Here is a 56,226-nt window from a genome sequence, read left to right on the forward strand (position 1 = left end):
AGGGCCACCATCACCACCACGGCCAGGGCGCAGGCCACCCCCACCAGGATCTCGTCGGTGACGGGGCGGAAGTCCTCCCGGCCGGAGGAGGCGCGGGTGCCGTCCCCGTCCAGCGGCAGCAGCACCGCCAGGGAGAGCCCCAGGTAGGCCAGCTCGGCCGCGGTGATCCCGACCATGATCGCGATCCCGGGCTCGGTGGTGATCGCGAGCACCACCCCGACGACCAGCCCGAGGAGCGTCCCGGCGACGAGACGACGGCGGGGTCCGTGCCAGATACGGGCCATGCGGGGTCCTTCTCCTCGGCGGACGGTGCTCCCCGAGGGTACGTCCTGGTCCGTCGGCCCCGTGTGGAACGATTCCTCCCATGACGATCACCGCTGCGGCCGACGGCTCCGCCCTCGGCAATCCCGGGCCCGCCGGCTGGGCCTGGTACATCGACGAGGACAACTGGCGCGCCGGGGGCTGGCCCCACGGCACCAACAACATGGGCGAGCTGAAGGCCGTGCTCGACCTGCTGGAGGCCACCGCCGTCGACGCCGATCAGCACCTGCACGTGCTGTGCGACTCGCAGTACGTCATCAACTCGGTGACCACGTGGATGCCGGGCTGGAAGCGCAAGGGCTGGCGCAAGAAGGACGGCAAGCCGGTGCTGAACGTCGAGCTGCTGCAGGCCATCGACCGGGCCATGGCCGGGCGCAGCGTCGAGTTCGAATGGGTCAAGGGCCACGCCGGGCACGCGATGAACGAGGCCGCGGACCGCCGTGCGAACGCCGCCGCCACCGCCTTCTCGAAGAAGCAGGACCCGCAGGTGGGGCCCGGATACCGCGGCGGGGACGCGCCCTCCGCCGCCTCCGGCCCGTCGAGCGGCGGGACGACGCCGGAGCCCGAGCCGACGGCCGAGTCGGACCTGTTCTCCCTGTTCACCGAGCCCGACCCCGGGGACGTGCCCGGCCCGCCCGAGCACTGCGGGGCGCCCGAGGGGGTGTTCCCCGGCGCGGAGCTCGGCACCGAGCTGGAGCAGGTCATCGCCCACGAGGGCGCGCTGCTCTCGGACCGGCTGCGGGAGGACCCGCCCAGCGCCGCCGCCCTGCTGCACCCGCAGCACACCGCGATCAGCGTCGACGGCCGCGAGCAGGACCGCGAGGAGGTGCTCGCCGAGCTGGCGCCGCTGCCCGGCCTGGACGCCGCCGAGTTCCGTGCCGAGGAGCTGTCGCCCGGTGTGGTGCTGCTGCGCTACGAGACCCGCGACCGGCAGGGCCTCGTCCGCCGCAGCTCCCTGTGGCAGCGCGACGGGCAGCGCTGGCTGCTGCGCCACCACCAGGCCACCCCCGCCGAGCGTCGATGAGCCCGGCAGGCGGGGCGGGGACGCGGGGACGGACGCTGCCGTCCACCGCGCCCCGCCCTGCCCCCGGCACCACGCCCGCCGGGCCGGTGCCGCTGGCCGAGCGTGCCGGTGGGCCCGACCTGGCCCGCGGCCTGGCCCTGCTGGGGATCGCCCTGGCGAACCTGGTGGGCTGGCTGCACGGCCACCCCTGGACGGTGCTGGCCAAGCAGGCCGATGCCGCGCCGTGGGACCGCGCCGCCGACGTGGTGATCGCGCTGCTGGCCGACAACCGCGGCTTCCCGCTGTTCGCCCTGCTGTTCGGCTACGGCATCGGGGTGATGCACCGCCGCTCCCGCGAGGCGGGGGAGACGCCCGGGCACTTCCGGATCCGGATGCTGCGGCGGATGACGGTGCTCGGCGCGATCGGCGTGCTCCACGGGATCCTGCTCTTCGACGGGGACATCCTGGTGGGCTACGCGGTGATCGGGACCCTGTGCGCGGTGCTGGCCACCCGCGGCCGGATCGCCCTGCCGCTGGCCGCGATGGTCACGGTCCCGATGCTGGCCGTCTGGGGCTGGGCCGACGGGGTCGCGGGTCTCGGCGGCGGGACGGGCCACGAGGCCGCGGCCGCCGCGACCTACGGCGAATCGCTGCTGATCCGGCTCGACGCCACCGGCCGCGGCCTCGCCCTGGTCAACGACCTGGGTCTGCTCGCCCCGATGGCGCTCGGCGCCCTGGCCGCGGGGGTGCGGCTGCTGGAGGCGGTCGAGGTGCACCGGGACCTGCTGACGCCGCTGGCCCGCTGGGGTCTCGGGATCGGGCTGGTGGGGGCGCTGCCGCTCACGGCCGTGATGGTGCTCGATCCCTTCCACGAGGCCATCGGCTCGGTCGTGCTGCTCGGCTCCCTCGGGGTGCTGCACCAGCTCAGCGGCCTGATCGGGGCGCTCGGCCTCGCCGCCGCGGCCGCGCTGCTCGCCGAGCGTGCCCGCACCGCCGCCCCGGGCGGGCTGCGCCGCGCGGCCAGTGCCCTGGAGGCGCTCGGCATGGTCTCGCTCAGCGCCTACCTCGCCCAATCCGTGCTGGCCCTGGCCCTGTTACCGCCCTACACCCTGGATCTCGGGGCGAGCCTCGGCACCGCGGGCGCCGCGGCCCTGGTCACGGCCGGCTGGCTGCTGATGCTGCCGCCCGCCGCCGCGCTGCGGTCCCGCGGTCGACGGGGACCCGCCGAATGGGCGCTGCGACGACTCTCCGGCCCCGTGCCCCGCGCCGCCCGGGAAGGCGCCCCCGCATGACCGTCTATGCCGACACCCCGCGCTGGCCGCGCCACGGCCTGCTGTGGGGCCATCTGGTCTCCGACGCCTCCCTCGAGGAGCTGCACGCCACGGCCGCCCGCGCCGGGCTGCCGGGACGCGCCTTCGACCTGGACCACTACGACTGGCCCGAGGGCCGCGAGGCCGACCTCGCCACCGCCGGGGTGGTCACGGTCGGCGACGGGGAGCTCACCCGGCGGCTGATCGCCTCCGGCCTGCGGGTGCCGCTGCGGGACCGACCCGCCGCGCGGGCCCGCCGCAGCGCCGCGCACGCCGCGGAGCTCGGCCTCCGGCCGGTGCCGACCGACCTGGTCCTCGGACCCATCGGGCACGCGGACCCGCTGCCCGCCGAGGCCCCGCCGGGATCGTTCCGGCTGGGCTGCGAGGAGGTCGGCGCCGCGGCGCGCATCGAGGCGCCCGACCGGGCCGGGCGCGAGGCGGGCCTCGCCCTGCGGGAGCACCTGGACGCCCTGGCGCGCGCCGCCGGGCGGCCCGGCTTCACGGGGCAGGTGCTTCAGCTGGCGGGCTGATCCCCGACCTCGGGGGCTCCGGGCCGCTCGGTGACCGATCGTGCCTGGTCGGGGGTGACGGTGTGCTCCTCGTCGACCTCGGCGGCCTGCAGCTCGACCCAGAAGGTGGAGCCGCCGCCGGGGGTCTCGGCCACGCCGATGCTGCCCCGGTGCTGCTGGACGATGGTCGCCGCGATGGACAGGCCGAGGCCCGCGCCGCCGCCCTGGCTGGCCGCCCGCACCCGCGAGGAGTCGGTGCGGTAGAAGCGCTCGAAGACCTTCTCGCGCTGGTCCTCGTCGATGCCGGGGCCGTGGTCGCGCACCTCCACCAGCACCGTGCCGGCCTCGGTGGGGCCGACCGCGATCTCCACCGGGGAGCCCTTGGGGGTGTGACGGTTCGCGTTGCCCACCAGGTTCAGGATCACCTGCCGCAGGGAGGCCTCGTCCCCGAGCACCCCCACCGCGTGGTGCGGCGCCACCGGCAGCGGCAGCCCCGAGAGGGTCACCACCATCACCTGGCGCTCGGGGTCCAGGGCACGCAGGTCCTGGGCGGCGTCGAACAGGGCGTCGGCCAGGTCCACCGGGGCGAGGTCGAGGTCCGGGTTCTCGTCGAGCCGGGCCAAGCGCAGCAGGTTCTCCACCAGGGAGCCCATCCGGCGGGCCTCGTCCTCGATGCGGCGCATGGCCTGGGCGACCGACTCGTCGGTGCTGAGCGCCCCCATCCGGTAGAGCTCGCCGAAGCCGCGGATCGCGGCCAGCGGGGTGCGCAGCTCATGGGAGGCGTCGCCGACGAAGCGGCGCATCTTGGCCTCGTTGCGGGTGGCGTGCTCCTCGCTCGCGGCCTGCGCGGCGAAGGACTGCTCGATGCGCACCAGCATCTCGTTCAGCGACATCGCCAGTGCCGCCACCTCGAGGCTGGTGTCGGTGACGGGCACACGCCGGGAGAGGTCGCCGCCGGCGATCTGGGAGGCGGTGGCCTCCACGTCCTGCAGGGGCTCCAGCGCGCGGTGCGCCATGAAGCCGCCCGCGCCCATCCCGACCAGCACCACCAGGGTGCCCACCAGCACGATGATCAGCGCCATCTCGTGCATGGTGCGGTCCACGCCGTCCAGCGGCAGCGCCACGTACACGGTGCCGCCGCCCTCGCCGGTGTTCACCCGGGCCGCGACCCGCCAGCGGTTCTCGGTGGAGTCCAGGACGGTGAAGGGCTGCCCGTCCAGCGTGCGGATCTGGTCCTCGCTGAGGTCGGGGAAGTCGATGCTGACGTCCTCGTCGCGGTACAGCACGACGTCCTGGTCGATCACCTGGCCGCTCTCGTCGCGGATCTCCACCGCGTACTCCACGGGGATGGAGCCGCCGCGGGTGTCGTCCTCGTCGACGACGAAGCCGCCCTGGGCGCGGTCGATCATGTTGCCGATGCCGGAGCTGAGGTTGGTGTCGACCGACTGGATCAGGGTGCGGTTCAGCAGGAACAGCGAGAGGCTGCCGGTGATCAGGGTGCCCGCGATCAGCAGCAGGGAGATCAGGGCGACGATCCGGGTCCACAGGGACACCGGGCGGGAGGCGCGGAGGCTGGGCAGGGTCACGCGCGGATCAGCCCCGGGCGCCGGCTCAGTGGCCCTCGGCGGCGCGCAGGACGTACCCGATGCCGCGCTTGGTGTGGATCATCGGGTCGCCCACCACGTCGACCTTGCGGCGCAGGTAGGAGATGTAGGACTCGACGATGCCGACCTCGCCGGACCAGTCGTAGTCCCACACGTGGTCCAGGATCTGGGTCTTGGAGACGACGCGGCCGGCGTTGAGCATGAGGTAGCGCAGAAGCTTGAACTCGGTGGGGGAGAGGTCGATGGCGACGTCCCCGCGGTAGACCTCGTGGGAGTCCTCGTCGAGGCTGAGATCGCCGACGACCAGGGCGCTCTCGACCGCGCCCTCGTTGCCGCCGTGGGTGCGGCGCAGCACCGCGCGGATACGGGCCACGACCTCCTCCAGACTGAAGGGCTTGGTGACGTAGTCGTCGCCGCCGACGGTGAGGCCGTTGACCTTGTCCTGGGTCTCGTCCTTCGCGGTGAGGAACAGGATCGGGTACTGCTCGCCGCGGTCGCGCAGGCGCCGGGTGACGGTGAAGCCGTCCATGTCGGGCAGCATCACGTCGAGCACCACCAGGTCGGGCTGGTGCTCGGTGGCCTCGCGGATCGCCTCGTTCCCGGTCGCGGCCGTGAACACCTCGAAGCCTGCGAAGCGCAGGGAGGTGGCCAGTAGGTCACGGATGTTGGGTTCGTCGTCGACGACGAGCAGACGGGCCTCGAAATCCTGGTCGGTGGTCATGGGATCACCATGCTCCCGGCGCCTGGGAATCCCTTGGACGTCTGCTGGACGTCTCAACCGGTGACGCGCTGGACTTTCGCGAGGGTCTTGCGCTGCCTGCGGATGGTCATGCTCATCTGGATCATCCGGACCGAGCCGACCAGCGCCATGACCAGGGCGCCCGCTACGGCGGCGAGCAGCATCGCCACGCCCAGCGGCAGCGAGAACTCGGCGCCGAAGTACTGGAACGGGGTGGAGACGTTGTTCTGGATCACGAAGATCAGCAGGGCGATCAGCACGATCGCGCCGAGGATCAGCGCCACCCACACCCCGGCGGTGCGGCCGGCGCGGGTGTCGATGTCGGGCTCGGCCGCCTGCTGGGCCTGGGGGGCCGGCTGCTGCGGCGCGGGCTGCTGCGCGGCGGGGGCCTGCGGGGCCGGCTGCGCGGCGGTCTCGCCGGTGGTGGGGTCCTGGAAGCTCTGGGGGCCGGTGCTCATGGCGACTCCTGAGGCGGGGAGGGGAAGGGGATACGGGCGCCTGGGGCGCGGGACCACTCTAGTCCCGCCCGGTCCCGGCCCGTCCGTCCGGGGCTCAGCCCTGACCGGCGGTGCCGCTCGGCGTGGGCAGGTCCTCCGCGTCGATGATCGCGTAGGCGTAGCCCTGTTCGGCGAGGAAGCGCTGGCGGTGCGCGGCGTAGTCCTGGTCGACGGTGTCGCGCATGACCACGGTGTAGAAGTGGGCGGCGCGGCCGTCGGCCTTGGGGCGCAGCAGGCGGCCGAGGCGCTGGGCCTCCTCTTGGCGGGAGCCGAAGGCGCCGGAGACCTGGATCGCGACCGAGGCCTCGGGCAGATCGATGGAGAAGTTCGCGACCTTGGAGACCACCAGGCGGTCGATCTCCCCGGCACGGAAGGCGTCGAAGAGCTGCTGGCGTCGCTTGACCGGGGTCTGCCCGGTGATCAGCTCCGCGCCGAGCTCGGTGGAGATCTCCTCGAGCTGGTCGAGGTACTGCCCGATCACCAGGAGCGGCTCGCCCGGGTGGCGCTCGGCGAGCGCCCGCACCACCGGCACCTTCGCCCCGTGGGCGGCACCGAGCCGGGGCCGGTCCTCCGCCTCGGCCATCGCGTAGGCCATGCGGTCCTCGGCCGGCATCGAGACGCGCACCTCGGTGCACTCGGCGGGGGCGATGTAGCCCTGCGCCTCGATGTCCCGCCAGGGCGCGTCGTAGCGCTTGGGGCCGATCAGGGAGAACACCTCGCCCTCGCGGCCGTCCTCCCGCACCAGGGTGGCGGTCAGGCCCAGGCGGCGCCGCGCCTGCAGGTCCGCGGTCATGCGGAATACGGGCGCGGGCAGCAGGTGCACCTCGTCGTACACGATCAGGCCCCAATCGCGGGCACTCATCAGCTCCAGGTGCGGGTGCACGCCCTTCCGCTTGGCGGTGAGCACCTGGTAGGTGGCGATGGTGACGGGCCGGATCTCCTTGGTGGTGCCGGAGTACTCACCGATCTCGTCCTCGGTGAGGGTGGTGCGGCGCAGCAGCTCGGCCTTCCACTGCCGGGCGGAGACGGTGGAGGTGACCAGGATCAGGGTGGTGCGGCCCATCGCGGCCATCGCCCCGGCGCCCACCAGCGTCTTCCCGGCGCCGCAGGGCAGCACCACCACGCCGCTGCCGCCGTGGCGGAAGCCGTCCACGGCCTCCTGCTGGTAGGGGCGCAGGGACCAGCCGTCCTCGGCCAGGGCGATGGGGTGGGCCTCGCCGTCCACGTAGCCGGCGAGGTCCTCGGCGGGCCAGCCCAGCTTCAGCAGCGCCTGCTTGAGGGCGCCCCGCTCGGAGGGGTGCACGGCGACGGTGGCTTCGTCGAGGCGGGCGCCGATCATCCCGGCCACGCGCTTGGCGCGCAGCACCTCCTCGAGCACCGCGCGGTCCACGGCGTGCAGCACCAGGCCGTGCTCGGGATGGGCCTCCAGACGCAGCCGCCCGTAGCGGTCCATCGTGTCGGCCACGTCGATCAGCAGGGCGTGCGGCACCGGGTAGCGGGAGTTCTCCACGAGGGCGGCGACCACGGTCTCGGCGTCGTAGCCGGCGGCTCGGGCGTTCCACAGTCCCAGATTCGTGATGCGGTAGGTGTGCACGTGCTCGGGGGCGCGCTCCAGCTCCGCGAAGGGGGCGATGGCGGCGCGGGCCGCGGTGGCGCGCTCGTGCCCCACCTCCAGCAGGAGGGACTTGTCGCTCTGGACGATCAGGGGGCCGTCGGTCATCCGGCCAGGCTACGCCCGGGCCGGCTCCGGCGCGGAGCGGGCGGCGGGTGGTTCGTGACGGGCGAACGCCCCGGCGGCGCTCCCGGAAGGGGTGCCGCCGGGGGCGTCGGGCCGGGCCGGGGTCAGCGGCTCTGATCCGCCCGCACGGGGTCGACCAGGCGCCGGCCGTTGAGCCGCTCGAAGACCGCCACGTAGAAGAGGCCGGTGAAGGGGATCAGTGCGATGACGGTGATGACCAGGAACCCGGCGACCATGCCGATCGCCGCGAGGATCAGGACCATCACGACCGTGGTGCCCAGGTGAGCCTTCGTGAGCGCGAAGGACTGCTTGATCGCCTCGCCGGGCGAGGCGCCCTTCGCGGCGGCCGGGGCGGCGTAGACCAGCAGCACCGCGGCGATGATGCCAGGGATGTACAGCAGGAACAGACCCACGGTGACGATGAGGCCCACCAGCAGGGTCGTGGCGATCACCCGGCCCGGGGCGATCATCGCCTGGCGCAGGGTGGGCCGTCCGCCCTCGGCGATGATCGTGGCCGCGTGCAGCGAGCCGGACTGCCAGAGCAAGGAGATCACCATGGCGAGCAGGAGGACGGGGATCATCGCGGCGTAGGCGAGCAGGAAGTCTCCCGCCGGGAACGTGTCGGGGTCCTCCCACTGGGGTGCCCGCGCGGCGAGCACACCGACCATGGCGACGAATCCGATGATCGTCACCACGGTGATGACCGCCATGTAGATCAGCCCGCTGACCAGCAGCGACACCGGGTTCCGCAGCAGCGCGTTGCAGGAGAAGGTGAAGGCGGCGGCGATGTCCGCACCCAGGTCGGTGCCGGGCTCCGGGCCGCTGACCACCGGGCCGTAGCCGCTCTGCCACTGTCCGCCCTGCGGCAGCGGGCCGTCCTGCTGCCCGCCGGGCTGCGCCCGCCAGCGAGTCTCCTCGGGGGCGGGGGAGCCGTAGGGCGTCGGCGCGCTGCCGGCGGGGCCGTCGGCAGCGGAGCCCTCGGCCGGAGCCTGCCTGGAGGGCGCGGCGGAGGGGTCGGGGCTGCGGTACGGGTCGCCCGGGGGCGGGGTGGTGGTCATCGGGCCGGCTCCTCGGGTCGGTCGAGATCATGCATCCAGTGCGGTCCCGCGAGCCTATCGGCCCGGCCCTGCCGCGCCGAGCGTCCGCGCCCGGCGGAGGGCAACGCGATGACCGGGGCCGACACGGAGGACCGATCCTCCCTAGGATGGGGGCGAATCCCCGGGCTCCGCGCCCCTCGCCCCGGCCCTCGTCGGTCGCCGGGCGAGAGAGGCCAGGGCTCCGGATCTGCCGCCACCGATGTGAGGAGAACTCATGGCAAGCTTCGCCCCGTCCCCCGCTGATGTCGCCGACATCGGCGTGACCGGAATGGCGGTGATGGGCTCCAACCTGGCCCGCAACCTCGCCCGTCACGGCTACAAGGTCGCCATCCACAACCGCAGCGTCGGCAAGACCGAGAAGGTCATCGACTCCTACGGCGACGAGGGGCAGTTCTTCCCCTCCGAGACGATGGAGGACTTCGTCGCCTCCCTGCAGAAGCCCCGCGTCGCGATCATCATGGTCAAGGCCGGCGGTCCCACCGACGCCGTGATCGACGAGCTCGCCGACCTCATGGACGAGGGCGACATCATCGTCGACGCCGGCAACGCCCTGTTCACCGACACCCGTCGCCGCGAGGCGGCCCTGCGCGAGCGCGGCCTGCACTTCGTGGGCACCGGCGTCTCAGGCGGTGAGGAGGGCGCCCTGAACGGCCCCTCGATCATGCCCGGCGGCACCCCCGAGTCCTACAAGCGCCTCGGCCCGATGCTCGAGGACATCTCCGCGCACGTCGACGGCGAGCCCTGCTGCACCCACGTGGGCGAGGACGGTGCCGGCCACTTCGTGAAGATGGTCCACAACGGCATCGAGTACGCCGACATGCAGGTCATCTCCGAGGCCTACGACATGATGTCCAAGGCCCTGGGCATGGACGCCGCCGCCATCGGCGACGTCTTCGACCAGTGGAACAAGGGCGACCTCGAGTCCTTCCTGATCGAGATCACCGCCGGCGTGCTGCACCACGTGGACGACCGCACCGGCAAGCCCTTCGTCGACATCATCCTCGACCAGGCCGCCCAGAAGGGCACCGGCGCCTGGACCGTGCAGACCGCCCTGGACCTGGGGGTCCCGGTCACCGGCATCGCCGAGGCCACCTTCGCCCGCTCCGTCTCCGGCGGTGTCGCCCAGCGCGAGGCCGCCCGCGGCGTGCTCCCGGCCGAGGCCGAGACCCAGGCCATCGACGATCCCGAGCGGTTCATCGATGACCTGCAGAAGGCGCTCTACGCCGCCAAGCTGGTCTCCTACTCCCAGGGCTTCGACGAGATCGCCAAGGGCGCCGAGGAGTACGGCTGGAACATCAACCTCGGCGACATGGCGAAGATCTGGCGCGACGGCTGCATCATCCGCGCCAAGTTCCTCAACCGCATCACCGAGGCCTACGACCGCAACCCGGAGCTGCCGCTGCTGCTGGCCGACGAGTACTTCACCACCGAGATCGCCAAGTGCATCCCGGCCTGGCGTCGCGTCGTGGCCTACGCCGCGGAGAACGGCTACCCGGTGCCGGTGTTCGCCTCCACCCTGTCCTACTACGACGCGGTGCGCTCCGAGCGCCTGCCCGCGGCCCTGGTGCAGGCGCAGCGCGACTTCTTCGGCGCGCACACCTACCAGCGCGTCGACGGGGAGGGCACCTTCCACGTCGAGTGGTCCGAGGACCGCCGCGAGAGCCGTCAGGACTGACCTCCCGCGCATGATCCCGGCGGGCCGAGCCCGCCGGACAGGACGAGAGCCCGGACCGATGCGGTCCGGGCTCTCGTGCGTGCTGGCGCGGGAGCGCTCAGTTGGTGGAGGTCTCCACGTAGTAGGAGAAGCCGCCGGTGGCGAAGATGATGATCCAGAAGACGATCCACAGCACGATGCAGATGATGTAGGCGATCCAGCCCCACTTGTAGAACTTGTTCGCCTGGGGAAGGTCGGTGTCCGCCTTCACCAGGCCGAGGATCGCGAACACCATCGTGAAGATGTTGCCCAGGCAGATGGTGCCGACGACGAGCTGCACGATCCACTTCGTCTTCTTCACCGGGGTGCCGGGAGCGGGGGCGGCGGAGGGATTCTGAGCGGTCATGATGGGGGCCTTTCGGGATTCGGGGGCGGACGCTGAGGTGTCGGTCCGGTGATCTCGGCGATCTGAGGTCACGTGTACAGACAACCAGGTCACGGTATGTGTGAGCGATGGGGAGGGGTCCCCACCCGCTGACGAGTCTGCGGGGTCGGACGTCAGATCGACACCATTTCGGGCCGCGAAACGGCAACTTTCCGGGTTACTGATGGGTACCTCGGACAGTGCCGGACACCAATGTCCGATATGCCCCCCGGGACGTGGTCCCCGTCCTCAGCCGAGGGTGATGCGGTGGACGAGGACGGTGAACTCCTCGGCCTTGCCCGCCTCGCGGGCGCGGAGCCGACCGCCCTCCAGGGACAGCGGCAGGGCACGTCGCACCACCACGCCGCCGCGGCCGTCGACGATGCCGAGATCCAGCTCGTTGCCCTGGGCGATGGCCTCCAGCAGGCGGTCGGTGACGCTGAGGTCGCCCTCGCCGTCCTCGGCGGCGCGCAGCCGGCTCACCGCCTCGGTAGCGCTCAGGCGCAGCTCGGGTCCCTCCACGGTCACGAGGTCCGCGTCGACGGGGCCGCCGGTGAGGGCGTGGGTCAGCTCGGGGCCGGCGGTCGAGCCGTCGGGCGCGACCGCCACCGGGGCCAGGCCCGCGCGCCGGGCGAGCTGCAGCGCGAAGCCGGGCTCGGACAGGGTGACCGCCACCGTGGGTGCCAGCCGGTGCAGTCCCAGCGCCGAGGCCTCGGGGGCGGCCTGCAGCAGGTCCAGCACCTCCGCGGAGGCGGTCAGCACGGTGGTGGCGCGTGAGACCTGCACCCGGCCGTGGCGGCGGCGCTCGTCGGTGATCAGGTATTCGAGGGCCTGCGGGAGCGGGGTGCGGGAGGCGCTGCGCAGCAGCTCCAGCAGGGCCTCGGGGTCGCGGCCCGCGGCGAGTGCGCGCCGCACCGAGCCCGCGTCCAGCCGCAGGGTGAGCGCCCCGCCGCGGGAGACGGTGGTGGTCCAGTCCAGCAGCGGCAGCAGCCGCTCGGCGGGACGCCCTGGGATCACGACGGTGAGGTCCGCGTCCAGCAGCACCTCGTCCACGGGGGCGGGCGCCACCTCGGCGAGGGTGCCGGCCAAGCGGGCGTCGGCCGCCACCACGTCCTCGTCCAGGGCCTGCACCAGGGCGTCGCCGAGCACCGTCAGCGCGCCGCGGTCGAGCAGGCCCAGCGCCTGGCCCTCGGCCAGCAGCGCCGCGGTCTCCTCGGTGATGACGGCCGGCGGCACCAGCGGGAACGCCCAGGCCAGCGCGGCGGCCAGCGAGTCCTCGGTGGCGGCGATCCCCGGGGCGGTGCGCAGGGTGCGCAGCAGGCTGCCGCGGCGGGTGCGGACCCCGTCGCGGCGGGTCAGCTCGGAGAGCAGGGCGCGCGGCGTGCCGGCGGGGTCGGGGGTACCGGCGTTCGCTGCCAGGTGGTGGCCGCGGGCCCAGGCGAGCACGAGCTCCGCCCAGCGCTGCTCGAGCTGCTGGGCGCGGTGGGTGTCCCAGTCGCGGGTGGGGTGCCATTCCTGGCCGTCGTGGCCGATCAGCCCGCCCTGCCAGGCGCTCTGCAGCACCGTCGCGTACACCACGGGGGTGACCCCGGCGCGCTCGGCCAGACGGCGCAGGTCCCGCAGGGGCAGGCCGCCGCGGCGCAGCACCCCGGGCGGGTCGTCGTCGAAGTCGCGCACCGTGCCCAGCACCCGCAGCGCCTCGAAGGCCTGCTCCACGGCCTGCGCGGTGCGGGAGCCGGGGATGCGCTCGGTGACCGGCTCGCCCTGCGGGGCGGGACGCAGGGCGGTGTGGACCCGGCGCACCCGGCCGCCGCGCAGTGCCAGGTGCACGCTGCGGGGGATGACCAGCCCGCCGCCGTCGGCGGGGCGCAGGATGCCGGCGCGGCGAAGCTGCCCGGCCAGCCGGCCCTCCCCGGTCACCTCGGCCGGGCCCCAGCTCAGGGCGTCCAGGGCCGCGGCGAGGGAGGGGTCCTCCCGGGCCCGCTCGACGGCGCGGCGGGCGTCCTCGGCGGAGGGGTCGGCGGGGTCCTCGGGGGCGAGCCCGGCGGGGGAGCGCAGGCCCTCGCGCAGGGGCCGGATCAGGTGCAGCTCGTCCTCGCCCCACACCAGAGCGAGGGTCTCCAGTCGCTCCACGCAGCTCGTGATCGTCGCCGGCTCCGAGGAGACGGCCGCGCCCAGCGCCGCGGGGGAGGCGCCGTCGGCCAGCACGGCCAGGGCCTCCACCAGGTGCAGCTCCGGCAGGGTCAGGGAGTCCAGGGCCCGGCGGGCGGAGGTGGCCCCGGTGGCGCGGGCGGCGAGGGGACCGATCCCGCGGGGGACGGGCGAGGCGAGATCCGGTCGGGCGACGAGGAGGGCCTCGAGCCGGTCGTCGCCGAACCGTCGCAGGGAGTCCGCGAGGGAGCGGGGTGCAGCGCACATGGTCGCCCCAGCATAGGCTGGGTGACCTGCCCCCATAGCCCAATCGGCAGAGGCGGCCGCCTTAAAAGCGGCACAGTGCGGGTTCGAGTCCCGCTGGGGGCACCACGCGGCCCGGGGTCAGGAGGAGCGCTTGCGCGGGGCCTTCTCCAGGGCGGCGGCGACGTCCTCGGCGTACTCGTAGTGCGAGCGGTCGGGGCGGGCGTAGCCGGTGTCCCGCTCGGCGGGGCGCTCCGGGATCTCGACGGTGGGCTGGTCGACGTAGCGCCAGGGGATGCGGGTGAGGATGTCCTGGATGACGTTGATGCGGGAGCGCTTCTTGTCCTCGCTCTCCACGGTCACCCAGCGGGCGCCGGGCAGGTCGGTCGCCGCGAACATGGCGTCCTTGGCGCGGGAGTAGTCCTCCCAGCGGGTGATCGACTCGACGTCCATGGGCGAGAGCTTCCAGCGCCGCATCGGGTCCTCCGCGCGGGAACGGAAACGGGCCTCCTGCTCGTCGTCGGAGACCGAGAACCAGTACTTGATCAGGCGGATCCCGTCCTCCACCAGCATCCGCTCCATGTCCGGGGCCTGGCGCAGGAAGCGGTGGTACTCGGCGTCGGTGCAGAAGCCCATCACCCGCTCGACCCCGGCGCGGTTGTACCAGGAGCGGTCGAAGATGACGATCTCCCCGGCGGCCGGCAGGTGCGGCACGTAGCGCTGGAAGTACCACTGGGTGCGCTCGCGCTCGGTGGGGGCGGGCAGGGCGACCACACGGGCGTGCCGCGGGTTCAGGTACTGCGTGATGCGCTTGATCGCCGAGCCCTTGCCGGCGGCGTCGCGACCCTCGAACAGCAGCACCACCCGCTCGCCGCGCTCGATCACCCACTGCTGCATGGCGACCAGCTCGATCTGCAGCCGTTCGAGCTCCTTCTCGTAGGCGGCCTTGTCGAGCTTGCGGGGCTTTCCGCGGCGAGCGTCCTCGTGGTTCATGCGCGCACTGTAGGGCGCAGGGTCCCGTGCGTCGAGGGCGAAAGTCCTGGGACAATGGCGCCCATGCCGGAGGATCCCCAGCTCAGCGACCGCATCCAGACCGCCCTCGCCCGCATCGACGACGCCGCCGCCCGGGCGGGCCGCGACGGGCGCGAGATCCTGGTGCTGCTGGCCACCAAGACCCGCAGCGCCGCCGAGGTCGCCGCCGCCCTGCGCGTGCTGCACGCCGACGGGCGCCGGGCCGCGGTGGGGGAGAACCGGGCCCAGGAGATCGCCAAGCACGACGATCCCGAGCTGGCCGCCCTGGAGGCGGAGCTGGGGGTGCCGCGCCACTTCATCGGTCGCCTGCAGCGCAACAAGGCGCGCGACGTCGTCGACTTCGCCTCCCTGGTGCACAGCGTCGACCGTGAGGAGATCGCCCGCGCCCTGTCCCACCGGGCCGACCTGGCCGGGGTGGACCGCGAGGTGCTGGTGCAGGTGAACACCTCGGGGGAGGAGTCCAAGGGCGGCTTCGCGCCGGAGGCCGCCGCGGTCGCCGGGGCGGTGGCGCTGCTGCGGGAGCTGCCGCGGCTGCGCCCGGTGGGCCTGATGACGATCGGCGCCAACACCACCGAGGAGAGCGCCGTGCGCGCGTCCCTGCACCGCTTGCGCACCCTGCGCGAGGAGCTCGCCGATCCGGAGCTGACCGAGCTGTCGATGGGCATGAGCGCCGACCTGGAGGTCGCCGTCGAGGAGGGCGCCACCATCGTCCGCCTCGGCTCGGCCGTGTTCGGGCCGCGCCCGAGCTGACCTCCGCCAGAGGCCTCGGCCCGGCGTCTCAGCCCGGGCCGACGAGCGCCTGGGGGAGTCCGTACTCGTGCTCGAGGACCTGGCAGGCGGCGCCCACCGCGATCAGGTCGGTGCCGCGGGTGGAGAGCATGACCTCCACGTGCACCCAGGGCTCGGCCGCGAAGCCCTCGTGCAGGGCCGTGCGGATCGCGTCCATCGAGGTCTCGTGCTGCGCGTAGACGGTGCGGCCGCCCAGGATCACCCGGTCCACGTCGACCGTGCGCACCAGGTCCAGCACCACGGTGGCCAGCACCCGTGCGGCCGCCGCCTCGTCCCCGGCCGCCAGTGCCGCGTGGTACTCGGCCTGGGCGCAGCCGCGGCGGCCGCAGGTGCAGGCCGCGCCGTCCATCCGCACCACCGTGTGCCCGACCTCCCCGGCCTGGAAGTGGGCGCCGCGCACCGTCGTGCCCTCGAGCGACAGGGCGGCGCCGAGGCCGTCCTCCACCAGCAGCAGGGCGGCGTTGCGCAGCAGGTCCGGTTGCGACCAGGCCTCGCCGACCAGCGCGGCGCGGGAGTCGTGGTCCAGCAGCACCGGCAAGCCCAGCTCCGCGGCCAGCAGGGCGCGGATCGGGGCGCCGCGCCAGGGGTCCGGGGTGGAGGTGCCGCGGTACACCCCGGCCGGCCAGTCCACGGGCCCGGGCATGCCCAGACCCACCCCCAGCAGCTCGCCGGGGCCCTGGGCGGCCAGCTCGCGGGCCTGCGCGGCGAGGGCGGGGATCAGCTCGGGGATCGGCGGCGGGGCCCCGATCTCCTGCTCGCGACGCTCGATGATCTCGCCGGTCAGGTCCACGACCACGCCGTGCAGGCGGCGCCGGGTGAGGTGCAGGCCGATGGCCCGGCGGGAGGTGGGCACGACCCGATAGAGGGTGGTGGGCTTGCCCGGGCCGAGCACCAGCGTGCCGGCCTCCGCCATCAGGCCGCGCTCCATGAGGCGCGCCAGGATCTTCGAGATCGCCTGCGGGGTGACGGCGAGCGCCTCCGCCAGCTCCGCGCGGGAGACCGGCTCCCCGCGCCGGGCGATGGCGAGGACGGCGGCGTCGTGCGCGCCGGCCACGCGCTCCAGCGGGCGGGGTGAGGGCATGGGAGGCATCGTGCCACGTCCTGCCGTGATCCGCGTCCCCTCGCGGCACCCGGTGGAGCGATCCCCTTGACGTATCGCAACAGCGTTGCATTACTCTGGTGGCCCCGGGTCGATGGAGCCCGCACACCCTGCACGCTCTCCCCGTACCGCCAGCTCCCCGCACCGACGTCCTTCGAGGTCTCCCCATGACTGCCATCGACGACACCCGTCCCGCCGCGCCCCGCCTCAGCCCCGCCCGGCGCCGCCTCGCCCTGCTCGCCATCGCCCTCGGTGGCTTCGGCATCGGCGGCTCCGAGTTCGTCTCCATGGGCCTGCTCCCCGGCATCGCCGAGGGCCTGATGCCCGACCTCATGGCCACCGACCCGGAGACCGGCATCGCCCACGCGGGCCTGGCCATCTCCGCCTACGCCCTCGGCGTGGTCGTCGGCGCCCCCGCCCTCGCGCTGCTGTCCGTGCGCTGGAGCCGCACCGGCATGATCATCGCGCTCGCCGTGGCGCTCGCCGCCGGCACCCTGCTGTCCGCCGTGATGCCGACCTTCGAGCTGACCGTGCTGGCCCGCTTCCTGGCCGGCATCCCCCACGGCGCCTACTTCGGGGTGGCCTCCCTGCTGGCCGCCTCCCTGATGGGTCCCGGCAACCAGGGCAAGGGCATCGCGCTGGCCCTGTCCGGCCTCACCGTCGCCAACCTGCTCGGCGTGCCCGTGCTCACCGCCGTCGGCCAGGCCGCGGGCTGGCGCACCGTGTACCTGCTGATCACCGTCATCTTCGCGATCACCGTCGTGGCGCTGCGCCTCACCCTCCCGCCGGAGGACAAGCCCCAGGGCCGCCGCATGGTCGACGAGCTCGCCGCGCTGCGCCGCGTGCAGCTGTGGATCGTGATGGGCATCGCCGCCATCGGCTTCGCCGGCGCCTTCGCCGTGTTCAGCTACGTCGCCGACATCACCACCCGCGTCACCGGCGCCCCCGAGACGGCGGTGCCCTGGGTGCTGGCCGTCGCCGGCCTCGGCATGACCATCGGCAACGTGCTCGGCGGCGCGACCACGGACCGCTCCCTGACCGGCACCCTGCTGATCGGCTTCCCCTTCTACATCGCCGCCCTGGTGGGCCTGTTCGCCGTCGCCCACGTCTCCCTGGTGGCGCTGATGATCGGCATCTTCGCCGTGAACCTCACCAACTCGGTGCTGAACCCCGCCATGCAGACCTGGCTGATCCGGGTGGCGCGCCGTTCCGAGGTGCTCGGCGCCTCCCTGAACCACGCCGCCTTCAACGTGGCCAACGCCCTCGGCGCCGCCCTGGGTGGCGCGGTGATCGCGGCGGGCTTCGGCTACGAGGCCCCGATGGCCGTCGCCATCGTGCTCGCCTCCGCCGGCTTCGTGATGGTCACCGCGACCCTCATCGCCCTGCGGGTGCGCGCCCGCCGCACCCTGGACATGCTGCGCCGCCACGAGGTACCCACCACCGGCTCCATCCCCGTGGTCCGCGTCGACGCCTGAGCGCGTCACCGGCCGGTATCGCACCGACGCCCCCGTCGCCCCTCGTCTCTCCTCCTGGGACCGTCACAGACGGTCATCCGGGAAGGGGCGGTAGGGGCGTCGCGCGTAGCGTGCCGGGCACGGACCCCGCCGGTCCGTGCCGCCCGCCGCCCGTCCTGACCGTCCCAGGAGCGCCCCATGCACATCCGCACCGCCGCCGTGCAGACCCTGCGGGAGAACGAGCTGGGGGCCGTGGTGCCCCCGGTGCACCTCGCCTCCACCTTCGAGCTCGACCCCGCCACCGAGGACGCGCCCTACGCCTACCAGCGCGGCTCCAACCCCACCCGCGCCCAGCTCGAGACCGTGCTCGCGGCCCTCGACGGCGCCGAGCACGCCTTCGCCTTCGCCTCCGGCATGGCCGCCACCGCCGCCGTGTTCTCCCCCCTGGAGGTGGGTGACGAGGTGATCCTCCCGGCGACGGTCTACGGCGGCACCTTCCGCTTCGTCGACCGGATCTTCCCGCAGCGCGGCCTCACCGGGCGCTACGTCGCCGATCTCGGCGAGCTCACCGACGCCGACTTCACCGAGCACACCCGCATGGTGTTCGTGGAGACCCCCGCCAATCCCACCCTGCGCATCACCGACCTCCGCCGCATCGTGGAGCTCGCCCACCGCCACGGCGCTATCGTCGCGGTGGACAACACCTTCATGACCCCGGTGCTGCAGCGCCCCCTGACGCTCGGTGCCGACGTGGTGGTCCAGTCCGCCACCAAGTACCTCGCCGGGCACTCCGACCTGCTCGCCGGGGCCGTCACCACCAACAATGCGGGACTCGCCGAGGCCTACGCCCTGGCCCAGAAGGCCTCGGGCGGGGTGCTGCCCCCGCAGGACTCCTTCCGCCTGATCCAGGCCATCAAGACCCTCCCGCTGCGGCTGGAGCGCCAGCAGGCGAACGCGATCCGCATCCACGAGCACCTGCGCGAGCGCTCCGACGTGACGGCCACCTGGTTCCCCGGCAGCCACAGTGAGGCGGAAGCCCGCATCCACGCCTCGCAGGCCGACGGCCCCGGCGCCGTGGTCAGCTTCGAGCTCGCCGAGGACCTCGATCGGGTGGCCTTCCTCCGCGCCCTGCGCTACCCGGCCTTCGCCGTGAGCCTCGGCGGGGTCGAATCCCTGATCTGCCGCCCCGCCACCATGACCCACGAGGCCATGGCCCCCGAGGACCGGTCCCTCGCCGGCATCGGCGACGAGATGCTCCGCCTCTCCGTCGGCATCGAGGACGCGGACGACCTCATCGCCGACCTCGACCAGGCCCTCGCCGCCGCCCGCTGACCGCTGAGGGCGAGGTGGCCCATCGCGTCCGCCCCGCGCCCTTGCGCCCTGGGCGGAACACCCACCCCCTCCCCGGGTCGGATTCGGGTTCCCTCGCTAAGATGGTGGTATCGGCACCGACGGAGCCGATCGGGAGCGCCCACGTCGGCCCCCGCGCCCCGCCGCCTGCCCCACGACTCGTCCAAGGAGCCCCATGGCACGCCACAATCCGATCTTCGGCCACGACCAGGCCGTCCAGCAGGGCGGTTCCCAGCCCAGCTACGGCTACGCCCAGAACCAGGGCACGGCCTCCCAGATGCCCTCCGCCCAGACCCAGTGGGCCCCCAGCTTCGGTCAGCAGACCCAGCAGGGCTACCAGCAGGGCGAGGACCTCGAGGCGATCTACGCCCGCCCCTCCGCCTCCGGCCACGACACCGGACGGATGACCATGCGGGACGCGCTGAACGCGATCACCGCCACCCTCGGCACCATCATCGTGATCGGCGTGGCCGTCGCGACCCTGCCCGCGCTGCTGGGCTTCGTCGCCGGCGACTCCGGCCAGTCCCTCGGCTACGGGGTCGCGATGGTCGCCCTCGTGATCGGCCTCATCGGCGGCCTGGTCACGGGCCTGGTCAACGCCTTCAAGCGTCAGCCCTCCGCGGTGCTCACCCTGCTGTACGCCGTCTTCGAGGGCCTGCTGCTGGGCGGCTTCTCCGCGATGATGGAGGCCGTCTACCCGGGCATCGCCATCCAGGCGGTGATCGGCACCCTCGGCGTCGCCGCGACCGTGCTGGTGCTGTTCCGCCTCGGCGTCCTGCGCACCTCGCCGCTGCTGACCAAGATCTTCATGGTCGCCATGATCGGCTACCTGCTCTTCGGGCTGTTCAACATCGGCTACATGCTGATGACCGGCGGCAGCCTGCGCGACGGAATGCTCGGCCTCATCATCGGCGGCCTCGCCATCGTGATGGCCTCCTACTCGCTGGTGATGGACTTCGAGGACGTCCAGCGCGCCACCAACGCCGGCGTCGCCCGCCAGTACGCCTGGCGCTGCGCCTTCGGGCTCGCCGCCACCCTGGTGTGGATGTACATCGAGGTGCTGCGGATCCTCGCGATCTTCCGCGGCGACTGATCCGGACGCGGGACGCGCGAGCGGCCCGTCACCTCCCCGTATGCTGAACGGCGGGTCCCCTCGGGGGCCCGCCGTTCCGCTGTCTCGGGGAAGGACGACCACCGTGGGATTCGCTGAGTGGCTGCAGGACAACACCGTGCAGGTGGTCCAGGTGGCGACCTACGTGTTCTGGACGATCGACATCGCCCTGCGCATCACGGCGCTGATCGTGGTGCCCCGAAACCGCCGCCCCGGCTCCGCGCTGGCCTGGCTGCTGGCCATCATGGTGCTCCCGATCATCGGCTTCCCGCTCTACCTGATCCTCGGCAAGGCGCAGCTGCCGCGGAAGCGCCGCGTCAAGCAGGTCGAGATCAACACGATCATGCGCGAGCGCGCCGAGCGCATCCCCGACACCGACCTCGACGAGGACAGCCCCAGCTGGCTGCAGGGCGCCGTGCGCCTGAACCGCGAGCTCGGCGCCTTCCCCCTGACCGGCAACAACTCCTGCGACCTCGAGATCGACTACGAGACCTCGATCGCCCGCATGGCCGCCGACATCCGCACCGCCCAGCACGACGTCAACGTGCTCTTCTACATCATGGGCCGCGACGAGGTCACCCAGGACTTCTTCGACGCCCTCTGCGAGGTGGCCGACCGCGGCGTCCGCGTCCGCGTGCTCTACGACCACCTGGGCTCCTTCAACCTGTTCGGCGGCCCCTACCGCTCGATGCGCCAGCAGCTCGACGCCCACGGCGTCGAGCACCACCCGATGATGCCGCTCCAGCCCTTCCGCGACGGCGCCTTCCAGCGTCCCGACCTGCGCAACCACCGCAAGCTGCTGATCGTCGACGGCGTCGTCGGCTGGATGGGCAGCCAGAACCTCATCGCCTCCCACTACGACAAGCGCTCCAACATCCGCCGCGGCCTGCACTGGCAGGAGACCATGGCACGGCTGCAGGGCCCCATCGTCGCCGAGATGAACCTGCTGTTCGCCACCGACTGGTACTACGAGTCCGGGGAGCAGATCGACGAGGACGAGCAGGTGCGCCGCGCCCCCGACCTCTCCGGCACCTACGAGTGCCAGATCGTGCCCAGCGGCCCCGGCTTCGTGCTCGAGAACAACCTGGCCCTGTTCAACCAGCTGTTCTACTCGGCGCAGAACCGCATCGTCGCCGTCAGCCCCTACTTCGTGCCCGACGAGTCGATGCTCTCCGCGATCATCACCGCCGCCCGCCGCGGGGTGAAGGTCGAGCTGTTCGTCCCCGAGATCGGCGACCAGTTCCTCGTCTACCACGCCCAGCGCTCCTACTACGAGGCGCTGCTGGAGGCCGGCGTGATCATCTGGCTCTACCAGGCGCCGACCATCCTGCACGCCAAGCACGTCACCATCGACGAGTCCGTGACCGTGATCGGCTCCTCCAACATGGACATCCGCTCCTTCGTGCTGGACATGGAGAGCTCGCTGATGGTCGGCGGCACCGACTTCATGGAGAAGATGCACGAGGTGGAGGACGTCTACCGCTCCCGCAGCCGCATCCTCACCCTCGAGGAGTGGCAGCGCCGCCCCTGGCACAAGGCCGTGCTGGACAACCTCTGCCGCCTGGCCTCCTCCGTCGTCTGAGGGGTCTCCAGCGTCTGAGCGGCCCTCGGCGAGGCGTCAGCCGGAGACGCCGGTGATCGAGTCGTATGCCTCCCGGGCCGCGTCCTCGTGCTCGGTGACGCCGACGGCCACCTCCGAGAGGAACACGCTGGGCCCCTGCGGGCTCTCGAGCACCACCACGGTGATCCGGGAGGCGTCGGTCAGCTCGAGGTCGTCCTGCCCGAAGCGCAGCTCCCCGGTGGTGCGGTAGCCGGGCATTCCCGCCACCGTCACCGCCTCCGTGAGCTGGTCGTGCATGGTGCGGCCCGAGGTGTCGCCCCAGGCGGCGCCGTTGGAGTACAGGCAGGTGAAGATGCGCTGCGAGGCCGCCTCGTTGCCGGGGTACTCCACGCCCGGCTGCCACTCGACGAGGCCGACCGTGATCATCGAGGCCCAGTTGCCCTCCACCACCGCGGAGGCCGTGGTGTCGTCGTTGAGGAAGCTCGCGTAGTTGCTGGAGCCGCGGCCGTCGAACACGGTGGGCGGCACGATCTCCAGGCCGCCGCCGCGCAGTCGGCCGGAGGGGTTGGTCGAGGTGCGCTGGTAGTCCATCGGGGACCAGCAGCGCTCCTCCTCGGTGGGGGAGGCGCTGGTGCTCTCCGGGGTCGAGGAGGCGGAGGCCGAGCTCGTCGGCGGGTCCGTGCTCTCCCCGCCCGTCAACCCCACGTAGCCCAGCGCCCCGCCGACGATCAGCACGAACACCGCCGCGAAGGAGACCCCGCCGACCAGCAGCGGGTTCGGGCCGCCGCCGGGTCCCTGAGGGGAGGGGGTCGGGGTGCTCATCCGACGACCTCCAGCGAGTCGATCATCTCCTGCAGCTCGGCCACGTGGTCCTCGTGGTCCGCGGCGACGTCCGAGGCCAGGGCGCTGGCCCCGTCGGGGGTCTCCACCACGATGGAGGTCACCACGGAGGCGCTGGTGGTGGAGTACATCTCGGAGTCCTCGAAGTGGTAGGTGGCCTGCACGATCCAGGCCGGGGCGCCGTCGACGGTGATGGCCTCCGAGCGGTAGTCGGTGACCTCGGGGTTCTCGCCGAAGGCGCCGATCACGCCCGCGGTGGTGGCGTAGCACTGGAAGATCGCGACCGCCGCGGGCTCCAGGCCGGGGTAGCCGCCCTCGTCCTCGGGGAACACCACCCGGCCCAGGCTCACCGCGCTGTACCAGTTGCCCTCCACGTTGCGGGCCTGCGCGCCGATCTCGTCCATGTAGGGCATCGAGGTCGAGTCCCAGGGGGCGGTCCAGGTGGAGGGGATCGTGTACTGCAGGTCGCCGCCGCGCACCGTGCCCGGGTCGGCGGAGGCCGCCGGGGCGGAGTCCGGGATCGTGCAGGCGGTGGTGGGGGCCTGGGTGAAGATCGGCGGCGGGGGAGCCAGGTCGGGGTCGTCCTCGTCGGGGATGTACTCCTCCTGGCCGGTGGCGGTGCGCTCGCCAGCGGTGGTCTCGGCCGGGTCGTCGGCCTCCAGGGCGGAGCGGAACACCGTCTGCGAGAGCACCAGGGCTCCGACCGCGATCAGCACCAGGGTCGAACCGATCACCGAGAGCATCACGACCAGGGCCCGCCTGCGCGAGCGGGGGGAGGGCTCGCCGACGGGGGTCTCGGGGGCGGAGTAGTCGGGCAGGCCCGCCGGCTCCTGGGAGGAGAAGTCGGGCAGGGTCCCGCGGGGGTCGCCGCCCTGTCGGTCCTCGGCCATGCGCACCTCCCCGGTGTCCCCGTCGTCGCGCGCCCACCGTGGCGCGCCCCCGCCCGTGATTCTCGCACGTCGGCCTCCTGCGGCGGCGGTCCTCCCGCGCCCGGGACCTCGGGAGCGGCCCAGGGGCCCTCGATACACTGCGGCGACCCGACAGATGGAGATCCGCATGCGCCCGCCCCTCGTCCTCACGATCGACGGCTCCGACGCCGCCGGTGCCGCGGGGATCCAGGCCGACATCAAGACCCTCACCGCTCTCGGCGTGTACGCCGCCTCGAGCATCACGCAGGTGACGGCCTCCGGCCCGCAGGGCGTGGCCTCCACCCATCCGCTGTCCGCCGAGGTGGTGCGCGCCCAGCTCGCCGCCGTGGTGGAGGGGCTGCAGATCGACGCGGTGAAGATCGGGACGCTGGGCAGCGCCGCCGCCGCCGGAGCGGTGGCCGAGACCGTGGGCACGCATCGCGGGCGCCTGGGCCGGATCGTGCTGGACCCGGTGATGGTCGACGCCGACGGCACCGCCCTGATCTCCGCCGAGGGCGCGCGGGCCGTGCGCGAGCAGCTGGTGCCGATCGCCGACGTGGTCACCCCGAACATGGCCGAGGCGGCACAGCTGCTGGGCACCTCGCTCGCCACCTCCATCGAGGAGATGCGCGAGCAGGGGCTGGCCCTGCGGGCGCTCGGCCCCGAGGCCGTCGTGATCACCGGCGGACGCCTCCCCGCCGGAGACGACGCCGTGGACGTGGTGGTCCACCCCGGCGGCACCGACCTGCTGCGCGCCTCCCGCGTGCCCGGGCGCCGGGTGCGCGGCGCGGGCGCCACCTTCTCCGCCGCTATCGCCGCGCAGCTGGCCCGGATCGCCGAGTTCGCCCGCGCCGGGGAGCTCGGGGAGATCGGCGACGCCGGTGCCGAGGACGACATGGTCACGATCATCGCGACCGCCCGCGAGTTCGTCGCCGGTGCCACGGAGCACGGCGCGAACTGGGAGATCGCCCGGCGCCCCGGGGGCTACCAGGCGCTGAACCACCTCATCACCCTCGGGATGGACTGAGCCCCGGGACTCACCGCTCCCGCCGCGCCCCAGGACCCGGCAGGCCCCGCCCCGTTCCCCTCCGCCCTTCAGCGCGTCCCACCGCCCCTCCGCGCGCCACCGCGGGCAGCCCTGACGTGGCTCGCTGCGCTGAAAAGGGGACGTGGGTGCACCGGCAACGGCTTTCCAGGCCGTGAGGGTGCACCTGCGTCCCTTTTCCAGTGATGGACCGGGAGGAGAGGTGCAGGGAAGGAGCGTGCGCGGGGGAGGATCCGGGTGCCGGGGAGCGCGGGGCAGCCGGTCAGGCGTCCAGCAGGTCGTGGCCCTGCTTCACGGTGAGCATGCGGGTCGCGGACTCCCGCACCCGTGCCTCCTGCGCGGCGTCCTCCTCGGCCCAGGCCACGATCGCGTCCACCAGCTCCCCGGCGATGCCCGGATCGGCGGTCAGCACGGCGTCGCCGCCCGCGGCCAGCAGCCGGGTGGCGCGCTCGGGCACCGGCACGTCGGCCACGGCCTCCGCCGCGCCGATGTCGTCGGTGATCACGAGGCCGTCGAAGCCGACCACCTCGCGCAGCACCCCCTGCACCACGGCGGAGGAGAACATCGCGGGCACGTCCGGCTCGATCCGCGGGTAGACCGCGGAGGAGAGCATGACGGCCTCGGCGCCTGCCGCGATGCCGGCCATGAAGGTCTGCAGGTAGGGATCGTCCGCGTCGGTGACCGCGTCCACGATGCCCTCGACGCTGTGGTCGGTGTTCTTCTCCACGCGACCCAGCCCCGGGAAGTGCTTGAGCGTCGCGCCCACCCCGGAGGCGTCCAGGCCCTGGACGGCGGCCTGCACGCAGCCGGCCACGATCTCCGGGTTGGTGCCGAAGCCGCGGTCCAGCTGCCCCACCGGCGCGTTGTCGTCGCCGAGCGCCGGGTCGACCACGTCGGCCACGGGCGCGAGGTCGAGGTGCAGGCCGCGGGCGGCGAGGTCCTCGCCGATCATCGTGTAGGCCTCCAGGGCCGCCTCGGGGCCTGCCTCGCCGAGCGCCTCGGCGGAATCGGACTCGCGGGCGGCGTCGCCGCGCAGCATCCGCACCTGCCCGCCCTCCTGGTCCACCGCCAGCAGCGGGCCGAGGTCCTCCCGGGAGCCCTCCACGGCGGCGGCTACCAGGGCGTCGACCTCCTCGGCGGACTCCCATCGGTCCAGCAGGAAGAAGCCGCCCACGTGGTGCTCCTCCAGCAGCTCGGCGTCGATCGAGCCGCCCGCGGTGATGCCGACCAGCACCAGCTGCCCGGCGAGCTCCCGCAGCTCCATCTCCTCGGCCAGCAGCTCCGCGGCCGTCGGCTCGGGACTGGGGGAGGCGGTGCCGTCGGAGGCCCCGCCGCCGGAGCCGCCGTCGGAGGTGCCGGTGGTGCCCTCGCTGTCGGTGCCGCCGCCCTGCGAGGTCGTGCAGGAGGCGAGGGCGGCCGCGGGGGCGAGGGCCAGCAGGTGTCGGCGACGCATGGAGGCAGTGTTCCACGCCCACCCGGGATACGCGCCCGAGATGGTGGAAAAGTGGACTTTCCTCCGACGTTCCCGGACACACGGGCGAGGATCGTCGGGGCCGCGCCGTAGGCTGGCGCCATGAGCTCCGAGACGCCCGGCGACGTGCCCGCGCCGCACGTGATCGACCCGGCCGAGCACCCGCAGGCCCGCAGGATCGCCACGGGCACCGGCGTGCCGCTGACCACCTGGACCGCCCGGTTGGACGAGCGCGGCGGCAGGGACCTCGACCACGCCGCCCTGGCCCGGCATCTGGCCGAGGAGCACGAGCTGGACGGCTGGTGGGCCCAGGCCGTCACCGTCGCCTACGAGCAGGTGATCGGACGGCGCGTCGTCGGGCAGAGCTGCGAGGGCGACTTCTCCGCCTCCGCCTCGCGCACGGTCCCCGGTGACATGGACGCCGTGCAGCAGGCCTTCGACGCCTTCATGACCCCTGCGCGCCGGGAGCAGCTGGGCATGGCCGAGGGATCGCTGAGCGCCACCGAGCGGTGGCGCTACTGGCGCGCCGCCGTCGACGACGGCTCCCGCGCCTCGATCAACATCAGCGCCAAGGGCGAGGACCGCAGCACCCTGGCCGTCGAGCACAAGGGCCTGGAGACCGCCGCGGCCCGGCAGGTCTGGAAGGACGCCTGGAAGCGCACCCTCGACGCCTTCGTGGCCGAGCAGAAGGAGACCCGATGAGCGAGCACGCCCCCTCCGACCCGCAGCTCCCCGCGAGCGACGGCAGCAGCGACCCGCACCTCTGGCTCGAGGAGGTCACCGGCGAGGACGCCCTGGCCTGGGTGCGCGAGCGCAACGACCGCGCCGCCGCCGAGCTCGACGCCGTGCCCGACCCGGACGAGCCCGCGGGGGAGCCCCTCGCCGCGACCCTGCAGGAGGAGATCCTCGCGATCCTCGACGCCGAGGACAGGATCCCCGCCGTCACCCTGCGCGGCGAGCACCTCTACAACCTGTGGACCGACGCCGAGCACGAGCGCGGCCTCTGGCGCCGCACCACCATGGAGCAGTACCGCGGCGGGGACCCGGAGTGGGAGATCCTGCTGGACGTCGACGACCTGAACCGCGAGGAGGACGAGGACTGGGTGTGGCACGGCGCCCAGCTGCTGCGCCCCGCCGAGGGCGAGCCCTACCGCCACGCCCTCATCGACCTCTCCCACGGCGGCTCCGACGCCGACGTCACCCGCGAGTTCGACCTCGAGACCCTCTCCTTCGTGCCCCCGCCCGAGGACGGCGGCCAGGGCTTCCTGCGCCCCGCCGCGAAGGGCGGCCTGAGCTGGATCGACCGCGACACCGTCTGGGTCTCCACCGACTTCGGCGAGGACACGCTCACCACCTCCGGCTACGCCCGCCAAGCGCGGATCTGGCGCCGCGGCACCCCGCTGGCGGAGGCCGAGCTGGTCTTCGAAGCCGCCGAGACCGACATGGCCGTCTTCGCCGCTCACGACTCCACCCCCGGCTGGGAGCGGGACTGGGTCATCCAGGCCCATGCCTTCTACGACTCCACCCACTACCTGGTGGACCGCGGCCAGCAGCCGCCGGCCCTGATCCGCATCGACGTCCCCGGGGACCTCGAGGTCAGCGCCCACCGCGACCTCGCGATCCTCTCCCCGCGCAGCGACTGGGAGGTCGAGGGCACCACCTATCCCGCCGGCTCGCTGGTCGTCGGCGACCTCGCCGCCTTCCTCGACGGCCGCCCCGAGCTGACCATGCTGTTCGAACCCACCCCCACCACCTCCCTGGCCGGGCTCTCCATCACCCGCGGCACCCTCGTGCTCACGGTGCTGGAGGACGTGGTGCACCGGCTCGAGGTGCACCACCGCGACGAGCACGGCGCCTGGGTGCACCAGGACCTCTTCCCGGAGCTCACCGGGGCGCTCGGGGTGCGGGCCGTGGACTCCGAGGTGGACGACCGGATCTGGCTCAGCGTCACCGACTTCCTCGAGCCCACCGGCCTGCGGATCGCCGACCTCGTCGAGGTGCCGCTCGGCGGGCATCCCGAGGAGCCCGAGACCCTGCGCACCACCCCCGCCCGCTTCGACGCGGAGGGCCTCGAGGTCACCCAGCACTTCGCGCTCAGCGCCGACGGCACCCGCATCCCCTACTTCCAGATCGGCCCCGCCGAGGCGGGGGAGGGGCCCGCCCCGACGCTGCTGTACGGCTACGGCGGCTTCGAGATCTCCCTGACCCCCGCCTACCTCGGGGCCACCGGCAAGGCATGGTCGGAGCGCGGCGGCACCTACGTGATCGCGAACATCCGCGGCGGCGGCGAGTACGGGCCGACCTGGCACCAGGCCGCCCTCACCGAGCGCCGTCAGCGCGCCTACGAGGACTTCGCCGCCGTCGCCCGGGATCTCGTCGAGCGCGGCGTCACCGATGCGGCCCACCTCGCCGTCCGCGGTGGCTCCAACGGCGGCCTGCTCACCGGCAACATGCTCACCCAGTACCCGGAGCTGTTCGGCGCCGTGGTGATCCAGGTGCCGCTGCTGGACATGAAGCGCTACTCCCACCTGCTGGCGGGCGCCTCCTGGATGGCCGAGTACGGCGACCCCGACACCGCCGACTGGGAGTTCATCCGCCGCTTCAGCCCCTACCACCTGCTGGATGCGGACACCGCCTACCCGCCGGCCTTCCTGCTCACCTCCACCCGCGACGACCGGGTCCACCCCGGCCACGCCCGCAAGATGACCGCGGCGCTGGAGTCGATCGGCGCGGACGTGCGCGCCTTCGAGAACATCGAGGGCGGCCACGGCGGCGCCGCCACCAACGAGCAGGCCGCCCGTATGAACGCCCTGATGTACACGTTCCTGTGGGATCAGCTCGGGGATCGTGCATGAGGAATGCCGACGCGCTGCTGAGCAGGTCCGCCCAGGACGACCTGCTGTCGATCCGGCAGGACCTGATGACGGTCTACCGGGAGGTCTCCGCCGACGACCCGCGGCTGTTCCCCCTGCGCTACACCCGCACCACGCCCCGTCACCGCGCCCCGGTCACCGGCACCGGCGGCCGGGAGGCGGCCCCGCCCGAGGTGCCGCTGCTGCTGATCCCGGACGGCCCCGGCATGGGATCCGTGCTGCCCTACGACGGGACCCGCCGGGCGCTTGCCCGCCGCGGCGTCGAGGTCCTGATGATGGAGCACCGCGGGGTGGGCCTGTCCCGCCTGGACGCCGAGGGCCGCGACCTGCCGCGGCACGCCATGCACGCCACCGAGGTGCTCGCGGACCTGGTGGCCGTGCTCGACCATGCTCGGGTGCCGCAGGTCGCCGTCCACGGCACCGGATACGGCGGCTACCTCGCCCAGGCCCTCGCCGCGCTCCACCCGGACCGCGTCTTCTCGCTGGTGCTGGACTCCCCGCTGACCTCCGCGGAGGATGAACGGGCCGGGCAGCGGGCCCTGCGCGCCCACTACTGGGACGGCGAGGTTCCCGCCACCTCCACCACCGCGGCGGCCCTGCGCCGCATGGTGGAGCAGGGCGTGGTCGACGCACGCCACGCCGGGCCCGTGGTGCTGGCCGTGCACGAGCACGGCGGGCCGGCCGCTGTGCGCGACCTGGTGGACCTGCTGGTGCAGGGCCGCGGCCGCCTCACCTGGTCCAGCATCCGCCAGGTGCTCGCCCAGGACTGGCTGCAGTCCACCCCGTACGTCGTCGAGCACGAGCTCGCCGCGCCCATCGCCCACACCGAGCTGGGCTACGGCCACGCCGCCGACGGCGGGCCGATGGACCCACTGGTGCTCGCCCGCTCCCAGGCCCGCGCCGTGGCGCCCTTCGCCGGGGAGCCCTGGGACATGCCCGCCCTGGCCGCGACGATCACGGCTCCCACCACGGTGCTGGCCGGGTCCCGGGACCTGGTGCGGCCGCCGCAGATCGCCCGGGACCTCGCCGCCCGCATTCCCGGCGCCGCCCTGCTGGAGATCCCGGGCGCCGGGCACGGACTGCTGGACACCCGCGGTCCGCTCGCCCAGGTGGTCGCCCGGTGGGCCACCAGCGGCCTGGCCGCCGACCTGGCCGGGATGAAGCGCGAGCTCGCCGCGCTGCCCGCCACGGGTCCCGACTCGACGCTGACCAGCGGGCTGCGGCTCGCGATCGCCGCCGAGCGGCTCTCGCCGTGGCGGCTGCGCATGGAATGGGCACGCACCCGCCATCAGGAGTCCTTGGCCGATCCGAGCGCGCGCCGGAACCGCACCGCGAAGGTGTGAGGCAGGGGTGAGGCGGGAACCGGCTCAGGGCCGGCAGGCCACCACGAAGCCGCCGTCCTCGTAGCGGGTCTCGTAGGCGACGCCCCACTCCTCGGCCGCCCAGGCGGCGGCATCGGCGGGCGGGGTGCCGCCCCAGGCGAAGTTCATCTCGTCCACCAGCACGCATTCCGGCACGTGGGTGTTCGGGCCGTGCATCCACTGCACCTCGTGATCGGTGACGGCCGGGGCCAGCAGCGAGATGTCCACGGCGACCACGGCGCCGTCGGGCACCGCCTCCAGGGCTGCGGCCGCGGGCTCTGCCCGCCAGCTCAGCTCCCAGGACGCGGGGCGCAGCACGTCCAGCACCGGCATCCGGCCTCCGAGGGCGAGGGTCACGGCGGCGCTCAGGCACACCGCCACCACCGCCACGGTGCGGCCCGGCCGGGGGCGGTCGCCGCGGCCCCAGGAGCCGGCGCGGCCGCTGCGGAGATCCCCGAGGGCGTCGAGCAGCGCGGCCAGCGCGATCGGCATCAGCACCGCGTTGTAGTGCCAGTACCAGTCCCAGTAGAACTCCACGGTGCCGGTGAAGCGCCAGGCCAGCGTCGGGATCATCAGCAGCATCAGCGGGGAGCGCAGCCCGACGACGCCCGCGGCCAGCACCAGCATGAGCACCAGCAGGTACTTCGCGGGCGGCCAGAACACCTCCAGCACCGAGCCGAGGTTGTCGGTGTAGTCGTACTGCCCGGCCGTGTTCAGCGCCGGCAGGATCACGAAGGTCGAGGCCAGGAACCATGCCCCGCCCCAGACGGCCAGGCCGAGCCCGGTGCGCAGGTGCTCCCGGTGCCGCCAGGCGATCACCGCGCCCAGCACCGCCACCGTCAGCCCCAGGTCCTCCTTGACCAGCACCAGCGGCGCCGCCCACAGCGCCGCCGCCAGGACCCGACCCCGCAGCAGTGCCGTCAGTGACAGCGCGAGCAGCGGCACCGCGAAGGCGATCTCGTGGAACTGCACGGCCGCCGCGGACTGGAGCCCGAAGGAGAAGGCGTAGGCGGCCCCGGCCAGGGCTCCGAGCGGCGCGCCCAGCCGGTCGATCGCGAGCCGGGTGAGCGGGATCGCGGAGGCGCCGAACATCAGCGCCTGGGTCCACAGCAGGGCGAGGCCGGAGGGCCAGATCCACCACACGGGCGCGAGCAGCACCAGGATCGGGTGGAAGTGGTCGCCCAGCAGGTTCACCTCGTCGCCCTTGATCGGCACGATCGGTGCCGAGAAGGTGCCGTAGGCCTTGGCGAGCTGGGTGAAGATCCCCAGGTCCCAGGAGGGGGCGACGAGGTTGCGCCACTGCTGGGTGCCGAGCAGCCCATAGGCGGCGGTGGCCAGCAGCGCGAGGGCCAGCGGGACCAGCAGCCGGGCCCGGCGGTGCGCCGTCGTCGGCTCCACGGGGTCGGGGTCGGCAGGGGTCACCCGGTGAGGGTATCGGTCGTGAGGGCGCGCGCCGGAACGGGTCCGACGGGCGCTCAGAGCATCACGATGAGCTGCACGACGAGGATCTTCACGATCATCCCGAGCGCGAACAGTGCCGAGTAGCCGGAGTCGGCGCGTTCGTCGTCGGTGAGGGAGGCGACGTGGCCCAGCAGCACGGGCTGCCCGATGAAGCCGGCGATGGCGCCGAGGGTGCGGGGCGCGCTCATCCCGGCCAGGCGGCCGAGGCCCCACACGGCCAGCACGGAGCCCAGGGTCAGCACCGCGGCGAGGCCCGCCACCAGCGCGCCGGTCACGGTGACGGCGGTGGAGGCGAAGGCCTGCCCGCTGGACAGACCCACCGTCGCCAGGAACACCACCAGGCCGAACTGGCGGATCGTGAGGTTCGCCGAGGCGGGCATCGCCCACACCAGGGGGCCGGTGCGCTCCAGCCGGCCCAGGATCAGGCCGACCACCAACGGGCCAGCGGCCGCGCCCAGGGCGATGCTCGCCCCGCCGCTCAGAGGCAGGGCCACCATCCCGGCCAGGATGCCGAGCACCAGGCCCAGGCCCACGGGCACCCAGTCCACCTCGGTGAGCTTGCGCTCGGAGTCGCCGAAGAGGGCGGACAGCTCCTCCTTGCGCTCGCGCGGCACCACGACCCGCACCCGGTCGCCGAGCTGCAGGGTCATGTCGGGCAGGGCCAGCAGATCGCGGTCGCCCCGCCGCACCCGGGTGATGATCCCGCCGAAGCGGTGGGGGATGCGCAGCTGGGCGACGGTGCGGCCGGCCACCTGCGGGTCCGAGACGATGTAGCGGCGGTAGTCGACGACGGAGCGGTCGTCGGCCAGGTGCTCGGGGACCCGGTGGCCGAGGGTGTCGGCGGCGCGCTCGACGGCCTCCGGCACGCCCACCAGCAGCAGCCGGTCGCCCACCTCGAGGGAGTCCTCGGGCCGGGCGACGCGCAGCTCGCCGTCGCGCAGCAGGTAGGACATGCGCACCTGTCCGCCCGACAGGCCCGCCGTGGCGGCGATGCCGGGGATGCGGCGCACCCGCATCGGGTGCTCCACCTCGACGGTGAGGTTCATCAGGCCCGCCGCGGAGGCGGGGGCCGGGTCGCGGTGGCCGGGCAGGGTGCGACCGCCCAGGGCGCTGAGGATCAGCAGGGTGACCAGCACACCCACCGGGTAGCCGATGGCGAAGCCGACGGCCGGGTCGGTGGAGCCGCCGGCGGCCTCGGTGGCGGTGTCCAGCGCGGGGGTGGCGGTGAACATGCCCGCGTACATGCCGCCGACCATCCCGGAGCCCAGCCCCAGCGGCCAGGCGGCCAGCGCCGCGGCGACACCGGTCGCGATGAGCAGGGCGCTCGCGCCGAGGATCAGGCGGGTCTGGGTGCGCAGGTCCCGGAACACGGTGGCCCCGGCCGCGAGGCCGGTGGTGTAGACGAACAGGGCGAGGCCGATGGCCTGCAGCAGCTCCAGCCCTTCGCCGAGCCGTGCATCCAGCGCCCCGACCGCGAGGCCGACGAACAGCGCGCCGGCCGCGCCGAAGCGCACCGGCCCGAAGCGGATCGCCCCGAGCGCCGAGCCGAGCGCCATCACGGCGAACAGGGTCAGCAGGGGCGAGGCGGCCAGCAGGTCGAGCATGCCGCTCACGCTAGACCCGTGGGCGCTGCCCGGTGCAGGTCAGGGGTGTGTGATCGTTCCGTGGCCGCGTGAGAGCCCTCACGTGAGCCGGGCTGTGATCAGTCGATCGCGCAGGCCACGCCGTTGAAGCCGTGGTTGCAGTAGCCCATCGGGTTCTTGGCGAGGTACTGCTGGTGCTCCGGCTCGGCCGTGTAGTAGACGCCGTCGCCGGCTTCGGCCAGCGGGGACAGCTCGGTGGTGATGCGGCCGCGGCCGGCCTCGGCCAGGGCGCCCTGGTACGCACGCTTGCTCGCCATCACGACCTCGCCCTGTTCGGGGGTGGTCCAGTAGACGGCGCTGCGGTACTCGGTGCCGACGTCGTTGCCCTGCCGGTTCTCGGTGGTCGGGTCGTGCTGCTCCCAGAACTGGGTGAGCAGCGCCCGCAGGGTGTCCTCCCCGCCCCGGTAGATCACGCGCACCGCCTCGGCGTGCCCGGTCTGCGCGGAGAAGACCTCCTCGTAGGTGGGGTGCGGGGTGAAGCCGCCCGCGTACCCGGAGGAGGTGGTGTGCACGCCCGGCACCTGCCAGGCGATCCGCTCGATGCCCCAGAAGCAGCCGCCCGCGAGGATGATCTCCTCGGTGTCCTCCGGCCAGGGCCGCGGCCCGGTGGGCGCGTCAGGGCCGAGCATGTCGGTGCCCAGCACCTCGTGCTCGCGCACCAGCGGGTAGGGGTAGCGCTCGCGGCCCGGCAGAGCCTCCTCGGCGCTGACCATCGTCTTCTTGTGCCCGTACAGCAGGTCCATCATCTGCCACATGTCCGCCACGGTAGTCGCGGGTCCTGGCGGATGAGCGGCCCGCGTCGCGGGCGTCACAGGCCTGTGCGCCGATGGCGGAACCGACGTCCTCCTGCCGTCCGCCCCACTCCGGCACCGGGGTGTCAGGGCCCTCGTAGGGACGGTCGCCGTAGTGTTCCTGCAGGGCGGCGAGGCGCTGCTCCAGCCGGGCGCGGATGCCGTCATGCGCCGGGGCGTGGTGGCTGGGGTCCTCGTGCTCCCGGTAGCGGTAGTACATGGCGTCCGGCCACTCCTCGCGTGTGGCCGCGTCGGCGGTGTCGTCCAGCAGCGGCTGCTTCAGGTCCGTCTCGGTGAGGTCGTCGGCGATGCTCATGCGCACGTCCCGCACGGCGCGGCTGCGCCCCTCGTGGTCGTCGAACAGCGTCTCCGGTTCGGGGATCGATCCGGCCGGGTGGAGCTCCGCGTGGGGCGGGTGCGGGGTCCCTTCGCGGTGCGGCGCCTTGTGGTGCAGCAGCAGGCAGAACGGTTTCTCCGGGTGCTCGGCGCGAGTGCGGTCCAGCCAGTCCAGCGCCATGGCGGTGACGGTGTCGGTGGCGTAGCCCGGCACGGGCTCGTCCACCCGGTCCCCGGCGGCGTCGAGGCCGTACATCTCGGAGCCCCAGTACTCGCCCTGGCCGCGGTAGATCCTCCACTCGTCGAAGCCCTGCGGGTCGTTCTCCGGGGCATGCCCCGGGTGCCATTTGCCGAACAGGGCGGTGCGGTAGCCGCAGTCCTGCAGGGCCTGCGGGAAGGTGCGCACCCGGTCGTCGACGCTCGAGTGGATGGTGGCGGCGCCGTGGAGGTGCGAGTAGGTGCCCGAGAGGATCGAGGCGCGGCTCGGGGTGCAGATCGAGTCCGTGCAGTACATGGCGTCCAGCCTGGCGCCCCCGGCGGCATCACCGCATGGTGTCACCGGCTCGTGGGCTCGCCGGAGGGTGGCCGGATTCGGGAGGTCCGGTGCGCGGGGGCGTGCACAGACCTGTCTGTGGTGGTCGCGCACCTGCACATGTGCAGGTGCGCGACCACCAGGAGCGGGTTCGTGCACACGCGGCGGCGAGAAGGGGGCGGGAGGTGTGGCCCGGGCGCCGGAGGAGGGGTGTGGGAGCAGCTCAGACGGCGTGGGGGGAGGCGATGATGACGTGCTGCTCCCCGGCGATGCGGGTGAGGATCAGCGTGGCCTTCTCGTCCCCGAAGCGGCGGGGGCGCAGCTTGCGTCGCAGCTCCTCCGGCTCCACCGCGGTGCCGCGCTTCTTGATCTCCAGCACGCCCAGGCGGTGCTCGCGCAGGTAGGCGACCAGGCGCTTGATCCCGAAGGGCATCACGTCCCGCACCGTGTAGCCGCGGGCGAAGGGGGTGTCCACGCGGCGGTCCGAGCTCAGGTAGGCGATGGTCGGATCCAGGGTGCGGGCCTCGAGGTCCGCGGCGAGACGGCCGATCAGCCCGGCCCGGATCACGGCGCCGTCCGGCTCGTACAGGTGCCCGGCGAGGGGGCCCGGCTCCGGATCGGGCAGGCCCTCGGTGCCCCGGTCCAGGCGGTGCGCGCCGCCCCGGTCGATCACCAGTGCCGAGGATGACACCCCGGCGCGGGCCAGCGGGCCGCACCACAGGGCCGCCTCCAGCACCTGACCGTGCAGGGACAGCCACTGCGCCTCGGCGTCCTCCGGCAGCGCCTCCCGCTCCACGGCCGGGCCGAGCTTCGCGCCCAGCGGACCCAGCTCCCCGTCGGTGCCCAGCCTGCGTGCGAGGTCCAGCACGGCGGACAGCGGCGGGGAGTAGTCCTCCGGATCATGGGTGCGGCGGCTCGCGCCGCGGGCGGGAGCGCGCCGCGCCGGGTCCAGCCAGACACCCTCGGTGAGGGAGGGGTCGTGCTCCTCGACGGTGCCCAGGTGCACGCCCGCGGTCGGGAAGGGCCGCAGGTTCACGGTGGCGACGGCGACCGTGAGGGGGTCGCGGTCCACGGCGCGCACGTCCAGGCCGAGCCCCGCCATCGCCATCGCATCGCCGCCGATGCCGCAGCCCAGGTCCGCCACCGAGGCGACGCCGGCCCGCTGGAAGCGCTCGGCGTGCAGGGCGGCGACGGGCAGCCGGGTCGCCTGCTCCAGGCCCTGCGCGGTGAACAGCATGGAGGCGGCGAACTCGCCGAACTTCTCGGCGCCGCTGGCGCGCAGCCTCGCCTGGGTGAGGGCGGCGGCCACCAGCTCGGGGGAGTGTCCGGCCTGCCGCAGTGCGGCGCCTTGGGCCAGGGCGTCCTGCTCCCGGTACGGCGGGAGGGAGGCCAGCAGCGCCCAGCCCTCGGGGTGGAGCAAAGGCTCGATGGCCTGCAGGTCGTCACCGGGGGCGGGGGAGGGCATGGCGGTCACCCTACCCGCGGGACCTGCGGCTCCCGGGCCCGGGCAGGGGACCGGGTGACGGGCGGGACGGGCCGCCCGCCACGGGAGTCAGGCGCTGGGGTGCGCGCGGGTCAGGCGTGGGCGTCCAGCACCAGCTTGCCGCGGGTGTGGCCCTCCTCCAGCAGCCGGTGCGCCTCGGCGATCTCGCCCAGCGGCAGCACCTGCGAGGCCTCCAGCGGGTAGGCGCCGGAACGCAGTCCCTGCACCAGGTGGTCCAGGCGGTCACGGCCCGGCGTGATGCGCGGCACGTGCACCTCGATACCGCGCTCGATCGCCGGGGCGGTGTCCGCCAGGGAGGGCAGCACGACGATGCGGCCGCCGTCGGCGAGCACGTCCAGGCTCGGGCCGAAGGTCGAGAAGTAGTGGGTGTCCAGCACGACGTCCACGCCGCGCCCGCCGGTGGCGGCGGTGATCTCGGCCGGCCAGTCCTGCTCGTCGTAGGCGATGGGGGTGGCCCCGAGGGCGCGGATGCGCTCCGCGTTCGCCGCGCGGCCGGTGGCCCACACCTGCGCGGCCCCGGCCTCGAGCGCCATCGGGATCAGCAGCTGGCCGACGCCGCCGGCGCCGCCGTGCACCAGCACGGTCTCGCCCTCGCGGATCGCGGCATCATCCTGGATCGCGGCGATGGCGGTCAGGCCGACCAGGGCCAGCCCCGCCCAGCGGGGCAGGTCCTCGGCGGTGACCTCCCCGGGGATCGGGGCGAGGTCGTCGGCGGAGATCGCGATGACCTCGGCGGCGGTGCCGCGGCGGTCGCCCGGGGCGCGCATCCCGAACACGCGGGTGCCGGGGGCGAGGCCGCGCGCCTCCAGCTCGAACTCGTCCAGGCCGTCGCCGGAGCCGACCACCACCCCGGCCATCTCCCGGCCGGTGCCGGCGGGCAGCTCCAGATCCTTCGCCATCCCGGAGGAGCCGTCGCGGATCTTGTAGTCCAGGGGGTTCAGCCCGACGTAGGACACCTCGACCAGCACCTCCTCCGGCGCCGGGTCGGGCCGGGGGGCGTCGGTGTGCAGGGTCAGGACCTCGGGGCCGCCGAAGCGATCGAAGCGGATCTCACGCATGGTCCCATTCTGCACCCGGGAGCCGAGGGGTGGGGGAGGCCCCGCGGGACGGCTTGACCGGGCGGGGGACGCAGGAGCGAGCAGCGGCAGGTGGCGACGGGATGCGACGGTGGAGAGTCCCGGCCCTGCCCAGCGTGCCCGTGCGAAGATGCCAGCACTGTCCCCGTGCGCCGAGGAGGAGCCGATGCGCCCCGAGCGACCCGACCCCTGGGCCTGGCGCGCACGGCTGCTCGACCACCTCGCCGTCGCCCCGCGCCGGGAGACCGTCGCGCTCGCCGCCGCCCGCGGCCGGCTGCTGGCCACGCCGCTACTGGCCCCCGATCCGCTGCCCGCGCACCCCGTCGCCGCGATGGACGGCTTCGCCGTGCGTCACGCGGACCTCGGCTGCGAGCCGCTGGAGGTCGCCGCCGAGCTGCCCGCCCGGCCGGGGGTCCCGGCGCCGCTGCCGCCCGGCACCGCCGCCCGCATCATGACCGGCGCCCCGATCCCCGCCGGCGCCGACACGGTCGTGCCCGTCGAGGACAGCGACGCCCGCCCCACCGGTCCGGCCCCCCGCCGGGTGCGGCTGCGGGAGACGCCGCGCGGACGGCACGTGCGCACCGCGGGGGAGGAGGTGTCCCGCGGGCAGGTGCTCGCCGAGGCCGGGGACCGCGTCGGCGCCGGACTGCTGGGCCTGGCCGCGACCCTCGGCATCACCACCCTGCCCGTCTGGGCGCGGCCCCGCCTCACCGTCGTCGCCACCGGCGACGAGCTGAGCGGCGAGGAGGTCCCGGGGGCGGTGCGCGAGTCCAACGGGGCGATGCTGCGCGCCGTGCTCGAGGCCGAGGGCGCCGCCGTGCGCACCCTGCGCAGCGGCGACGACCCCGATCAGCTCCACCGCGTGCTCGACGGGGCTGCCCGGGGCGCCGACCTGGTGGTCACCACCGGCGGCATCAGCCAGGGCGCCGTCGACGTGGTCAAGGCGGCCCTCGGCCCCCGCGGCACCGGCACCTCCCGCTTCGTGCACCTGGCCCTGCGCCCCGGCGGCCCCCAGGGCGCCGGCACCCTGCCCGGCCCGTCCGGCACCACGGTGCCCGTCGTGCACCTGCCCGGCACCCCCGTCGGGGCGCTCGTGGGGGCGCAGCTCTTCGTGCGGCCGCTGCTGCCCGGCGCCGACGCCCGCCCGCGGCGCGTCGACCTCACCGGCACGCTGCCCGAGATCCGACCCGGCACCACCACGGCCCTGCCCGGACGCCTCCGCCTCGGCGCCGACGGTCGCGAGGCGGTGGAGATCCTCGAGGGCAGCCGCCTGGCGCCGTACGGCCGTGCCGAGATGGTGGTGCTGCTGGAGGGTCAGGAGCGCGGCAGCGCGCTCGCGATCCGGCTCTGACCTCGGCACCTCTGCCCTGGGTCATCCCGCGCGATCCCCAGGCAACCCCGGGGCGCCGCCCCTAGAGTGGATCCATGCCCTTCAGCCCCTCCGCTCCCGCCCCCGACCCGGGCGGCCGGGTGACCCTCCGACCCCGCAGCGCCCTGGTGATCTGCGTGCTCGCCGCCGTGGTGGCGCTCGCGCTCTCCGCGGAGGCGGTGATCGCGACCGGCTGGGCCGGGGTGGCGCTGCTGCCCCTGCCGCTGTTCCTGCTCGCCGGGGTGTGGGCCCTGCTGTGGGCGCCCTGCCTGGTGATCGACGACGATCACGTGGAGGTGCGGAACATCCTGCGCATCCACCGGGTGCCCTTCGCCGCGATCGAGCGGGTGCGGCTCGGTTCGATGCTGCGTCTCGACGTGCGGGGCGCCGAGGGCGAGGAGCGGACGATCACGGCGTGGAACGCGCCGGGGCTGCCGCGGGACACCCCCTGGCGGCGGCGCGACACCGGGCACGGCGAGGCCCCCCGGGGCGCCCGGGAGCGGCGCCGGGAACGGCCCAGCGCCGAGCAGCGCCTGCTACGGGACCAGCAGGCGAGCCCCTCGGCCTTGCTCGGACGCCGGATGGACGCCTGGGAGAACCGCGCAGGCACGAGCACCGGCACGGACGCCGCGCCACCATCGACCACCCGCCCGCACGTCGAGGTGCTCGCCGTCCTCGGGGCGGCCACCGCCCTGCTGGCGGTGCGACTGCTCGTCTGAGTCCCCCCGAGACAGGGACGGGGCCCCTCCGCCGTGCGGCGGAGGGGCCCCGTCCTGTGGGTCCGGGTGGGATCAGGAGCTGATGCCGACCTGGGTCCAGTCCGGGTACTCGAACAGGTGCGCCCCGAAGTTCACGATGCCCTCCTTGACGCCCCACACCTCGGGGGTCGCGTAGAAGGGGATCACCGTGTACGACTCGGCCTGCACGGTGGAGAACTCGTTGGCGAGCTCCTGCCGGGCGGCGTCGTCGAACTCGGCCTGGATCTGCGAGTCGAGATCCGCGAGGCGGTCGTCCGAGTAGTTGGTGTAGTTCTGCTGCGAGTCCACCGGGGTGTAGATGTTGGTGGAGCTCGTCTCCGGGAAGGGCGTGCCGACCCAGGAGAAGGTGACCATGTCGAAGGCCTTCGGGTTCACGTACTCGTCGAAGTAGGCGTCGCCGGGAACCTCCTGGATCTCGACGGTGACGCCGAGGGCGCTCAGGTTCGTCATCACCTGGTTGGCACGGTCCGCGTTCGACTTGGTCTCGGCGGGGACCACGATGCCCAGGGTGAGGGTCTCCCCGTCCTTGGTGCGGCTCTCACCCTCCAGGGTCCAACCGGCCTCGTCGAGCAGGGCGCCGGCGGCGTCCGCGTCGAAGGTCAGGCCGCCGAAGGAGTCGGCATAGCCCTCCTGGCCGGGCATGTAGATGAAGTTGTCGTTCAGCACCACCGGGGCGCCGAGCGGCTCCACCACGGCCCGACCGACGGCGTCGCGGTCCACGCCGCGGGCGATGGCCTCACGCACCAGGGGATCGGCCAGGGCGCCGTTGCCGCCCTCCACGTTCAGCGTGAGGTGGGTCCAGGTGAGGCCGTTGGTGCGCTGGATGGTCGCATCCGAGCGGCCCTCAGCCTGGGAGAGCACGTCGCCGGTGCCGATGTTCAGGATGTCGATCTCGCCGTTGGCGAAGGACTGGGGCTGGGTGGTCTGCTCCACCACGCGGTAGACGATCGACTCGAGCTTGGGGGCGCGGCCCCACCAGTTCTCGTTCGGCACCAGGGTGACCACGCCGCCGGTCTGGTCGAGGCTGTCCACCTTGAAGGGGCCCTTGGAGGGGGTCGGGGTGTCCACGTGGCCCTCGTTCCAGGTGTCCACGTCCCCGGAGATCGAGGCGGGCACGTCCGGGTGCAGCAGGGTGATCCAGTCGACGAAGGGCTCGGCGAAAACCATCTCGGCGGTGTACTCGTCGTCGGTCTGGGTGATCGACTCGATCTTGTCCCAGCCGGTGGTGGTCGCCACCTGGTAGTCCTCGTTCGAGCCGTTGCAAGCCTGCCAGAAGGAGATCAGGTCGTCGATGACGATCGGGGAGCCGTCCTCCCAGACGGCATCGGGGTTCAGGCTCAGCGCCACGGTCTGCGGGTCCTCGCTGGTCAGCTCCGCGGAGGCGATGTAGTCGGGGTTGATGCTCGCCTCGCCGTCCGCGCTCATCAGGATGAAGAGCGCTTCGGAGCCGCCGCCCATGGGGCCGAGCACGTCGGAGAGGTCGGCCAGCGCGCCGTCGGCGTGCTGGTACACCCAGTTGTTCGGGAGCTGGTTCACCGCGCGGGTCAGGGTGCCGCCCTCGGGCACGTCCGCGTAGTCCATGCTCTCCCAGCCGGTGTTGGGCAGGTCGCCCTGCGCCTCGGCGGCGGCGTCGTTGTCGGCGGCGGCCTGGGAGGCCTGCTCCTCGGCGGACTGCTGGCCGCAGGCGGCGAGGGCGGCGGCGCTGCCCACGACGCCGGTGCCGGCGAGGAACAGTCGGCGGGTGCTCGTGATCTTCATGGGGGATTCCTCTTCCTGGTGGGGACGTCGTCAGGGGGTGACGGACGGTTGGGGGGCGGCGTCGACGGTGTCGAGCCGGTCGATGGAGTCCACGTGGTGGCAGGCCACCCGCGAGGCTCCGTGGCGGACGGGGGTCGGGTCCTCGCCGTGGCAACGGCCGCGACGCTCCTCGTCGAGCAGCGGCAGCAGCGGGCAGCGGGAGGCGAAGTTGCAGCCCGGGATGTCCTCCGTGGGGCTGGGCTGGTCGCCGGTCAGCAGGATCCGGCGGCGGCTGCGCTCGGTCACCGGATCGGGGACCGGCACGGCGCTCATCAGGGCCCGGGTGTAGGGGTGGCGGGCCTTCTCGTAGACCTCGGCGACGGGGCCGTACTCGACGATGCGACCGAGGTACATCACGGCGATGGTGTCGGCGATCTCGCGGACGATCGCGAGGTCGTGGGCGACGAACAGGTAGGACAGCCCGAGGCGGTCGCGCAGGTCCTCCAGCAGGTTGATCACCCCGGCCTGCACGGACACGTCGAGCGCGGAGACCGGTTCGTCCAGCACCAGCACCTTCGGCTCGGTGATCAGCGCCCGGGCGATGCCGATGCGCTGGCGCTGCCCCCCGGAGAACTCGTGGGGGTAGCGGTCGGCCATCTCGGGTTCGAGACCCACCAGCTCCAGCATCTCCCCGATGCGGCGGTCGCGCTCCTGGCGCGGCACCTTGTGCACGGTGAGGGGTTCGCAGATGATCTCGCCCACCGGGAGGCGGGGGTCGACGGCGGCCATCGGGTCCTGGAAGACGATCTGCACGTCCTTGCGCAGGGCCAGGCGGCTCTTCTTGTCGAGCGTGGAGACGTCCTTGCCGGCCACCACCAGGGAGCCGGACTGCGGGGGCACCAGCTCCATCAGCTCAAGGCTGGTGGTGGACTTGCCGGAGCCGGACTCGCCGACCAGGCCGAGAGTCTGGCCGGGCTGCACCTCGAAGTCGACCCCGTCGACCGCCTTCACGGTGCCCACCACGCGGCGGAACACGGCGCCGCGGTACAGGGGGAAGTGCCGCACCAGGCCCTCGGCGGCGACGATCGGCCCGGCGTCCTCCCGGACCGCGACCTCGCGCTGCTCGGGTTCGGGGCGGGGGAAGACGTCCTCGGGGCGGAGGGTGCCCGCGGCGATCTCCTCGGCGCGGTGGCAGGCCACGGCGCGGCCGTCGCCGAAACGCGCCTCCAGTTCCGGCTCCTCCGCGCGGCAGCGGTCCACCGCCGCGGGGCAGCGCTCAGCGAAGGGACAGCCGACCAGCGGCTTGGCGAGGTTCGGCGGGCGCCCCTCCAGGGGCACCAGGCGCTGCTCGCCCGCGGTCAGCATGTTCGGCACCGAGCGCAGCAGACCCATCGTGTAGGGCATGTGCGGGGCCGCGAAGATCTCGTCCACGCCGGAGGTCTCCACCAGCTTCCCGGCGTACATCACCGCGACCCGGTCGACGTTGCCCGCGACCACGCCGAGGTCATGGGTGATCAGCACGACCGCGGCGCCGGTGACCTCCTTGGCGGTCTGCAGCACCTCGAGCACCTGCGCCTGGATGGTGACGTCCAGGGCGGTGGTGGGCTCGTCGGCGATGATCAGCGAGGGGTCGTTCGCCATCGCGATGGCGATCATGGCCCGCTGGCGCATGCCGCCGGAGAACTCGTGGGGGAAGGCCTTCAGGCGGCGTTCGGCGCCGGGGATGCCGACCAGCTCCAGCAGCTCCACGGCCCGCTTGTGGGCGCTGTCCGCCCGCAGCCCCTTGTGGTGCAGGTGCAGGGCCTCCTCGATCTGCTGGCCCACCGTGTAGACGGGGGTCAGGGCGGAGAGGGGGTCCTGGAAGATCATCGAGATCTGGTCGCCGCGCAGGGCGGAGAGCTCCCGGTCGGTCATGCCCAGCAGGGACTGGCCGCGGAATCGGAGGTCGCCCTCGATGCGGGCCGAGGTGGGCAGCAGGCCCATCACGGCGAGGGAGGAGACGGACTTGCCGGAGCCGGACTCGCCGACGATCCCGAGGAACTCGCCCTCGTCGACGCGGTAGTCCACGCCGCGCACGGCCCGGACGTCGCCGGAGGTGCTCGGGAAGGTGACGGTCAGGTCCTTCACCTGCAGCAGGGGCTCAGGCACGGTTCACCTCGCTGGTGGGGTCGATGGCGTCGCGCAGGGCGTCGCCGACCAGGGCGACGCCGGTCAGCAGGGCGACGAGGAAGCCGGCCGGGATCACGAACAGCCAGGGGCGGGAGACGGCGGCGCCGGTGCCGTCCTGGAGCAGGGTGCCCAGGGAGACGGCGGGGGCCTGGATGCCGAGGCCGAAGAAGGACAGGGAGGTCTCGGCGAGGATCGCCATCGCGACGCCGAGGGCCGCGTCGATGATCAGCAGCGAAGCGACGTTCGGGATGATGTGGCGCCGCAGGATCGCGAGGGTGCCCACCCCCATGAAGCGGGCCGCCTTGACGTACTCGCGCTCCTTCAGCGACTTCGTCTGGTTCTTCACGATCTGGGCCATGATCATCCAGCTGAACAGGCCGATCGCGATGACCAGCAGCAGCCAGGAGGGCATGAAGCCGATCCACTGCAGCCATTCGGGCAGGGTCTCCGGCGTCGCGAGTGCGGGGGAGATGATCATCAACATGTAGAAGACCGGCAGCACCAGCAGCAGGTTGATCAGCGAGTTGGTGAGGGTCTCGAAGATGCCGCCCAGGTACCCCGCGAGGGAGCCCAGGAATGCGGCGACCAGGGTGGCCAGGGGCGCCGCCAGGAAGCCGATCAGCAGGGACATGCGCAGGGCCTCGGTCATGGAGGCGTAGAGGTCCATGCCGATCGCGTCGGTGCCGAAGTAGTGCTGCGCGCTCGGCGGGGAGTTGAAGCTGTAGGGGTCCGCCTGGTTCAGCTCGTACACGTTGATCAGGTCCCCGAACAGGGCGAACAGCACGATCAGCAGGACGATCACGCCGCCGATCCAGAAGTTCGGCTTGGTGCGCAGGCGGCGCAGCACCAGGCGAGAGCGGGAGACCGGACGATAGGGCTTGTCCTCCTGCCGGCGACGGTTGCGCTTCTGGTGCCGGGCGAGGCCCGCGGTGGGCTCGAGGTCCTCGGCGAGGTCCCCGGCGCGGTCGGCCGGGGGCGTGGTGGACATCGTCAAGGCTCAGACCCTCACTCTCGGATCGAGGGCGGCGTACAACACCTCGGAGAGGGTGGAGCTGATCAGCAGCAGGATCGCGGTGAAGCAGACGGTGCCGGCGAGGGCATTCACATCGGACTGCTGCACCGCCTGGATGCCGTACTGGCCCATGCCGCGCCAGGAGAAGACGATCTCGAGGAAGGCCGAGCCGGAGACCAGGGTCCCGAAGTTGTAGGCGAAGTAGGTGGACATGGGGATCAGGGCGACCCGCACACCGTGCTTGACCAGGGCGCGGCTGCGGGTGGCGCCCTTGGCCCGGGCGGTGCGGATGTAGTCGCTGCCCAGCACGTCGAGCATGATCGAGCGCTGGTAGCGCGAGTACCCGGCGGCGCCGAACAGGGCCAGCGCGATGGTGGGCAGCAGCAGATGGACGCCGTAGTCCCACCACTTCTCCCAGCCCGTGAATCCGGGGGTGTAGGAGCCGGTGAAGCGGATCGCCTGGAAGCCGAGCAGGTTGTTCAGCTCCGTCGCCAGGATCATCAGCACCACGCCGCCGACGAAGGTGGGGGTGGAGATGAGCACGAAGGAGGCGTAGGAGACGATCTGGTCCGAGGCCTTGTACTGCCGCACGGCGCCCCAGACGCCGAGCACCACGCCCAGCACGGCCGCGATGAGGGAGCCGAGCACCAGCAGGCGCAGGCTCACCCCCGCCCGGGTGCCCATCTCCTGGATCACCCAGTTGCCGGTGAGGTCCTGGCCGAGCTTCTCCGGGAAGGGCTCGGTGATGATCCGCTCGAACCACCACCAGGCGCGCAGCAGGACGGGGTCCTTGTCGTTGATCCCGTAGCCGGAGAGGATGGCGTCCTGCGTCGACTCCGGGATCGGGGGGTTTCGGCCGAGGTAGCGCTTGCGCGGGTAGAAGAACAGGCTCGCCGCGATGTACACGAAGACGGTCGCGAAGGCCGTGAGGATCGCGTAGTTGACGAAGCGGCGCAGGATGTAGGTGGTCATCCGCGGACCTCCGGATGACCGGAGGTCGGGGCGGGGGCCCTGGTGATTCCCGGGCAGACGTCCCGGGCGGGGGACCCGGACGGACGAAGCTGGTGGAGCACGGGGGAAGTCCTCGGATGGTCGGAACGCGGACCCACGTCGGTGGGGGACCGGCGAGTAATTTCCAGCACTGTAGGCCACGTCACGTGTGCCCGCTTGCATTCTCGCGAGGCCATGTTCGAATCGTTACCGAGCCTCCGTCCCTGCTGGTCACCTCCTCGGGCTGCCACATGCCGGAAAGGGCTGGTGCGGAGGGTGCTCCTGTGCATGACACACCCTCGGGGGCTCCTGAAGGGTGAACCGTCCGGTCCGGTCCAGCCGCCTCCGAGGGAGGATGGGCCCATGACCCCCGACCCCGCCGCCGCGCGCTACGCCCGCCAGACCCGCCTGCCCGAGCTGGGCCTCGCGGGGCAGGAGCGCCTGGGCCGCTCCCGGGTGGCGGTGGTCGGTGCCGGGGGACTCGGCGCACCCGTGCTCACCTACCTGGCCGCGGCGGGCGTCGGCCACCTCACCGTGATCGACCCGGACCGGGTGGAGGCCAGCAACCTGCACCGGCAGGTGCTGTTCACCGCCGCCGACGAGGGCCGGGAGAAGGCCCGCGTGGCCGCCGAGCGCCTCACCGCGCTGAACCCCGAGGTGCAGGTCGAGCCCGTGGTGGACGCCGTGGTGCCCGGCACCGCCCTCGCGCTGCTGGCCGGCCACGACCTGGTGATCGACGGGGCCGACAACTTCCCCACCCGCTACCTGGTCTCCGACGCCTGCGAGATTCTCGATCTGCCCGAGGTGTGGGGCTCGATCCTGGGCTTCGCCGGGCAGGTGGCGGTGTTCCACGGCGCCGCCGGCACCGGTCCCACCTACCGAGACCTTCACCCGGTGCCGCCGCGGCCGGGGGAGGTGCCCAGCTGCGCCGAGGCCGGAGTGCTCGGCATGCTCTGCGGCACCATCGGCGCGACCATGGCGATGGAGGCGGTGAAGGTGCTGACCGGCATCGGCGAGAGCCTGCACGGCCGGGTGCTGCTGCACGACGCCCTGCGCGGACGCTGGGACGAGCTGCCGCTGGCCCGCGACCCGCGGCGCGCCCCCGTCACCGAGCTGGAGGACCTGCGGCTGAGCTGCGGCCTGCCCGGTCCCGGCGGGGACAGCGAGGAGGTCACCGCCGCGGAGCTGTCCGCGCTGCTCGCCGCCGGGGTGCGGCTGATCGACATCCGCGAGGCCGAGGAGGTGGTCGGCGGCATGGTCGCCGGGGCCGAGCACCGGCCGATGGGCACGCTGCTCGCCGCGCCGCCCGCGGGGCTGGCCGGCGCGGTGCTGACCTGCGCCGCCGGCACCCGCTCGGCGAGCGCGCAGCGGCTGCTCGCGGAGCAGGGGATCCGGGTGCGGTCCCTGCGCGGGGGCATGGAGGCGGTGCGGGCCGCCGGTCCGCCCGCGGGGATCGAGATCGTGCCGGGCTGAGGCCCGCGCCTCGCGCCGGTCAGCCGCCCGCGAAGGGCGGCAGCACGTCGATGCGGTCGCCCTCGTGCAGCACCTGCGCGGTGTCGCGGCAGGCGACGGCGTTGACCAGCAGGCTGGAGCGGCCGATCACGGTGACGGCCCGCTCGCTCGCGCCCGCGCAGAGGTCCGCGACGGCCTCGGCGACGGTCGCTCCCTCGGCGGTGGCGGCATCGGCGCCGTACTCGGCGGCGGCTCCGGCGAAGAGGCGGACGGGGACGACGGGCATGGGCTCCTCCGGCGGGATCGGGGTGGCGGCGAACGGGGCGGGACGGGCGCAGGGGAGGGCTCAGCCACCGATGGCGCTCATCGGACGGGTGGGCTGGACGAAGTCGGGGCGGTCCATGCCGTGCCCGGCGGCCTTGCCCCAGTGCGCGGCCCGCCAGATCTCGGCCAGCTCGTGATCGCTCGCGCCGCCGCGCAGGGCGGCGCGCAGGTCGGTCTCCCCGCGGGAGAACAGGCAGGTGCGCACGCTGCCCTCGGCGGTGAGTCGGGTGCGGCGGCAGTCCCCGCAGAAGGGCCGGGTCACCGAGGCGATGATGCCCATCCGGCCGCGGTACCGGCCGGTCGCCCGGTCGTGCACCTCGAACAGCTCGGCGGGGGCGCCCTCGCGGGGCTCGTCCACGGGGGTGAGTCGCACCAGCGGCGCCAGCATCTCGTGGACGTCGTCGGCGGTGACCATCGCGCCGCGCTCCCAGGTGTGCCCGGCGTCCAGCGGCATCTGCTCGATGACCCGCAGCTGCAGGTCCCGCCGCAGGCACCACTCCAGCAGCTCCGGCAGCTCGTGGCCGTTCACCCCGGGCAGCAGCACGGCGTTGACCTTGATCGGGGTCAGCCCCGCCGCGCGGGCCCCCTCGATCCCGGCGAGCACCCGGTGCAGCAGCGGCCGCCGGGCCATCGCGGTGAAGGTCTCGGGCACCACGGTGTCCAGGGAGACGTTGATCCGGTCCAGCCCGGCCGCGCGCAGCCCCTCGGCGCGGGCGTCCAGGCCGATCGCGTTCGTGGTGAGGGAGATGTCCGGCCGCGGCTCCAGGGCCGCGATGCCGGCGATGATCTCGGGCAGGTCGGGGCGGGTCAGCGGCTCCCCGCCGGTCAGCCGCACCTGCCGCACCCCGAGCTGCTCGACGCCCACCCGCACCAGCCGCACCAGCTCCTCCGCGGCCAGCAGCTGGCCCTTGGGCAGGAACTCGAGGCCCTCGGCGGGCATGCAGTAGGTGCAGCGCAGGTTGCAGAAGTCGGTGAGGGAGAGCCGCAGGTCGGTCGCCGCGCGGCCGAAGCGGTCCACCAGGGCGGGGGAGGCGGGACGGTCCGCGGTGTCGGGCAGGTCGGCCAGGGCGGGATCGGCCGCGCGCGGGCGGGGGATCCCGAGGGCGATGCGTGCCATGTCCACCTCCTGGCTGCGGGCGGGGCAGGGCCCCGCGGTGCGGCCGCCACGGTCCGGTCCGGGCGCCCCACCAGGATAGGACGCCTCTATCCTGGACGGGGCGGCCGAGGGCCCGACGAACCGGACGATCGCCGTCCCGCGGCGATACAGGCCGCACCGGCCGTTCCGTCCCCTTCACTGCCATCCCGCCCGCCCCGTCCCCGATCGAGGAGCCCCGTGACGCAGCGCATCCCCCTGGCCGAGCACGTGGCCGATGCGCGGGCGCTGCTCGACGCGGTGCGCGGCCGCCGCCCCGTCGCCGTGGACGCCGCGGCCCTCGGCCGGATCGCCGCCGAGCCCGTCCGTGCCCGCATCGACGTGCCCGGCGTGGACAACTCCCAGATGGACGGCTTCGCCCTCCGCGCCGCCGACCTGCGCGGCACCGCCACCCTCACGCTGCCGCTCGGCGCCCCCATCGCCGCCGGCGACGCCCCCTCCGCGCTCGATCCCGGCACCGCCCGAGCCATCATGACCGGCGCCCCGCTGCCCGCCGGGGCCGAACTGGTGGTCCCCGTCGAGGAGAGCGCCCGCGGCACCTTCACCGCCGAGCCCACGGCGGGGACCGCCGATGCGGACCCCGAAGACTGGACGTCCGATCCGGGCATCGTCACCCTCACCCCCGCCTCCGCCGAGCCCGGTCGCTACGTGCGCCGCCGCGGCTCCGACACCCGCGCCGGGGACACCGTGCTGCGCGAGGGCCAGGCCCTGACCGCCGCCCGGATCGCCCACCTCGCCTCCTGCGGTGTCCGGGAGATCGAGGCCTGGGAGCCGCTGCGGGTCGTCGTCTGCTCCACCGGCAGCGAGGTCGGCGCCGACGCACCTGACGCCCTGCGCACCGAAGCCCTGTGCCCCGAAGAATCTGGCGCGCCCGCCCGCGCCACCATCGGCGACGCCAACGGGCCCGGCCTCGCCGCCGCCCTCAGCGAGGCCGGGGCGGTCGTGGTCGCCACCGCCGTCGTCCCCGACGACGCCCAGACCCTGCTGACCACCCTGCGCGAGCTCGCCGCCGTCCACGACGCCGATCTGATCGTCACCAGCGGCGGCGTCAGCCAGGGCGCCTACGAGGTGGTCCGCCGGGCCGCCGCGCACGAGGGTGTCACCCTCGCCTTCCCCACCCTCGCGATCCAGCCCGGCGGCCCGCAGGGCATCGGCTCCCTCGCACTCGACGACCGCCCCGTGCCGTGGATGGCCCTGCCCGGCAACCCCGTCTCCGCCCTGCTCGGCGCCGAGCTGATCCTGCGCCCCGCCCTCGGCGCGCCGCCCCGGCCCCGCCTGCGCCTGCCCCTGCAGCTCGAGGCGCCCGAGCCCTCCCCGGCCCACCTGGACCAGTACCGCCGCGCCTACCTGCTGCCCTCGGGTCGGGTGCGCCTGGCCGGCGGCCCCTCCTCCCACCTGCTCGGTGCGCTCGCCGGGGCCGACGCCCTGGTGCTGGTTCCCCGCGGCGTGGGCGCCGTGCACGACGGCGACGAGCTCGAGACCCTGCTGCTGCCCGGAGGTGGCCGATGACCCCCGCACCCCGACCCGAGCACCACGATCAGCGCGACCAGCGCGACGACCGGCTCTCGCACGTCCGCGCCGATGGCTCCGCCCACATGGTCGACGTGACCGCCAAGCCCGCCACCGCCCGTACCGCCACCGCCCGCGGGGCCGTGCGCACCCGCGCCGACGTGATCGCCCGCATCGCCGAGGGCGAGCTGCCCAAGGGTGAGGCGCTGGCCACGGCCCGGCTGGCCGGGATCATGGGCGCCAAGCGCACCCACGAGCTGATCCCGCTGTGCCATCCGCTGCCGATCGGCGGGATCGAGGTGGAGCTGCACCCCGCCGGGGACCGCGTCGAGATCACCGCGACCGTGCGCACCACCGGCGCCACCGGGGTGGAGATGGAGGCGCTGACCGCCGTGACCGTCGCCGGCCTCACCGTGATCGACATGATCAAGGCCGTGGACCGCGCCGCCGCGATCGTGGACGTCGAGGTGGTGGAGAAGGCCGGCGGCCGCAGCGGCACCTGGCGCCGCGAGCACGGCACCGCCTCCGGCCCGGGGGAGGGCGCATGAGGGAGATGCCCGCCCGCCGCAGCGACGCCGACTGCCGCGCCCGCGACGACGAGGCGCCCGCGCCCGCCCTGCACGGCAGCGGCCGCGTCATCGTCGCCTCCACCCGCGCCGCCGACGGCACCTACGAGGACCGCACCGGCCCGCTGCTGGTGGAGTGGCTGCGCGGCCGCGGCCTGGACCCCGTCGACCGCGAGGTGGTCCCCGACGGGCCCGCCGTCGGCGAGGCCGTCGGCCGCGCCATCGCCGAGGGCACCGACGTCGTCCTCACCACCGGCGGCACCGGCATCGCCCCCGGCGACGTCACCCCCGAGCAGACCGCGCCCCATCTGGAGCGCGAGCTGCCGGGCATCCTCGAGGAGGTGCGCCGCCGCGGCGCCGGCACCGCCCCCGCGGCCCTGCTCAGCCGGGGCCTGGCCGGGATGGCCGGCCGCAGCCTGGTGGTGAACCTGCCCGGCTCCCGCGGCGGGGTGCGCGACGGCATCGCCGTGCTCGACCCGATCCTCGACCACCTGCTCGACCAGCGCGACGGAGGCGACCACGCATGAGCACGTCCGAGTCCGACGAGCAGGTGCCGGCTGCCCGGGTGCGTCATGCCGAGGTGACCCTCGCGCCCGTCGACGCCGCCACCATGGCCGCCGCCGTCGCCGATCCGCGCTGCGGCGCCCTGGTCACCTTCGACGGGGTGGTGCGCGACCACGACGAGGGCCGCGGCGTCACCCGCCTCGAATACACCGCCCACCCCGGCGCGGGGGAGGAGATCGCGGCCGTCGCCGCCGAGGTCGCCGCCCGGCACCCCGAGGTGCTGCTCGCCCTCGCCCACCGTCACGGCCCCCTCGCCATCGGGGAGACCGCCCTGGCCTGCGCCGTCGCCGCCCCGCACCGCAAGGCCGCCTTCGCCGCCTGCGACGACCTGGTGGACACGGTGAAGGCGCGGCTGCCGATCTGGAAGCACCAGCACTTCACGGACGGCAGCGACGAATGGGTGGGGGCGCTCGGGTGATCTCCGACATGGCCGCGCTGATCGGCGCCGCCGTCAGCCTGCTGGGCCTGGGCCTGGTGATGGGCACCAGCCCCACCCTGTACGCGATCGTGATGAAGATGCTCTCCACCACCACGCGGCCCGTGCGCACGGTCGCCTGGATCACCGTGGGCGTCGCGATCGGCACCACCGTCCTGCTGTTCGTGTTCCGCCTGGTCGATCCGGAGACCATCACCGAGCTGCTGGAGGCCCGCGCCGAGCGCTTCCTCATCCGCCGCACCGTGGACCTGGTGGCGGCGGGCCTGTTCATCGCCGCCGGGGTGTGGATGCTGACCCGGCTGCGCCGCCCCCGCGGGGAGCCCAAGCCCGCCGCGACGCCCCGCACCGAGGCGCCGCCCCTGCTGATCGCCACCGGCACCCTGAACGCCCTGATCGGCGTCAGCGGCATGGCCACCATGTACATCACCGGTCGCGTGATCGCCTCCGCCAGCCGCGACCTGCTCGTCGAGGCCGGGCTGTACGCGATCTTCCTGGTCGCCGTCGTCGGCCCCTACCTGCTGCTGGCCGTGCTCTGGGCCCGCTACCCGGGCCTCGGCCACCGCATCCGCGACGTGACCGACCGCTTCTCCCACCTGGACCTGCGGCCCCTGCTGGCCATCGCCCTGATCGTCGCGGGCGTCGTGTTCGCGGTGCTCGGCCTGCTCGGCCCCGACACCCCGGACCACCTGCGGCGCTGACCCGCCCCCGGCGGCCCCGTAGCCTTCGCCCATGCGCCTCCTGCACCTCAGCGACACGCACCTGCTCGGCGACCCGGACGCCCGGCACTACGAGCGGATCGACACCGCCGCCGCCCTGCGCGGCCTGCTGGACCGGCTCGACCTCACCGGGCTGGACCTGATCGTCCACACCGGCGACGCCTCCGAGGACGGCAGCGAGGCCAGCTACCGCCTGCTGCACGAGATCCTCGATCCCGTGGCCGCCGCGGCCGGGGCGCCGCTGGTGGTCGCGATGGGCAACCACGACGCCCCCGGCGCCTACGCCGCCGTCCGAGGCCCCGGTGACCGCGGGGACGCGGTGCAGGACCGGGTGCTCGTGCTGCCCGGCGGTGGCCGGGTGGTGGTGCTGGACAGCAGCGTCCCGGGCGCCGGCTACGGCCGCCTGGACCCGGAGCAGCTCGCCTGGCTGCGGGAGGTGCTCGCCGAGCCAGCCCCGGCCGGTCCGGCGGGGGAGCGGTACGGCACGATCCTCGCCCTGCACCATCCGCCGCTGCCCGCGGCGACCCCGCTGCTGGAGGCCCTCAGCCTGCAGGATCCCATCGCCCTCGCGGAGGCGGTGGCCGGCGGCGACGTCCGACTGATCCTCAGCGGCCACTACCACCACCCGATGAGCGGGGAGATGGCCGGCATCCCGGTGCAGGTCGCCCCCGGCGTCACCACCGTCATGGACCCCCTCGCCCCCGACGGCATCGAGCGCGCCCACGCCCTCAGCGGCGCCACCCGGATCGAGCTGGCACCCCTGCCCGCGGACGGCCCCGCGCCCGCCCCGCGCGTCGCCACCACGGTCCTCCCCAGCGCGGGGGACACCCACGGCGAGCCCTCCACCCCCGCCTACCGCTACGACGCGGAGACCGTCGCCGCGATCATCGCCGCGGCGGGTCCGCCCCGGCATCGGCCCACGGCCTAGCACTCGTCTTGCACGAGTGCCAGAGCGGTCCTAGAGTTGGCTCCGTTGGCAGTCGACGGCCGAGAGTGCCAGAGGCTGCCAGAGGGATCCATCCCCGCTCGGCACCGCGACGACGAACGGGACCCCGGATCCCTGGACCCAGAACTCGAACCGAGTCATCTCTTCATGAAGGAGGGAGCCGCATGTCGGTCTCCATCAAGCCCCTCGAGGATCGCGTCGTCGTCAAGCCGCTGGAGGCGGAGCAGACCACGGCCTCCGGTCTGGTCATCCCCGACACCGCCAAGGAGAAGCCCCAGGAGGGCGAGGTCGTCGCCGTCGGCGCCGGCCGCTTCGACGACAAGGGCGAGCGCGTCCCGATGGACGTCTCCGTGGGCGACAAGGTCGTCTTCTCCAAGTACGGCGGCACCGAGCTGAAGTACGGCAACGAGGAGTTCCTGGTGCTCGGCGCCCGCGACATCCTCGCCATCATCACCGACTGAGCGAACTGAGGCATACGAAGCTATGGCCAAGGAGATCATCTACGACGAGGAGGCGCGCCGCGCGCTCGAGCGCGGCGTCGACAAGCTCGCCAACACCGTCAAGGTGACGCTGGGCCCCAAGGGCCGCAACGTCGTCCTGGACAAGAAGTGGGGCGCCCCCACGATCACCAACGACGGCGTCACCATCGCCCGCGAGATCGAGCTCGAGGACCCCTACGAGAACCTCGGCGCGCAGCTCGCGAAGGAGGTGTCCACCAAGACCAACGACGTCGCCGGTGACGGCACCACCACCGCCACCGTGCTCGCCCAGGCGCTCGTGCACGAGGGTCTGCGCAACGTCGCCTCGGGTGCGGCCCCCGCCGCCCTCAAGCGCGGCATCGAGCAGGCCGTCGAGGCCGTGTCCGCCAAGCTCGGCGAGCTCGCCACCCCCGTGGACGGCAAGGAGCAGATCGCGAACGTCGCGGCCGTCTCCAGCCAGGACCGCGAGATCGGCGAGCTGCTGGCCGAGGCCTTCGACAAGGTCGGCAAGGACGGCGTCATCACCGTGGAGGAGTCCTCCACCACCGCGATGGAGCTCGACTTCACCGAGGGCATGCAGTTCGACAAGGGCTACATCTCCCCGCACTTCGTCACCGACGGGGACCGCCAGGAGGCCGTGCTCGAGGACGCCCAGGTGCTGCTCGTGCAGGGCAAGATCTCGGCCGTCGCCGACATCCTGCCGCTGCTGGAGAAGGTCGTCGAGGGCGGCAAGCCGCTGTTCATCATCGCCGAGGACGTCGACGGCGAGGCCCTGTCCACGCTGGTCGTCAACAAGATCCGCGGCACCTTCAAGGGCGCCGCCGTGAAGGCCCCTGCCTTCGGTGACCGCCGCAAGGCGATGCTGCAGGACATCGCGGTGCTCACCGGCGCCCAGGTGGTCACGGCCGATCTCGGCCTGGACCTCAAGACCGTCGGCCCCGAGGTGCTCGGCCACGCCGGCCGCGTCGTCGTCACCAAGGACACCACCACCATCGTGGGCGGTGCCGGGGACGACGAGGCCGTCGCGGACCGGGTCGCGCAGATCCGCTCCGAGATCGCCAACTCCGACTCCGACTGGGACCGCGAGAAGCTCCAGGAGCGCCTCGCGAAGCTCTCCGGCGGCGTGTCCGTCATCAAGGTGGGCGCCCACACGGAGGTCGAGCTCAAGGAGAAGAAGATGCGCATCGAGGACGCGGTCTCCGCGACCCGTGCGGCCATCGAGGAGGGCATCGTGGCCGGTGGCGGCAGCGCCATCGTCCAGGCGGCCTCCGGTCTCGAGGAGCAGCTCGGCCTCACCGGTGACGAGGCCGTCGGCGCCCGCGCCGTCTCCCGCGCCGTGGTCGAGCCGCTGCGCTGGATCGCCGAGAACGCGGGCCTCGAGGGCTACGTCGTGGTGGAGAAGGTCAAGGAGTCCCCCGCGGGCCAGGGCCTGAACGCCGCCACCGGCGAGTACGAGGACCTGCTCGCGGCCGGCATCATCGACCCGGTGAAGGTGACCCGCTCCGCGCTGCGGAACGCCGCCTCCATCGCGGGCCTGGTGCTGACCACCGAGACCCTCGTGATCGAGAAGCAGGACGACGAGGACGAGAAGTGATCGACTGATCGTCCAGTCCGCCGGGAGGGCGGGCGCTGCGGGAGACCCCCGGAGCGCCCGCCCTTCTCGCGTCCCCGGTCGGCGCGCCGGGTGGGGACGTCTGCCCATCGGCGCGGTGTGCCAGGTGAGGCCCCGATCCGCCTAAGATGAAGCCGCCCACAGGACACCGCGGCACGAGGAGGAGACGGTGACACCGGATCCCCGCCGCGACGACCCCGCCGAGGACAGCCGCCCCACCCGCACCTTCGGCCCCCCGCCGCAGGTCGTCGTCGGCACCCTGGTGGCAGGCCTGGTCTTCGTGGTGGTCCTCGAGTTCCTGGTCATCATCAGCTTCCTCGGGCAGCGCCTGTGGCGGAACCCGCTGATCGGCCACGACCTCGTGTTCACCCTGCCCTTCCTGGTGTGGCTCGCCGTGGCGGCCGTCGTCGTGATCGGCATGCTGCGGGTGATGACCGGCTGGCTGCAGGTCGACGAGCACGGCTTCCGCCTGCGCGCCCTCGGACGGCGCGGCGTCGCCGGCTCCTGGCAGCGGGTCGGCCGGGTGCTGGCCGTGCGCGACATCGAGCGCGGCGCGAGCCCCGCCGAGATGCTCGAGGCCGTCGAGAACGCCTACGACGGCGTCTACCTGCTGGACCAGCAGGACCGCCGGCTGCTGGCCGTCTCCAGCCGCTTCTTCGGCCCCCGCGCCCAGCAGGCCACCCTGCGCCATGCCCGCGCCGCCGGGGTGCCCGTCGAGGAGATCGACGCGATCACCGCGAAGGACCTGCGCGAGCGGGCGCCGCAGGCCCTCACGGTGCTGGACCGGCACCCCACCCTGCTGCTGCTGGGCCTGGCGCTGTTCTACCTCGCCCACAACGTGCTGACCTTCGCCATCTGGGGCCTGTGAGCGCGGGCCCCGGCCGGGCCGCCCGTCGCCGGGCCCGAC

51 protein-coding genes and 1 tRNA gene (2 of these 52 running past the window's edge) are annotated in these 56,226 nt (G+C 73.6%); 27 read left to right on the plus strand and 25 right to left on the minus strand.

Translation table 11 applies throughout. From position 1 onward, the window contains the following. Window positions 1–284: the 5' portion of a hypothetical protein gene (locus OM98_RS14830; RefSeq protein ID WP_050812647.1), read on the minus strand. Its footprint begins 76 nt before the window's first position; 284 of the gene's 360 nt are visible here — the first part of the coding sequence; it begins with the start codon at window positions 282–284; the stop codon falls past the left edge of the window. 80 nt (window positions 285–364) lie between these two features. On the opposite strand from OM98_RS14830, the gene OM98_RS06430 reads away from it, so the two are divergent. The 3 genes from OM98_RS06430 to OM98_RS06440 are packed head-to-tail and all read left to right on the plus strand — an operon-like array spanning window position 365 to window position 3,164. Next, on the plus strand, window positions 365–1,345 hold the full coding sequence (locus OM98_RS06430; RefSeq protein ID WP_010533779.1) for a ribonuclease HI family protein: 981 nt from the start codon (window positions 365–367) through the stop codon (window positions 1,343–1,345). Continuing rightward, entirely contained in the window at window positions 1,342–2,616 is a 1,275-nt protein-coding gene (locus tag OM98_RS06435; protein ID WP_139017635.1) for a DUF418 domain-containing protein, read from the plus strand. Before OM98_RS06430 ends, OM98_RS06435 begins: the two co-directional genes overlap by 4 nt. Next, complete coding sequence (locus OM98_RS06440) at window positions 2,613–3,164, plus strand: DUF4031 domain-containing protein (RefSeq protein ID WP_010533781.1); 552 nt, start codon at window positions 2,613–2,615, stop codon at window positions 3,162–3,164. The genes OM98_RS06435 and OM98_RS06440 overlap by 4 nt, the downstream gene beginning before the upstream one ends. Here OM98_RS06440 and OM98_RS06445 read toward each other — a convergent pair. The 5 genes from OM98_RS06445 to OM98_RS06465 form a co-directional block, all read right to left on the minus strand. Next, window positions 3,149–4,729, minus strand: coding sequence for a sensor histidine kinase (locus tag OM98_RS06445; RefSeq protein ID WP_010533782.1), 1,581 nt, complete (start codon window positions 4,727–4,729; stop codon window positions 3,149–3,151). The two genes, OM98_RS06440 and OM98_RS06445, sit on opposite strands and share 16 nt — an antisense overlap. A 25-nt stretch (window positions 4,730–4,754) precedes the next feature. Continuing rightward, window positions 4,755–5,468 (minus strand): response regulator transcription factor, encoded by a 714-nt coding sequence (locus OM98_RS06450; protein ID WP_010533783.1) that lies wholly within the window; start codon window positions 5,466–5,468, stop codon window positions 4,755–4,757. Between the two features lie 53 nt (window positions 5,469–5,521). Then, complete coding sequence (locus tag OM98_RS06455; protein WP_010533784.1) at window positions 5,522–5,944, minus strand: LapA family protein; 423 nt, start codon at window positions 5,942–5,944, stop codon at window positions 5,522–5,524. 94 nt (window positions 5,945–6,038) lie between these two features. Further along, entirely contained in the window at window positions 6,039–7,703 is a 1,665-nt protein-coding gene (locus OM98_RS06460; RefSeq protein WP_010533785.1) for a DNA repair helicase XPB, read from the minus strand. A gap of 122 nt (window positions 7,704–7,825) precedes the next feature. Then, complete coding sequence (locus tag OM98_RS06465) at window positions 7,826–8,779, minus strand: hypothetical protein (protein WP_010533786.1); 954 nt, start codon at window positions 8,777–8,779, stop codon at window positions 7,826–7,828. Window positions 8,780–9,032: 253 nt separating this feature from the next. Between OM98_RS06465 and gndA the strand changes: the two genes are divergently transcribed. Then, window positions 9,033–10,493, plus strand: a complete 1,461-nt coding sequence (gene gndA, locus OM98_RS06470) for an NADP-dependent phosphogluconate dehydrogenase (protein ID WP_010533787.1) — start codon at window positions 9,033–9,035, stop codon at window positions 10,491–10,493. 97 nt (window positions 10,494–10,590) lie between these two features. On the opposite strand, the gene OM98_RS06475 is transcribed toward gndA, so the two are convergent. Beyond that, entirely contained in the window at window positions 10,591–10,878 is a 288-nt protein-coding gene (locus OM98_RS06475) for a hypothetical protein (RefSeq protein ID WP_010533788.1), read from the minus strand. A gap of 267 nt (window positions 10,879–11,145) precedes the next feature. After that, window positions 11,146–13,314, minus strand: coding sequence for a helicase-associated domain-containing protein (locus OM98_RS06480; protein WP_010533789.1), 2,169 nt, complete (start codon window positions 13,312–13,314; stop codon window positions 11,146–11,148). A 28-nt stretch (window positions 13,315–13,342) separates the two neighbouring features. Between OM98_RS06480 and OM98_RS06485 the strand changes: the two genes are divergently transcribed. After that, window positions 13,343–13,419, plus strand: a tRNA-Leu gene (locus OM98_RS06485). Between the two features lie 12 nt (window positions 13,420–13,431). On the opposite strand, the gene ppk2 is transcribed toward OM98_RS06485, so the two are convergent. Beyond that, the gene (gene ppk2, locus OM98_RS06490; RefSeq protein WP_010533790.1) at window positions 13,432–14,283 is read right to left on the minus strand and encodes a polyphosphate kinase 2; all 852 of its coding nucleotides are present in this window, start codon (window positions 14,281–14,283) and stop codon (window positions 13,432–13,434) included. A gap of 63 nt (window positions 14,284–14,346) precedes the next feature. Between ppk2 and OM98_RS06495 the strand changes: the two genes are divergently transcribed. Next, window positions 14,347–15,072 carry a YggS family pyridoxal phosphate-dependent enzyme gene (locus tag OM98_RS06495; RefSeq protein ID WP_010533791.1) on the plus strand — a complete coding sequence of 242 codons (726 nt, stop codon included), beginning with the start codon at window positions 14,347–14,349 and terminating at the stop codon, window positions 15,070–15,072. A 28-nt stretch (window positions 15,073–15,100) separates the two neighbouring features. Here the strand turns inward: OM98_RS06495 and OM98_RS16355 are convergent, their stop codons facing one another. Next, a complete protein-coding gene (locus OM98_RS16355) occupies window positions 15,101–16,192 on the minus strand; it encodes an ROK family transcriptional regulator (protein ID WP_010533792.1) in 1,092 nt (363 codons plus the stop codon). 185 nt (window positions 16,193–16,377) lie between these two features. Between OM98_RS16355 and OM98_RS06505 the strand changes: the two genes are divergently transcribed. The 4 genes from OM98_RS06505 (at window position 16,378) to cls (ending at window position 21,707) form a co-directional block, all read left to right on the plus strand. Further along, the gene (locus OM98_RS06505) at window positions 16,378–17,685 is read left to right on the plus strand and encodes an MFS transporter (protein ID WP_010533793.1); all 1,308 of its coding nucleotides are present in this window, start codon (window positions 16,378–16,380) and stop codon (window positions 17,683–17,685) included. A gap of 177 nt (window positions 17,686–17,862) precedes the next feature. Next, window positions 17,863–18,996: a trans-sulfuration enzyme family protein gene (locus tag OM98_RS06510; protein ID WP_010533794.1), complete on the plus strand. Its 1,134-nt coding sequence runs from the start codon at window positions 17,863–17,865 to the stop codon at window positions 18,994–18,996. 193 nt (window positions 18,997–19,189) lie between these two features. Continuing rightward, the gene (locus OM98_RS06515) at window positions 19,190–20,107 is read left to right on the plus strand and encodes a Bax inhibitor-1/YccA family protein (protein WP_010533795.1); all 918 of its coding nucleotides are present in this window, start codon (window positions 19,190–19,192) and stop codon (window positions 20,105–20,107) included. A gap of 103 nt (window positions 20,108–20,210) precedes the next feature. After that, window positions 20,211–21,707, plus strand: a complete 1,497-nt coding sequence (cls, locus tag OM98_RS06520) for a cardiolipin synthase (protein ID WP_010533796.1) — start codon at window positions 20,211–20,213, stop codon at window positions 21,705–21,707. Window positions 21,708–21,743: 36 nt separating this feature from the next. Here cls and OM98_RS06525 read toward each other — a convergent pair whose 3' ends face one another. Next, window positions 21,744–22,508 (minus strand): hypothetical protein, encoded by a 765-nt coding sequence (locus tag OM98_RS06525; protein ID WP_029362734.1) that lies wholly within the window; start codon window positions 22,506–22,508, stop codon window positions 21,744–21,746. Beyond that, a complete protein-coding gene (locus OM98_RS16360) occupies window positions 22,505–23,416 on the minus strand; it encodes a hypothetical protein (protein ID WP_010533797.1) in 912 nt (303 codons plus the stop codon). Before OM98_RS16360 ends, OM98_RS06525 begins: the two co-directional genes overlap by 4 nt. 166 nt (window positions 23,417–23,582) lie before the next feature. On the opposite strand from OM98_RS16360, the gene thiD reads away from it, so the two are divergent. Next, a complete protein-coding gene (gene thiD, locus OM98_RS06535; protein WP_033195059.1) occupies window positions 23,583–24,461 on the plus strand; it encodes a bifunctional hydroxymethylpyrimidine kinase/phosphomethylpyrimidine kinase in 879 nt (292 codons plus the stop codon). Between the two features lie 280 nt (window positions 24,462–24,741). Here the strand turns inward: thiD and OM98_RS06540 are convergent, their stop codons facing one another. Further along, window positions 24,742–25,932, minus strand: coding sequence for a glycoside hydrolase family 3 N-terminal domain-containing protein (locus OM98_RS06540; protein WP_010533799.1), 1,191 nt, complete (start codon window positions 25,930–25,932; stop codon window positions 24,742–24,744). A 120-nt stretch (window positions 25,933–26,052) separates the two neighbouring features. On the opposite strand from OM98_RS06540, the gene OM98_RS06545 reads away from it, so the two are divergent. From OM98_RS06545 to OM98_RS06555, 3 genes are read left to right on the plus strand one after another with little or no spacing between them, the layout of a single operon-like run. Continuing rightward, complete coding sequence (locus OM98_RS06545) at window positions 26,053–26,652, plus strand: hypothetical protein (protein WP_010533800.1); 600 nt, start codon at window positions 26,053–26,055, stop codon at window positions 26,650–26,652. Continuing rightward, window positions 26,649–28,805: a prolyl oligopeptidase family serine peptidase gene (locus tag OM98_RS06550; protein ID WP_010533801.1), complete on the plus strand. Its 2,157-nt coding sequence runs from the start codon at window positions 26,649–26,651 to the stop codon at window positions 28,803–28,805. Before OM98_RS06545 ends, OM98_RS06550 begins: the two co-directional genes overlap by 4 nt. Next, window positions 28,802–30,166, plus strand: coding sequence for an alpha/beta fold hydrolase (locus OM98_RS06555; RefSeq protein WP_010533802.1), 1,365 nt, complete (start codon window positions 28,802–28,804; stop codon window positions 30,164–30,166). Before OM98_RS06550 ends, OM98_RS06555 begins: the two co-directional genes overlap by 4 nt. A gap of 24 nt (window positions 30,167–30,190) precedes the next feature. Here the strand turns inward: OM98_RS06555 and OM98_RS06560 are convergent, their stop codons facing one another. From OM98_RS06560 to OM98_RS06585, 6 genes are all read right to left on the minus strand, one after another. Beyond that, on the minus strand, window positions 30,191–31,606 hold the full coding sequence (locus OM98_RS06560) for a DUF2079 domain-containing protein (RefSeq protein ID WP_010533803.1): 1,416 nt from the start codon (window positions 31,604–31,606) through the stop codon (window positions 30,191–30,193). A gap of 53 nt (window positions 31,607–31,659) precedes the next feature. Then, the gene (locus OM98_RS06565) at window positions 31,660–33,249 is read right to left on the minus strand and encodes an aspartate:alanine exchanger family transporter (protein ID WP_010533804.1); all 1,590 of its coding nucleotides are present in this window, start codon (window positions 33,247–33,249) and stop codon (window positions 31,660–31,662) included. 98 nt (window positions 33,250–33,347) lie between these two features. Next, entirely contained in the window at window positions 33,348–34,001 is a 654-nt protein-coding gene (gene msrA, locus OM98_RS06570) for a peptide-methionine (S)-S-oxide reductase MsrA (RefSeq protein WP_010533805.1), read from the minus strand. Then, entirely contained in the window at window positions 33,904–35,106 is a 1,203-nt protein-coding gene (locus OM98_RS16185) for a sulfatase-like hydrolase/transferase (RefSeq protein WP_342626426.1), read from the minus strand. Before OM98_RS16185 ends, msrA begins: the two co-directional genes overlap by 98 nt. A 64-nt stretch (window positions 35,107–35,170) precedes the next feature. Continuing rightward, on the minus strand, window positions 35,171–36,412 hold the full coding sequence (locus tag OM98_RS06580) for a class I SAM-dependent methyltransferase (RefSeq protein ID WP_010533807.1): 1,242 nt from the start codon (window positions 36,410–36,412) through the stop codon (window positions 35,171–35,173). 110 nt (window positions 36,413–36,522) lie between these two features. Then, window positions 36,523–37,509 carry an NADP-dependent oxidoreductase gene (locus tag OM98_RS06585; protein WP_010533808.1) on the minus strand — a complete coding sequence of 329 codons (987 nt, stop codon included), beginning with the start codon at window positions 37,507–37,509 and terminating at the stop codon, window positions 36,523–36,525. Between the two features lie 184 nt (window positions 37,510–37,693). On the opposite strand from OM98_RS06585, the gene OM98_RS06590 reads away from it, so the two are divergent. Continuing rightward, complete coding sequence (locus OM98_RS06590; protein WP_010533809.1) at window positions 37,694–38,878, plus strand: molybdopterin molybdotransferase MoeA; 1,185 nt, start codon at window positions 37,694–37,696, stop codon at window positions 38,876–38,878. Window positions 38,879–38,952: 74 nt separating this feature from the next. Next, window positions 38,953–39,615 (plus strand): PH domain-containing protein, encoded by a 663-nt coding sequence (locus OM98_RS06595; protein WP_010533810.1) that lies wholly within the window; start codon window positions 38,953–38,955, stop codon window positions 39,613–39,615. Between the two features lie 72 nt (window positions 39,616–39,687). Here OM98_RS06595 and OM98_RS06600 read toward each other — a convergent pair whose 3' ends face one another. From OM98_RS06600 to OM98_RS06615, 4 genes are read right to left on the minus strand one after another with little or no spacing between them, the layout of a single operon-like run. After that, window positions 39,688–41,412 carry an ABC transporter family substrate-binding protein gene (locus OM98_RS06600; protein WP_010533811.1) on the minus strand — a complete coding sequence of 575 codons (1,725 nt, stop codon included), beginning with the start codon at window positions 41,410–41,412 and terminating at the stop codon, window positions 39,688–39,690. A gap of 30 nt (window positions 41,413–41,442) precedes the next feature. Further along, entirely contained in the window at window positions 41,443–43,539 is a 2,097-nt protein-coding gene (locus OM98_RS06605) for an ABC transporter ATP-binding protein (protein ID WP_010533812.1), read from the minus strand. Beyond that, window positions 43,532–44,548: an ABC transporter permease gene (locus OM98_RS06610; RefSeq protein WP_010533813.1), complete on the minus strand. Its 1,017-nt coding sequence runs from the start codon at window positions 44,546–44,548 to the stop codon at window positions 43,532–43,534. Before OM98_RS06610 ends, OM98_RS06605 begins: the two co-directional genes overlap by 8 nt. A gap of 9 nt (window positions 44,549–44,557) precedes the next feature. Beyond that, a complete protein-coding gene (locus OM98_RS06615) occupies window positions 44,558–45,544 on the minus strand; it encodes an ABC transporter permease (RefSeq protein WP_010533814.1) in 987 nt (328 codons plus the stop codon). A gap of 381 nt (window positions 45,545–45,925) precedes the next feature. Between OM98_RS06615 and OM98_RS06620 the strand changes: the two genes are divergently transcribed. Continuing rightward, on the plus strand, window positions 45,926–47,035 hold the full coding sequence (locus OM98_RS06620; RefSeq protein WP_010533815.1) for a ThiF family adenylyltransferase: 1,110 nt from the start codon (window positions 45,926–45,928) through the stop codon (window positions 47,033–47,035). 19 nt (window positions 47,036–47,054) lie between these two features. Here the strand turns inward: OM98_RS06620 and OM98_RS06625 are convergent, their stop codons facing one another. Together OM98_RS06625 and moaA are read right to left on the minus strand one after the other, a co-directional pair. After that, window positions 47,055–47,300, minus strand: coding sequence for a MoaD/ThiS family protein (locus tag OM98_RS06625; protein WP_010533816.1), 246 nt, complete (start codon window positions 47,298–47,300; stop codon window positions 47,055–47,057). 60 nt (window positions 47,301–47,360) lie between these two features. Further along, window positions 47,361–48,455 carry a GTP 3',8-cyclase MoaA gene (gene moaA / locus OM98_RS06630; RefSeq protein WP_010533817.1) on the minus strand — a complete coding sequence of 365 codons (1,095 nt, stop codon included), beginning with the start codon at window positions 48,453–48,455 and terminating at the stop codon, window positions 47,361–47,363. Window positions 48,456–48,671: 216 nt separating this feature from the next. Here moaA and OM98_RS06635 point away from each other — a divergent pair, with 216 nt between their 5' ends. The 10 genes from OM98_RS06635 to OM98_RS06680 all read left to right on the plus strand — a co-directional run. Then, entirely contained in the window at window positions 48,672–50,000 is a 1,329-nt protein-coding gene (locus OM98_RS06635; RefSeq protein WP_010533818.1) for a molybdopterin molybdotransferase MoeA, read from the plus strand. Continuing rightward, complete coding sequence (gene moaC / locus OM98_RS06640; RefSeq protein ID WP_010533819.1) at window positions 49,997–50,548, plus strand: cyclic pyranopterin monophosphate synthase MoaC; 552 nt, start codon at window positions 49,997–49,999, stop codon at window positions 50,546–50,548. Before OM98_RS06635 ends, moaC begins: the two co-directional genes overlap by 4 nt. Window positions 50,549–50,553: 5 nt before the next feature. Beyond that, window positions 50,554–51,093 (plus strand): MogA/MoaB family molybdenum cofactor biosynthesis protein, encoded by a 540-nt coding sequence (locus OM98_RS06645; RefSeq protein WP_010533820.1) that lies wholly within the window; start codon window positions 50,554–50,556, stop codon window positions 51,091–51,093. Beyond that, the gene (locus OM98_RS06650) at window positions 51,090–51,548 is read left to right on the plus strand and encodes a molybdenum cofactor biosynthesis protein MoaE (RefSeq protein ID WP_010533821.1); all 459 of its coding nucleotides are present in this window, start codon (window positions 51,090–51,092) and stop codon (window positions 51,546–51,548) included. The genes OM98_RS06645 and OM98_RS06650 overlap by 4 nt, the downstream gene beginning before the upstream one ends. 8 nt (window positions 51,549–51,556) lie before the next feature. Next, complete coding sequence (locus tag OM98_RS06655) at window positions 51,557–52,264, plus strand: GAP family protein (protein ID WP_175285960.1); 708 nt, start codon at window positions 51,557–51,559, stop codon at window positions 52,262–52,264. A gap of 31 nt (window positions 52,265–52,295) precedes the next feature. Then, entirely contained in the window at window positions 52,296–53,210 is a 915-nt protein-coding gene (locus OM98_RS06660; RefSeq protein WP_010533823.1) for a metallophosphoesterase family protein, read from the plus strand. 182 nt (window positions 53,211–53,392) lie between these two features. Continuing rightward, on the plus strand, window positions 53,393–53,689 hold the full coding sequence (gene groES / locus OM98_RS06665) for a co-chaperone GroES (RefSeq protein WP_010533824.1): 297 nt from the start codon (window positions 53,393–53,395) through the stop codon (window positions 53,687–53,689). A 22-nt stretch (window positions 53,690–53,711) separates the two neighbouring features. Then, window positions 53,712–55,301, plus strand: coding sequence for a chaperonin GroEL (gene groL / locus OM98_RS06670; RefSeq protein ID WP_010533825.1), 1,590 nt, complete (start codon window positions 53,712–53,714; stop codon window positions 55,299–55,301). Between the two features lie 187 nt (window positions 55,302–55,488). Further along, window positions 55,489–56,187, plus strand: coding sequence for a hypothetical protein (locus OM98_RS06675; RefSeq protein ID WP_010533826.1), 699 nt, complete (start codon window positions 55,489–55,491; stop codon window positions 56,185–56,187). Further along, window positions 56,184–56,226 carry the beginning of a pseudouridine synthase gene (locus OM98_RS06680; protein ID WP_010533827.1) on the plus strand. Its footprint extends 968 nt past the window's final position, so the window shows 43 of its 1,011 coding nt (coding positions 1–43); it begins with the start codon at window positions 56,184–56,186; its stop codon lies beyond the right edge, outside the window. The genes OM98_RS06675 and OM98_RS06680 overlap by 4 nt, the downstream gene beginning before the upstream one ends.

The organism is Brachybacterium squillarum M-6-3 (genome assembly GCF_000225825.1).
GTDB classification, from domain to species: domain Bacteria; phylum Actinomycetota; class Actinomycetes; order Actinomycetales; family Dermabacteraceae; genus Brachybacterium; species Brachybacterium squillarum.

Coding starts and splice junctions, on each gene's coding strand:
- OM98_RS06430 (WP_010533779.1), top strand. CDS start 365: ATGACGATCACCGCTGCGGCCGACGGCTCCGCCCTCGGCAATCCCGGG.
- OM98_RS06435 (WP_139017635.1), top strand. CDS start 1,342: ATGAGCCCGGCAGGCGGGGCGGGGACGCGGGGACGGACGCTGCCGTCC.
- OM98_RS06440 (WP_010533781.1), top strand. CDS start 2,613: ATGACCGTCTATGCCGACACCCCGCGCTGGCCGCGCCACGGCCTGCTG.
- OM98_RS06450 (WP_010533783.1), bottom strand. CDS start 5,468: ATGACCACCGACCAGGATTTCGAGGCCCGTCTGCTCGTCGTCGACGAC.
- OM98_RS06455 (WP_010533784.1), bottom strand. CDS start 5,944: ATGAGCACCGGCCCCCAGAGCTTCCAGGACCCCACCACCGGCGAGACC.
- OM98_RS06460 (WP_010533785.1), bottom strand. CDS start 7,703: ATGACCGACGGCCCCCTGATCGTCCAGAGCGACAAGTCCCTCCTGCTG.
- OM98_RS06465 (WP_010533786.1), bottom strand. CDS start 8,779: ATGACCACCACCCCGCCCCCGGGCGACCCGTACCGCAGCCCCGACCCC.
- gndA (WP_010533787.1), top strand. CDS start 9,033: ATGGCAAGCTTCGCCCCGTCCCCCGCTGATGTCGCCGACATCGGCGTG.
- OM98_RS06475 (WP_010533788.1), bottom strand. CDS start 10,878: ATGACCGCTCAGAATCCCTCCGCCGCCCCCGCTCCCGGCACCCCGGTG.
- OM98_RS06480 (WP_010533789.1), bottom strand. CDS start 13,314: ATGTGCGCTGCACCCCGCTCCCTCGCGGACTCCCTGCGACGGTTCGGC.
- ppk2 (WP_010533790.1), bottom strand. CDS start 14,283: ATGAACCACGAGGACGCTCGCCGCGGAAAGCCCCGCAAGCTCGACAAG.
- OM98_RS06495 (WP_010533791.1), top strand. CDS start 14,347: ATGCCGGAGGATCCCCAGCTCAGCGACCGCATCCAGACCGCCCTCGCC.
- OM98_RS16355 (WP_010533792.1), bottom strand. CDS start 16,192: ATGCCCTCACCCCGCCCGCTGGAGCGCGTGGCCGGCGCGCACGACGCC.
- OM98_RS06505 (WP_010533793.1), top strand. CDS start 16,378: ATGACTGCCATCGACGACACCCGTCCCGCCGCGCCCCGCCTCAGCCCC.
- OM98_RS06510 (WP_010533794.1), top strand. CDS start 17,863: ATGCACATCCGCACCGCCGCCGTGCAGACCCTGCGGGAGAACGAGCTG.
- OM98_RS06515 (WP_010533795.1), top strand. CDS start 19,190: ATGGCACGCCACAATCCGATCTTCGGCCACGACCAGGCCGTCCAGCAG.
- OM98_RS06525 (WP_029362734.1), bottom strand. CDS start 22,508: ATGAGCACCCCGACCCCCTCCCCTCAGGGACCCGGCGGCGGCCCGAAC.
- OM98_RS16360 (WP_010533797.1), bottom strand. CDS start 23,416: ATGGCCGAGGACCGACAGGGCGGCGACCCCCGCGGGACCCTGCCCGAC.
- thiD (WP_033195059.1), top strand. CDS start 23,583: ATGCGCCCGCCCCTCGTCCTCACGATCGACGGCTCCGACGCCGCCGGT.
- OM98_RS06540 (WP_010533799.1), bottom strand. CDS start 25,932: ATGCGTCGCCGACACCTGCTGGCCCTCGCCCCCGCGGCCGCCCTCGCC.
- OM98_RS06545 (WP_010533800.1), top strand. CDS start 26,053: ATGAGCTCCGAGACGCCCGGCGACGTGCCCGCGCCGCACGTGATCGAC.
- OM98_RS06550 (WP_010533801.1), top strand. CDS start 26,649: ATGAGCGAGCACGCCCCCTCCGACCCGCAGCTCCCCGCGAGCGACGGC.
- OM98_RS06555 (WP_010533802.1), top strand. CDS start 28,802: ATGAGGAATGCCGACGCGCTGCTGAGCAGGTCCGCCCAGGACGACCTG.
- OM98_RS06565 (WP_010533804.1), bottom strand. CDS start 33,249: ATGCTCGACCTGCTGGCCGCCTCGCCCCTGCTGACCCTGTTCGCCGTG.
- msrA (WP_010533805.1), bottom strand. CDS start 34,001: ATGGTCAGCGCCGAGGAGGCTCTGCCGGGCCGCGAGCGCTACCCCTAC.
- OM98_RS06580 (WP_010533807.1), bottom strand. CDS start 36,412: ATGCCCTCCCCCGCCCCCGGTGACGACCTGCAGGCCATCGAGCCTTTG.
- OM98_RS06585 (WP_010533808.1), bottom strand. CDS start 37,509: ATGCGTGAGATCCGCTTCGATCGCTTCGGCGGCCCCGAGGTCCTGACC.
- OM98_RS06590 (WP_010533809.1), top strand. CDS start 37,694: ATGCGCCCCGAGCGACCCGACCCCTGGGCCTGGCGCGCACGGCTGCTC.
- OM98_RS06595 (WP_010533810.1), top strand. CDS start 38,953: ATGCCCTTCAGCCCCTCCGCTCCCGCCCCCGACCCGGGCGGCCGGGTG.
- OM98_RS06600 (WP_010533811.1), bottom strand. CDS start 41,412: ATGAAGATCACGAGCACCCGCCGACTGTTCCTCGCCGGCACCGGCGTC.
- OM98_RS06610 (WP_010533813.1), bottom strand. CDS start 44,548: ATGTCCACCACGCCCCCGGCCGACCGCGCCGGGGACCTCGCCGAGGAC.
- OM98_RS06615 (WP_010533814.1), bottom strand. CDS start 45,544: ATGACCACCTACATCCTGCGCCGCTTCGTCAACTACGCGATCCTCACG.
- OM98_RS06620 (WP_010533815.1), top strand. CDS start 45,926: ATGACCCCCGACCCCGCCGCCGCGCGCTACGCCCGCCAGACCCGCCTG.
- OM98_RS06625 (WP_010533816.1), bottom strand. CDS start 47,300: ATGCCCGTCGTCCCCGTCCGCCTCTTCGCCGGAGCCGCCGCCGAGTAC.
- moaA (WP_010533817.1), bottom strand. CDS start 48,455: ATGGCACGCATCGCCCTCGGGATCCCCCGCCCGCGCGCGGCCGATCCC.
- moaC (WP_010533819.1), top strand. CDS start 49,997: ATGACCCCCGCACCCCGACCCGAGCACCACGATCAGCGCGACCAGCGC.
- OM98_RS06645 (WP_010533820.1), top strand. CDS start 50,554: ATGCCCGCCCGCCGCAGCGACGCCGACTGCCGCGCCCGCGACGACGAG.
- OM98_RS06650 (WP_010533821.1), top strand. CDS start 51,090: ATGAGCACGTCCGAGTCCGACGAGCAGGTGCCGGCTGCCCGGGTGCGT.
- OM98_RS06655 (WP_175285960.1), top strand. CDS start 51,557: ATGGCCGCGCTGATCGGCGCCGCCGTCAGCCTGCTGGGCCTGGGCCTG.
- OM98_RS06660 (WP_010533823.1), top strand. CDS start 52,296: ATGCGCCTCCTGCACCTCAGCGACACGCACCTGCTCGGCGACCCGGAC.
- groES (WP_010533824.1), top strand. CDS start 53,393: ATGTCGGTCTCCATCAAGCCCCTCGAGGATCGCGTCGTCGTCAAGCCG.
- groL (WP_010533825.1), top strand. CDS start 53,712: ATGGCCAAGGAGATCATCTACGACGAGGAGGCGCGCCGCGCGCTCGAG.